The sequence below is a fragment of the Maledivibacter sp. genome (assembly GCA_025210375.1).
Lineage (GTDB): Bacteria > Bacillota > Clostridia > Peptostreptococcales > Caminicellaceae > JAOASB01.
The window spans coordinates 1-57,671 of record JAOASB010000054.1; the positions used below are offsets into that span (position 1 = coordinate 1).

37 protein-coding genes and 1 pseudogene (1 of these 38 running past the window's edge) are annotated in these 57,671 nt (G+C 33.3%); 36 read left to right on the top strand and 2 right to left on the bottom strand.

The genetic code is table 11. The features are described from left to right. The 19 genes and pseudogenes from N4A68_19935 to N4A68_20025 all read left to right on the top strand — a co-directional run. Positions 1 to 618, top strand: a 618-nt coding sequence (locus N4A68_19935; protein ID MCT4566571.1) for a hypothetical protein, incomplete at its 5' end; no start/stop codon positions are given. A 556-nt stretch (positions 619 to 1,174) separates the two neighbouring features. After that, positions 1,175 to 1,351 carry a hypothetical protein gene (locus N4A68_19940; GenBank protein ID MCT4566572.1) on the top strand — a complete coding sequence of 59 codons (177 nt, stop codon included), beginning with the start codon at positions 1,175 to 1,177 and terminating at the stop codon, positions 1,349 to 1,351. Between the two features lie 11 nt (positions 1,352 to 1,362). After that, positions 1,363 to 2,214: an NERD domain-containing protein gene (locus tag N4A68_19945; GenBank protein MCT4566573.1), complete on the top strand. Its 852-nt coding sequence runs from the start codon at positions 1,363 to 1,365 to the stop codon at positions 2,212 to 2,214. A gap of 149 nt (positions 2,215 to 2,363) precedes the next feature. After that, on the top strand, positions 2,364 to 6,092 hold the full coding sequence (locus N4A68_19950; GenBank protein MCT4566574.1) for an AAA domain-containing protein: 3,729 nt from the start codon (positions 2,364 to 2,366) through the stop codon (positions 6,090 to 6,092). 88 nt (positions 6,093 to 6,180) lie between these two features. Beyond that, complete coding sequence (locus N4A68_19955) at positions 6,181 to 7,005, top strand: prolyl oligopeptidase family serine peptidase (protein MCT4566575.1); 825 nt, start codon at positions 6,181 to 6,183, stop codon at positions 7,003 to 7,005. A 290-nt stretch (positions 7,006 to 7,295) separates the two neighbouring features. Further along, positions 7,296 to 8,354, top strand: coding sequence for an endonuclease/exonuclease/phosphatase family protein (locus tag N4A68_19960; protein MCT4566576.1), 1,059 nt, complete (start codon positions 7,296 to 7,298; stop codon positions 8,352 to 8,354). Positions 8,355 to 9,481: 1,127 nt separating this feature from the next. Further along, positions 9,482 to 9,892, top strand: coding sequence for a YbaN family protein (locus N4A68_19965; protein MCT4566577.1), 411 nt, complete (start codon positions 9,482 to 9,484; stop codon positions 9,890 to 9,892). Next, a complete protein-coding gene (locus N4A68_19970) occupies positions 9,858 to 11,594 on the top strand; it encodes an ABC transporter ATP-binding protein/permease (GenBank protein ID MCT4566578.1) in 1,737 nt (578 codons plus the stop codon). The genes N4A68_19965 and N4A68_19970 overlap by 35 nt, the downstream gene beginning before the upstream one ends. Beyond that, a complete protein-coding gene (locus tag N4A68_19975) occupies positions 11,587 to 13,242 on the top strand; it encodes an ABC transporter ATP-binding protein/permease (GenBank protein ID MCT4566579.1) in 1,656 nt (551 codons plus the stop codon). Before N4A68_19970 ends, N4A68_19975 begins: the two co-directional genes overlap by 8 nt. Before the next feature lie 108 nt (positions 13,243 to 13,350). Further along, positions 13,351 to 14,208, top strand: a complete 858-nt coding sequence (locus tag N4A68_19980; GenBank protein ID MCT4566580.1) for an NEAT domain-containing protein — start codon at positions 13,351 to 13,353, stop codon at positions 14,206 to 14,208. Between the two features lie 314 nt (positions 14,209 to 14,522). Beyond that, complete coding sequence (locus N4A68_19985; protein ID MCT4566581.1) at positions 14,523 to 15,011, top strand: hypothetical protein; 489 nt, start codon at positions 14,523 to 14,525, stop codon at positions 15,009 to 15,011. Between the two features lie 266 nt (positions 15,012 to 15,277). Beyond that, positions 15,278 to 21,961 (top strand): NEAT domain-containing protein, encoded by a 6,684-nt coding sequence (locus N4A68_19990; GenBank protein MCT4566582.1) that lies wholly within the window; start codon positions 15,278 to 15,280, stop codon positions 21,959 to 21,961. 1 nt (position 21,962) lies between these two features. Next, complete coding sequence (locus N4A68_19995; protein ID MCT4566583.1) at positions 21,963 to 23,096, top strand: hypothetical protein; 1,134 nt, start codon at positions 21,963 to 21,965, stop codon at positions 23,094 to 23,096. Between the two features lie 239 nt (positions 23,097 to 23,335). Continuing rightward, a complete protein-coding gene (isdE, locus tag N4A68_20000) occupies positions 23,336 to 24,202 on the top strand; it encodes a heme ABC transporter substrate-binding protein IsdE (protein ID MCT4566584.1) in 867 nt (288 codons plus the stop codon). Between the two features lie 11 nt (positions 24,203 to 24,213). Continuing rightward, positions 24,214 to 25,197, top strand: coding sequence for an iron ABC transporter permease (locus N4A68_20005; GenBank protein MCT4566585.1), 984 nt, complete (start codon positions 24,214 to 24,216; stop codon positions 25,195 to 25,197). Beyond that, positions 25,187 to 25,957 (top strand): ABC transporter ATP-binding protein, encoded by a 771-nt coding sequence (locus N4A68_20010; protein MCT4566586.1) that lies wholly within the window; start codon positions 25,187 to 25,189, stop codon positions 25,955 to 25,957. Before N4A68_20005 ends, N4A68_20010 begins: the two co-directional genes overlap by 11 nt. A gap of 307 nt (positions 25,958 to 26,264) precedes the next feature. Continuing rightward, positions 26,265 to 28,193 (top strand): DUF5050 domain-containing protein, encoded by a 1,929-nt coding sequence (locus N4A68_20015; GenBank protein ID MCT4566587.1) that lies wholly within the window; start codon positions 26,265 to 26,267, stop codon positions 28,191 to 28,193. Between the two features lie 179 nt (positions 28,194 to 28,372). Continuing rightward, a complete protein-coding gene (locus N4A68_20020; protein ID MCT4566588.1) occupies positions 28,373 to 29,332 on the top strand; it encodes a sulfurtransferase in 960 nt (319 codons plus the stop codon). A gap of 53 nt (positions 29,333 to 29,385) precedes the next feature. Beyond that, positions 29,386 to 29,496 (top strand): annotated as a pseudogene (locus N4A68_20025) (TVP38/TMEM64 family protein). A gap of 16 nt (positions 29,497 to 29,512) precedes the next feature. Here the strand turns inward: N4A68_20025 and N4A68_20030 are convergent. Further along, positions 29,513 to 30,181, bottom strand: coding sequence for a LexA family transcriptional regulator (locus tag N4A68_20030; protein MCT4566589.1), 669 nt, complete (start codon positions 30,179 to 30,181; stop codon positions 29,513 to 29,515). A gap of 386 nt (positions 30,182 to 30,567) precedes the next feature. Here N4A68_20030 and N4A68_20035 point away from each other — a divergent pair, with 386 nt between their 5' ends. The 15 genes from N4A68_20035 (at position 30,568) to N4A68_20105 (ending at position 48,758) form a co-directional block, all read left to right on the top strand. Beyond that, positions 30,568 to 31,269, top strand: a complete 702-nt coding sequence (locus N4A68_20035) for a hypothetical protein (GenBank protein ID MCT4566590.1) — start codon at positions 30,568 to 30,570, stop codon at positions 31,267 to 31,269. A 147-nt stretch (positions 31,270 to 31,416) separates the two neighbouring features. Then, a complete protein-coding gene (locus N4A68_20040; GenBank protein ID MCT4566591.1) occupies positions 31,417 to 32,331 on the top strand; it encodes a DMT family transporter in 915 nt (304 codons plus the stop codon). 525 nt (positions 32,332 to 32,856) lie between these two features. Next, on the top strand, positions 32,857 to 34,854 hold the full coding sequence (locus N4A68_20045; protein ID MCT4566592.1) for a methyl-accepting chemotaxis protein: 1,998 nt from the start codon (positions 32,857 to 32,859) through the stop codon (positions 34,852 to 34,854). Positions 34,855 to 35,234: 380 nt separating this feature from the next. After that, complete coding sequence (locus N4A68_20050) at positions 35,235 to 36,119, top strand: ABC transporter ATP-binding protein (GenBank protein ID MCT4566593.1); 885 nt, start codon at positions 35,235 to 35,237, stop codon at positions 36,117 to 36,119. Between the two features lie 5 nt (positions 36,120 to 36,124). After that, positions 36,125 to 36,922 carry an ABC transporter permease gene (locus N4A68_20055; protein ID MCT4566594.1) on the top strand — a complete coding sequence of 266 codons (798 nt, stop codon included), beginning with the start codon at positions 36,125 to 36,127 and terminating at the stop codon, positions 36,920 to 36,922. A 32-nt stretch (positions 36,923 to 36,954) separates the two neighbouring features. Continuing rightward, positions 36,955 to 37,752: an ABC transporter permease gene (locus N4A68_20060; GenBank protein ID MCT4566595.1), complete on the top strand. Its 798-nt coding sequence runs from the start codon at positions 36,955 to 36,957 to the stop codon at positions 37,750 to 37,752. Between the two features lie 113 nt (positions 37,753 to 37,865). Beyond that, a complete protein-coding gene (locus N4A68_20065) occupies positions 37,866 to 39,275 on the top strand; it encodes a sigma 54-interacting transcriptional regulator (protein ID MCT4566596.1) in 1,410 nt (469 codons plus the stop codon). 294 nt (positions 39,276 to 39,569) lie between these two features. Beyond that, positions 39,570 to 40,721, top strand: a complete 1,152-nt coding sequence (locus tag N4A68_20070; GenBank protein ID MCT4566597.1) for an alanine dehydrogenase — start codon at positions 39,570 to 39,572, stop codon at positions 40,719 to 40,721. Positions 40,722 to 40,749: 28 nt separating this feature from the next. Then, positions 40,750 to 42,159, top strand: a complete 1,410-nt coding sequence (locus tag N4A68_20075; GenBank protein MCT4566598.1) for a transporter — start codon at positions 40,750 to 40,752, stop codon at positions 42,157 to 42,159. Between the two features lie 223 nt (positions 42,160 to 42,382). Beyond that, positions 42,383 to 43,417, top strand: coding sequence for a hypothetical protein (locus N4A68_20080; GenBank protein MCT4566599.1), 1,035 nt, complete (start codon positions 42,383 to 42,385; stop codon positions 43,415 to 43,417). 9 nt (positions 43,418 to 43,426) lie between these two features. Then, positions 43,427 to 44,455 (top strand): Gfo/Idh/MocA family oxidoreductase, encoded by a 1,029-nt coding sequence (locus tag N4A68_20085; GenBank protein ID MCT4566600.1) that lies wholly within the window; start codon positions 43,427 to 43,429, stop codon positions 44,453 to 44,455. Positions 44,456 to 44,459: 4 nt separating this feature from the next. After that, entirely contained in the window at positions 44,460 to 45,482 is a 1,023-nt protein-coding gene (locus tag N4A68_20090; protein ID MCT4566601.1) for a Gfo/Idh/MocA family oxidoreductase, read from the top strand. Between the two features lie 21 nt (positions 45,483 to 45,503). Then, complete coding sequence (locus N4A68_20095; protein MCT4566602.1) at positions 45,504 to 46,670, top strand: hypothetical protein; 1,167 nt, start codon at positions 45,504 to 45,506, stop codon at positions 46,668 to 46,670. Positions 46,671 to 46,681: 11 nt separating this feature from the next. Continuing rightward, positions 46,682 to 47,875, top strand: coding sequence for an amidohydrolase (locus tag N4A68_20100; GenBank protein MCT4566603.1), 1,194 nt, complete (start codon positions 46,682 to 46,684; stop codon positions 47,873 to 47,875). Between the two features lie 133 nt (positions 47,876 to 48,008). Continuing rightward, complete coding sequence (locus tag N4A68_20105) at positions 48,009 to 48,758, top strand: IclR family transcriptional regulator (protein MCT4566604.1); 750 nt, start codon at positions 48,009 to 48,011, stop codon at positions 48,756 to 48,758. 113 nt (positions 48,759 to 48,871) lie between these two features. Here N4A68_20105 and N4A68_20110 read toward each other — a convergent pair whose 3' ends face one another. Further along, complete coding sequence (locus N4A68_20110) at positions 48,872 to 49,735, bottom strand: ARMT1-like domain-containing protein (protein MCT4566605.1); 864 nt, start codon at positions 49,733 to 49,735, stop codon at positions 48,872 to 48,874. A gap of 388 nt (positions 49,736 to 50,123) precedes the next feature. Here N4A68_20110 and N4A68_20115 point away from each other — a divergent pair, with 388 nt between their 5' ends. Then, complete coding sequence (locus tag N4A68_20115; GenBank protein ID MCT4566606.1) at positions 50,124 to 54,272, top strand: hypothetical protein; 4,149 nt, start codon at positions 50,124 to 50,126, stop codon at positions 54,270 to 54,272. A 44-nt stretch (positions 54,273 to 54,316) separates the two neighbouring features. Further along, positions 54,317 to 57,671 carry the 5' portion of an S-layer homology domain-containing protein gene (locus tag N4A68_20120; protein ID MCT4566607.1) on the top strand. The gene runs 2,951 nt beyond the window's last position, so the window shows 3,355 of its 6,306 coding nt (coding positions 1–3,355); it begins with the start codon at positions 54,317 to 54,319; its stop codon lies off the right edge, out of view.

The following is a 57,671-nucleotide window of genomic DNA, read 5'->3' on the forward strand; positions in this document are numbered from 1 at the left end:
AAAGGGATGAAAAACGAAAGACTTTTTTTGACTGGAAAAATCAATGAGAAAAACGAAAATGGATGCAAAGATAGATGGAATAAGGGGTTCAGGGATTTGGAGGGAGTGGGGGAAAGCGAAAGAGATTTTTTTGCGGATACACTAATGAAAATAATATTGGAAAGGAAAAATAAAATGAACTATATATTGAAGGATACTAGCAAAATGAACGGATTTACCGATATGAGAGTGATTTTTCACGCACTTGATGGGATACAAAAAAATTATAATTGGTTAATAACAGATATAGAGTATTATCCTGAAGTAGAAGAAATAAAAGAAGGAACTTTTATCTCTGGAGACGAGCTAACAAAGCTTGTTAACCAAGAAGACATACAATTTATTTGGGCAGTATTTACGGGTTTTGAGAAAGATATTAAATTAGATATTAATAATTTAGAAGTTGTACCATATATAAAAGACCATTATGATTTTTGGGCCAATGTAAGTATTCAGCATCCGCAGGCTATGTTGGAGATCGATTGTTGTGATAGTAGCTATGTCACGCTTTTAAGTAAGGATGAACTTGCTTCCCAGAAATTCGGCAAATATTTCAATGAAGCAATTGAATTAGTATAAGGTACAAAATGATAAGATAATAGGTGAAATATGTGGTAAATAATAAAAGTGGTAAGAAAATATAACAAAATAGTATGAAAAGATAAGAGCCTTTAATTTAGAGTAGAGTTCAATAAAAAAAATATTGAATTCGCAGAAATATAAAGTCTCTTTTTTATTTGCTTAAAAATCAAATTCTGATATGAGGGTAAAGATGGCAAAGTAAAATTACAGAGGATAAATTCATCAATTGAAAGTAGTGTCCGTTGTTATATTTAACCAATACACTTGTAACTTTAATTTTGAAAAACTCACGATAAATATAACAATTCCGCATATGTATTCCTTGTGTATAAATCTTTATAGTTCGACAAAATGCAAGAAAATAAGACAGAGGAATTGTGTGAAAAATGTAGAATTGTTGTAAAATCATGCTAGAAGCTTGTTTTGGTAAATAAATATAGAGAGATTAATAAATTAAGAAAGCTTGAACACGGGGAATCAGCCGATAGAAAAGTAAATTATTAGAGACTGACGTTATTTATTATGCTATAAAGCTTAGCAAGGGGGATATAAAATGTTATTAAAAGCTGTTAAAAATTCAATATTGAGTATAGGAAAGTTAATTACCAATCCCATTTTTATTAAGGACTTTGATGATGAAAACAAAATCGTTTTTGGACTGGAGAAATTGAAAGAATCAATTAATGACGAAGATGTTTTAAAAAAATTAATAAAGATATTGGTTACCTAAAGTCAGGGTATATTGGTGAAAAAAATGTATATTATGAATTAAAAAATTCATTTTTACCAATTGTTTGCTTACATAATTTACATATAAAACACGAGAATTATGAGGCACAAATTGATTTTTTGATAGTTACAAATAAATTTATTTGTATATTGGAGACAAAAAAATTAAGTGGCGATATATTGGTTAATGATAATGGTGATTTTATTCGACAAATTAAAAACTCAGAGGGAAATATAATAAAAAAAGAAGGAATATATAGTCCGATAACTCAGAATGAAAGACATGTTAGAATTGTTAAAGATTTATTGATGAAAAATAATATGATTAAAAACTGTCCAGTTATTTCAATGGTAGTTATGGCAGATCCTAAAAACATTGTTAACACTAGATATGCACCACAAAATGTCAAATATAAATTAATTAAATACGATCAACTTACTAGAAAATTAAGAAATCTACTTAGGGCATACAAAAATGTTGGTATGCCTTATCAAACAATTATGGATATAGCAGAGTTCCTGAAGGACAGGAATACAGATAAAAAACAGCATTATATATTATCAAAATATAATTCCTTAGTTACTAAAGAAGAAAATGAAAGTTACCTTACTTCCAAATTCCAAAAAGGAGTTAAAGTAATTGATAATAAAGAACAACTAACTATTGATTTAAAAGAATTTAGACTAAATAGATCAAGACAGGAAAAGATAAAACCCTATTATATTTTCAATAACAAGCAAATGGAAGACTTAATAAAGAGAATGCCTAAAACTAAAGAAGAATTACTTAAAGTTTCAGGATTTGGACCTGTTAAAACTGAAAAATATGGAGATGAGATTATTAGTATAATCTTGAGATATTAGAAAATTAAGAGGCTGAAATTTGTATTGAATTATTGATATGAAATAAAACGTAGTAATATTGTAGAAATACTGTAATTTTGAAATTATCGACAGCTACAATTAGGAAAATACGATTTTATATATAATATAAATTATAGGAGAGAATGCGTATGAAAACATCAGAGATTATAGATTATTTCATAGAATATGAGGGTCACAATATTATAAATAGCATCAGAAAAATCAAATCTAAACTTGACTTAAAAAATGATGAACTAACTAATTTAACAGCAGTTAGGAAAGTTATTTTAGATCAAAAGTATCAAAAAATATGCTCAATGATAGACTTTGAGTTAAAAAAGTTAGAGAAGGAAGAGAAAAAAACTATTTTTAGAATGGTGGCGAATTTAGTTTATAATAAAACTAATAAGTCATCTGAAGATATAAAAAAGGGAATTGGAGATGTTCTTGAAATAATTTATACATACAAAGCTGCTCATATTGAGAAGCAAAAAGAAGATATATATGAATTGATTACAAGGAAAGAGTTCCTATTAATGTATCCTGTATATAACTTTGGATCATCAATAATTCCATTGTGTACCTATCGTTGTTTCTTACAGAGTAATAGGATAAATATTATAGAATATGCATTCACAGAGGAATTGCTATTAGCGGTTATTGGATATGATAAGGATATTGATGCATATTTTGGTGGGAAAAAAGATAAGGAACAATTTTTTCGATCAATAAATAGTTATGACAACAACAGCATTAGTCATTTAACAGAGATTATTCTTGAAGAAATATATAATAAGATTCCGGAGTCAAAAATAATGTTAGGATTGAAACAACAGCAACATTTTAAGGTTGCAATAGATGGAAGTGTAACAGGTTATATTGCACCATTTAAAGAAGAACTGATGCTAGTAAAACATAATCTTAAAACGAAAGAGTCTGCATTATTAAATAACTACTTAAGTAATAAAGCATCTCGAGAATATAAAACATCCATGTCCAGTACTTCACATTATGGGAGTTATCCATTTGGAATTGACTATGTTAAAGGAATGCTCCCAAAGTATGGAGTAAATGAAAAGCAATGGTCAATACTTGATAGAAGTAATGATAGCAATATATTGGCAGTAACAGGACCACCTGGGACCGGAAAAACTACTGTGCTAAAAGAGGTTATTGCAGACAATTTAGTAAAAAAAACAAAGGATATGATTGATAGGTGGGATGATGATTGGGAAAAGCTCGAGAGTGGTGTCTACCAATCACCTTTTGGAGGTAAAAATAATTATTCTATCATTATAAGTTCTACAAATAATGATGCAGTAAATAATTTGGGAGATGAACTATCAGAAGAAATAAAACTGTTTAATGTAAGTGAATTAAGCAAAGTAAAAAGCACTTTTTGTGCAAAACTTGGGAAACTTAACAATGTTAATACTTTTATAGAGGAGTGTTTCACACCTTTTAAAAGCAAACTAAATGAAATCAAAGAATATCAGGATAATCCATCCATAAGAGTTGAATTTTTAGAGATATATAATGAAATTGAGAAATTCAATGAAAAAGTAGTATTGTTTGATAATGCTAAAGATAAACTTGATGGTATAGGAGTTTGCGTGTTTAACTATAGAAGTGTAAATAAAAAGCTTGCTGAATTGGAAGGGGCATGTAGACAGCTTAATAAAGATATTAGTATAAACATGTCAGACATAAAATCTCTTAAAGAAAAAATAGATAAAGATCGACATGAGATTGTTAAAGATAAAAAAAGGATAGGTACCTTAGATCATGAATTAGGAAATTTTAAAATAAGGCAAGAAGAAATCGATAACATGAGAAAAATACCAATATTGGGTAAAATATATTCGATATTTATAAAAAAAGAAATTACTCAACTAGAACTAAAATCTAGAAGTACTAAAAAAGAGCTTGAAGGCTATAAAGATTCTGTTACATTTTTATCGGAATTAATAACAAAAAACAAAAATGAAATAAATGGAATTAAGCAAAAGGTTACAAAATTAGAGTCTTCTTATAAAAAAAATGAGTCGGATATTGAAGTGATAAATGGATATTTATCTAAATATACAGAATTAGAAAATCTCATTTATAATTATAATATTGATTTAGATGTTAATGAATCAAGATTTAAAGTTTGTAATTGTGAGATATTAAGAATTAAACGGAGTCGACTGTTTCAATTAGCACTATTGATTAACGAATCCTATATTCTTAAGAATAGGAAACAAGTTCTTGAAAATCTAAATACCATCCATAAAAATTCAAAAGCAAAGTTATTTAGTAAATGCTATAGAAGTACATATACATATAGTAAAACTGTTGAAAAGAATCTTAAAGCATTATGGGAAGTATTCTGCTTGTGTTTTCCAGTAATAACAACGACTTTACATTCTCTTGAGAGAAATAAAATTCATATGGTCAATGGTCTATTTGATTTACTTTTAATAGATGAAGCTGGTCAGGTGATGCCCCATTATTTAGTTGGACCACTATATAGATCACGTAGAGCAATTATAGTAGGAGATATATTACAACTTGAACCAGTAAGAAAACAATTATATCCACAGGTATTTGAAAAATATGAAGAAAAATATGAATTGAAGGATATATATAATTTAGATGTATATAGTGCTCAAAGCTTTGCAAATATTGCCACTGACTATTATGAATTACTGGATCATCAAAAAATAGGTATTCTTCTTGAGGAACATAGGCGGTGTGAAAAGAATATTGCAATGTTTTCTAACAATCATGTTTATCATAATAGGATGAAGATAGTTAAAAATAATAAAGAAAAAGAATTCTTTGGCACTAATCTAACCTTTATTGATGTTAAGGGTCTTAACAATAACTATACGAACAATGCAGAGGTGAATATTTGTAAAGCTATTGTATCTGAATTACAAACGATTGATTCAAATAGCCAAATAGGAATAATAACTCCATATAAAAAACAAAAGATACTATTATCAAATCATATTAAAAATCCAAATGTTCAATGTGGTACCGTTTATGGATTTCAGGGAAGGGGTAAAGATATAATAATTATAAGTCTTGTAGTAAGTTCCATAAGGGATAAAAGAGGATTAAACTTTATTGGTGCCGAGCCAAATTTCTTAAATGTAGCATTAACGAGAGCTAAAAGTCAGTTAATCATTGTTGGAAACTATGATATTTTGAGTGGCAGTAATTATTTATTAAAGCTAAAGGAAACACTTAAAAGTTATGGTAAAGTATATTCATTTTTTAATGGTACTCTACAGATGGATATGAAGGTATATCAACAGATGAAGAAAATCATGTCTTATAGTTTGACAAAGAATGAAGAATATAGACGGATTTTCGGAAACTTTGAAGCTGTGAATGGTCTATTATCTAATGATGCACATTATAGATTACTTAACAGCTTATTTAAAACAGCAGAAAGTATAGAAGTTTGTAGTCCCTGGATAACAAGGGTTGTTGCCAAAGACAACTTTATTGAAAATATTGAGAAATATGTAAAAAAAGGAAAGAAATATAAAGTGTTTTTTGGTAATAAAAAGTCCACATATAATCTTTCATCTAGAGAAGAGATAAAGAAAATTGTAGAGAAAGATTCACGATATGCGACCACTGACCCCAAAATTGACGATGAGGTGGAGATGATCATGTCAATTCAAAGAGCAATTGGTAAGGATTTAGTTTACAAACCACCAATGCATATAAAAGTTCTAATTATAAATAATCGTTATTTGGTTATTGGATCCCATAATTGGTTATGCAAAAATGGATTGGGATATAATAGCCCAGATGAATTAAGTTGTATTGTTGAAGATGAAAGTATGATAGCTTATATACGTAATGAAGTAATGAAATAAACCAAATTATTAACAACTATTTTTTATACATAAGCACGACGTTTAATTTTTCCTTGTACATCACTAAAAAAAGAATGGAGGAAATATAATGGAAGATATCAATGAGATTTTAAAAAGAAGAATAGTATATGAAGTTGATAATATGAAGGATGTTAGAGTATATAAAAATATTGCATATAAAAATGTTGCTGATAAAAAATTGAATATGGATATTTATATACCAAAGGGAATTAGTATGGGTTTTAAATATCCAGCTGTTATTTTAGTACATGGAGATGGCCCTGCTGAAATATTAGAAAATATCAAGGATTCAGGACAATATGTTTCATTGGGACAATTAATAGCTGCATCGGGATTAATTGCCATTACATTTAATCATAGATCTTCCTATGAACTTACGAAAATGGAGGATGTAGCAACTGATATAGAAGATTCAATTAATTACATAAAAGAAAATGCAGAAAAATTCAATATCAATAAAGATGAATTAGGACTTTGGGCAATTTCTGCAGGAGTACCCTATGGAATTTCTGTTGCTTTAAGAAATAGACAACCATATATAAAATGTTTGGTTAGTTATTACGGTTATTTAGATTTACAACATAGAAAAGAAGAAATTTCAGAGGATGTTACAATTGAACAATTAAAAGAGTTTTCACCAGTTAATTATTTAAAAGAAATTAAAAATGAAATCCCACCTTTATTTATTGCTAGAGCGGGATTAGATCATCCTGTAATTAACAAATCAATTGATAATTTTATTCGCGAATTGTTAAATAAAAATATTGACTTTAATTTATATAATCATTCAAAGGGAGAACATGGATTTGATTTAATGAATGATAATGTAAGGACATATGAAATAATTAGGAGAACAATAGAGTTTCTAAAGGAACATCTTAGAATAGAGTAGCTCTTCCCTAAGAAGTAATTCATTATTTTATAAGGGGGAATTTATAACGCAAGAACTTACGAGTGAAAAGAAATTTAGAAAGATCATAGATGAATTGAGTGAGAGATAGAGGGGTGTACAACTTAACTTATACATGGACAAATATGTGATGTTTCTGGGTGTTTTTGGCTTGTATAAATTAAAGTTTTAACTGGAATTTCTATATGATATAATTTCTTTATTTAAAAATAAATAGTGTAAACATATTAGTTAAAACATAAAGTAAGTATGAGAAAAATCGGGAGGATATTATGAAGAAATTTTCTAAGAATTTATTCAAGATATTTGGAATTTTGATAGGGTTTATAGCTATATATCTTCTATTTATGACGCTAACAGATTATCGACCAAAGGATATTATTTCATTAAAAATAGAGAATAATAATGAGGAAATTGTGCAAAAGGATTTAGAAATATCAATCTTAAGCTTTAATATAGGTTATTGCGGCATGGATAAAGGAAGAGATTTTTTTATGGATGGGGGAAAGGGATCTAGATCCATAAGTGAAGAAAAAACATTAGATAACCTATTTTCTATAACGGAATTTATTAAAAAAGCCAATACCTCAATTGTCTTCTTACAGGAAGTAGACATAGATTCAACTAGAAGCTTTCATGTTGATGAATATGCATATCTAACAGAAAATCTTTCGGATTATAGCTCAACCTTTGCATTGAATTTTAAAGTGCCTTGGATACCAGTTCCTATACATAATCCCCACGGAAGCGTAAAATCAGGATTAGCTACTTATTCTACATATAAAATTGAAGAAGCTAATAGGTATCAATATCCAGGTGAATATGGATGGCCAAAACAGTTGGCAATGCTTGATAGGTGCTTCGTTGAAAGTAGAATTAAAGTGGATAATGATAGGGAGCTTGTCTTAGTAAACTCACATCTTTCCGTCTTTGATGATGGTGGGGAAATAAGAAAACAGCAATTAGAATTTTTAAAGAATTATATAACAAAGGAATATGGAAAAGGCAATTATATAGTTGTAGGTGGGGACTGGAATCATGTAATACAAGGAACTGACCCCTATGTTTTTAAATGTAAACAAAAATGGCCAGAATGGCTTATGAAAATTCCAAAAGACTTTACTCCAAAGGGTTTTATATGGGCATCGGATGCTAAAGTACCTAGTAATAGAACTGTAGATATACCATATGAAAAGGGAGTAAATTTTTTATCTGTGATTGATGGGTTTTTAGTTTCACCTAATATAGAAGTGAAAAGTGTTAAGGGCTATGATTTAGGATTTGAGTATTCAGATCATAATCCTACCATTATGGAGCTTATTTTGAAATAAGGGCTATTCATTAAACGAGTATATGAAGTAAGGAATTACTTAGATGAGAATTGGAATAAAAAAATTAGCTTGTCAGAAATTGCACTACTTCATAATATTAATATAACATATTTAAAAGATATATTTAAAGTTTGCTTTGATATTTCGCCCCGTAAGTATGTAATAAAAACACGGCTTAACAAGTCAAAAGAATTACTAGAAAATAGGAACTTGAAAATAATTGAGATTGCAAGTATGTGCGGATTTTCTTCAGCCAGTAGATATTCAGAAAGCTTTAAAAATACTTTTGGATATCTACCTTCTCAATATCGAAAAAATTCTAAAACAAATAGTTGACAAAAAATACACAAATTAGTTTCGGCTAAAATGTGTATTTTTTTTTCTGTTTCGTTGTATAAATGATAATTTATATCATTTACAATTCATAAAACTAGAGAAGATACCTTTCTTCTACAGAGTATTAAAGAAAATTATTACCCACAGTTTGCTTAAAGGTGGAAACTGGGAGGCGGAACTAATTCATGCCGACAACAAGCGTTTCACTTTCCATGTATATAAGTGTCTGTGGCATGATGCTACAGTAGAAAACGGATGTCCTGAGTTATGCAGAGTTTTCTGTGAATGCGATGATATCAATTTTGATGTATTTTCAAAGGTGAAATTTTCTCGCCAAGGGGCCCTTGGAATGGAAGCCAATAAATGTGATTTTACTTTTAAGAAGGTTCGGTGATAAATTCCAAAAAAATTTTAGGTAAATATAGTTAAGGTAACTTAACTTTCCTATATTTATCTAAAAAAATAAAAAGCTAAGAAATTGCAGGATGTGAGAGGAATTTTTTATGCAAATAGATGCCTACTGCCATGAAAATGCCTAAAAATGCCACATGTTGACATGAAAAGTAAATCTTGTTATACTCTTGCCATAGCCAAGCATCGTAGGATAAAAAAACACATGATGTAAAGGCTACCTTTCTATAGATATATGTTAGTTTTATATAACACAGCTGGTTAAATTGATATCATCATAATGGAAATATTTCTATGAAAAAAGAAATTCAATAAGTTAAATCTGGATTCAGTATTTTATTAAAATAAAAGTTAGATAATTCTAACAAAAGGAGAAATTTATGTTAAGAGTAATATATATAGTTTTAGGATTTATATGTTTTGGGCTTGGGGCTATAGGGACTATTTTACCTGTGCTGCCAACGGTTCCTTTTTTGTTGCTGGCATCATTTTGTTTCATGCGTGGGTCAGAGAGGTTTAATAACTGGTTTCTATCAACACGCTTATATAAAAAACATCTTGAAAGTTTTTCGAAATCACGCTCTATGACTCTTAAAACCAAAATATCTATTCTTGGATTTGCTTCATTAATGCTCATTATGGCATTTATATTTTCAGCAAATACATATGCAAGGATACTTATTGGTGCTGTGTTTATTCTCAAGTATTATTACTTTATTTTTAAAATCGAAACAATAAAGGGGGGCTATGTAGACGATGGTAAACAAAAGGCTAATCGGACTGTTAGGTGAGTCAAAAAAATATATAGCCCTACATGTGTTTATAAATTGGATAAGCCTATTATCTAATATTTTGATCGTTGTTTATGTTTCAATATTACTCCAACGGGCCTTAAATAATGAAATTGCTGTGGGAAATATTTTAACGGCATCAGCAATTATCCTAGCAGCATTAGTTATCAGATTTATATGTAATTATAATTTATCTACCCTGTCATACAAATTATCCACAGAGGTAAAAAGAGATTTACGGACAAACATATACAAAAAACTCTTTAAAATTGGTACTGCATATTCTCAAAGGGTTTCTACGTCGGAGACCATACAGGTTGCAGTTGAAGGGGTGGAACAACTGGAAGCGTATTTTGGAAAGTTTTTACCACAGCTGTTTTACAGTATTTTAGCCCCTGCCACATTATTTGCTGTTTTGTCATTTATAAGTATTAAGGCATCGGTGGTACTCTTGATCTGTGTCCCTCTAATACCAGCTGTAATCATTATAATTCAGCGGTTTGCAAAGAAGATGATGGGTAAATATTGGGGAGATTATATAAATCTTGGAGAGACTTTCTTAGAAAATTTGCAGGGGCTTACAACACTGAAGATTTATGGGACTGATAAAGTTAAAAATGATGAAATGAATCGTGCTGCCGAGGGTTTTCGTAGGATTACTATGAAGGTTTTAACCATGCAGCTGAATTCAATAGCGGTTATGGATTTGATAGCCTTTGGAGGTACTGCCCTGGGAGTTATTGTATCCGTGCTTCAGTTTGTACAGGGAGAAATAGAATTCTCAGGAGCTATTTCTATTATCCTTTTATCTGCTGAATTTTTTATACCACTTAGACTTCTTGGCTCGTTTTTTCATGTGGCTATGAATGGGATTGCTGCAAGTGGTAAAATTTTTCGCATAATGGATTTAGAAGAGGAAACTGTGAAAACAGAGATCATAGAAAATGCACATATAAAGATAAGCAATTTGGATTTTAGTTATGATGGATCAAAACGGATACTTAAAGGAATTTCTATTGACGTCCCAAGGGGAGGCTTTATTTCAATCGTAGGAGAATCGGGGTCAGGTAAAAGTACAGTTGCTTCTCTAATAACGGGTCAGATCAAAGGATATAAAGGAAGCTTGATGATAGGTGGAAGTGAAATAAGAGAGATTAAAGAAGATAGCGTTATGAGACATATCACTGCTATAGGACATAACAGCTATATATTTAAGGGAACGATACAGGATAATCTAAGAATGGGTAACCCCCATGCAAGTAAGGTAGAGATGATTAGTGCGTTAAAGCGGGCGAATCTTTATGAGTTCTTTTCATGGAAGGAAGGGCTTTCTAAGGAACTTGAGGAAAGGGGAGCCAATTTATCGGGAGGACAGCGTCAGAGGCTTGCTTTAGCAAGGGCACTCCTTCATGATAGTGATATATATATTTTTGATGAAGCTACATCAAATATTGATGTAGAAAGTGAAGATAGTATTATGAAGACAATATTGGCCCTTGCAGGTAAAAAAACCGTAATACTAATTTCCCATAGACTAGCAAATGTCGAAAAATCCGACGAAATATATGTGCTTCGTAATGGGGAAATTATAGAGTCGGGTAAGCATATGGATTTAATAAACCGTAAGGGATATTATTCAAAGCTATACTTTACACAATACGATATTGAACAATATGCAAAGGGTGGTGGTATCTATGCATAGAAGCTCGTTTTCCATTATAGGGAGGCTTATTATCCTTATTGGGCCTTTAATGACAGTCATGATAATTGCAATATTAATGGGAGTGCTGGGATTTGTGTGTTCCACGTTTATTACAGTGTTTGGGGGTTTTGCATTATTGAGCGCTAGTGGTACAAATTCTTTTATGGATATACATTCAATTTTAATATCCGTAATAGTTATGGCTTTTCTACGGGGGATACTACGATATGGAGAACAGTTAAGCGGACATTATATTGCTTTTAAATTGCTTGCTATTTTGAGGGATAAGGTATTTAAAGCATTGAGACGCCTCTCTCCTGCAAAGCTTGAAGGAAAAGATAAAGGGAACTTAATATCGCTTATTACAAGTGATATTGAACTTTTGGAGGTGTTTTATGCACATACAATAGCACCTGTTTCAATTGCTATCATAACTTCACTTATTATGGTGATTTTTATTGGTACATATAATATTATTCTGGCAGGGGTTGCTGCTCTTGCGTATTTAACAGTGGGTTTCATTATTCCTACCATAACTTCACCTGCAGGTAGACAACATGGGAGGAAATACAGGGAATCCTTTGGTAGGCTCAGCAGTTATTTATTAGAGAGCCTCCGTGGGATGAAGGAAAGTATACAGTATTGCTGGGAAGAAAAACGTCTGGAGGAAATTGATAGTATTACAGATGAAATGGACCAGAGTCAAAGGTCATTAAAGAGACATGAAGGTATGACAAAAGCTGTCACTGACACAATGATACTGGGATTTTCATTGTGTATTCTTTTTGTAGGATTATATCTTCAATCAAAGGGAGAAATAGGATTTAAAGATGTATTGATACCAACTATTGCACTTTTTAGTTCCTTTGGGCCTGTAGCGGCCCTTAGCAGTTTATCCAACAATCTTCTCCAGGTTTTTGCAAGCGGAGAGAGAGTTTTGGATATTCTTGATGAACATCCTCAGGTTGAAGATGTTACAGAGGGCAAAGATTTGAATTTCCAAGATATAATCTGTGACAAAATAAGCTTTGCCTATCAGGAGGAAAGAATACTCCGAAATGTGAATTTGCATATACCTAAAAATAGTATTACGGGAATAATGGGAAAAACAGGTTCGGGTAAGTCCACATTGCTAAAGCTTATCATGCGGTTTTGGGATGTACAAAGGGGAACAGTAAAAATTTCAGGTGAAGATATAAGAAATATAAACACAAAAACATTGAGAAACCTTTTGAGCTTTGTCACACAGGATACTTTTCTTTTTAATGATACAATTGAGGAAAATATAAGAATGGGTAAAAAGAATGTATCTGAGAAGGATGTAGAGGGGGCAGCAAAAAAAGCTTCTATACATGATTTTATAATGACTCTTCCTAATGGATATAAGACAAATGTTGGAGAGCTTGGAGATAGGCTTTCCGGTGGAGAACGGCAGCGTATAGGGATTGCACGTGCTTTTTTGCATAATGCACCTCTTATGCTTCTTGATGAACCCACAAGCAACCTTGATAGTCTGAATGAAGCCATAGTACTAAAGGCTCTTTATGAACAAAGGGAAAATAGAACGATTATAATTGTATCACATAGAAACTCGACTATGAGTATTGCGGATAGGATTCACCATATGCAAGGGGGGTATATCTCATAATACCCCTTGTCAAGGTCCAGAATTTTCAACAAAAGCTTTTAGCTTCAGGGACTGAGCCCGTGGGTTTATAGTTTTAATCGAAATGATATTAATGGGGGGGACTCGTATATGGTATATGAATTAATAAACAAAAGAGGGGAGTTGGAAGAAATGAACCTTACACCAAAACAACTACAGTATTTATTCTACATTGATTTCTACAGAAAAAGTAATAGACTCATATCGGATTTGGCTGAAAGATTAGGAGTATCAAAGGCTGCTGTATCACAGGTGATCGACATATATGGGACTAACGGTTTAATCAATCGTGATTCATCGGGGAAAATTGTTCTTACCCATGACTCAGAGCTAGTTATAAAGGAAATAAAGAGAAAACATGAAATAATCTTTACCTTTTTTAGTGCAATGAGAAATTTCACAGATGAAATGGCTATAAAATCCGCACTACAGTATATATGCTTCATGCCCTGTGAGAGTGTAGATGGGCTCATACAAAAGATTAAGGAAAATGATGAAATGAGTCGTATACGCTGGGATTTGAATGATAAAAAGAATCGAATAGATTTTCCTTTTAACAATGGAAGTTATCAGGTTAATTTTAATGTGTATAAGAAAGGCTGCCAGGAAATTTCCATGGGGGACAAAGGATTTGTAAAACCGGCAAAAATGGTTGTGATAGATGGAACAGGTACAATTACCCTTACGGCTAAGGAAATACGCTATAAAGGAGAAAGAGGAAAGAATTTTAGGGGTAGACTTTCAAGGTTAAGTTGTCTAATGGATGATGATTATGTACAAATAAAGCGTCAAAAAAATGAATATACTATTCCCCTTCATTATATTAATAAATTAAGTAAAGCACCTGATGGGACACTTTTTGGTACAGTAAGAATACTGGCACAGGCTGGCAAATGTGTCGCAAATATGTCCGCCAGTGAGGCTGATATGGTTTTTAAATTCGTATAAGTTAAAGTTTTTACTAATAAAAAAATTTTTTTTCTTGATAAAATTAAGTTAACTTAACTTTGAATGTTTTTCGTAGAGAAGTGACAAGCCCTTAAATTTCCACGAAAATAGGATGAATTATAAATTACCAATATACAATAAATATATATTCTGCATAAAAATGCCGAAAAATTACCAGTATTGACATTAATAATATATTTTGGTATCTTAGTATCATAGTTAAGCATCAGGAGATTGAAGGAGAGTGATGCGATGGCTATTTTTTTACAACATAATGTTAGAACAGTCTAACAATAGAGAAAGGGGGTAAAAGAATGAAAATGTCTATCAAAAAATCATCAGTGATTATGGTAGTTTTAATGGTACTTTTATCACTGACTGCAGCATATGCTGCTCCTGCTATAGCAAATGGCAACCATTACAGTGATGAATTTTCTATCGCAATCTGGAAAGACGGTCAAACGTTACCTGAAACTAATAGTACTCAGTATTCCATGGCAAATAAAGCGATTGTTGAAAATTCGCAGGAACTAAATGTATCAAATAATGGTGGAAGCCTTACATTTGATATTCAGCCATTTGAGAAGTGGGGTATTAAAGGGTATATGACATCTTTAAAGGTTGATTTTGGTAATGGTTATGTTGATGCAGAATTTTCTGGTGATACAGTAACACTTGCTATACCAGTTTCTGAACTTACAGCAGAGAATCATCTTTATCCTGCAAAGGTAGAAAACAGTGTCGTTGGGATTCCAATGAAAAAAGATATTGAGTTCTACATCGATTTAAGTGATTGCTATTAGTGTTGAGTTGAGAACAGAGCAAAGCTTTATCAAGAATTATGTGGTGTAGATACACCGTTTGTAGTCAAAGAGCTTCAGCAACCGGCCTACTATGCTGGATGCTGAAGTTTTTACTTAAGCAGTATATCTAACTTAGGGATATTGATATAACGTAAATAATTTGTGAACTCATAATTGTTGTAAAAATATAAGAGTATGCAGTAAAAATGTTAAGTTGCATTTTAAATAGATATATCTTTTATTAATGAGAGAGGAGTTGAGAATAAATGAAAAGACTTTATGGAAAAGTTCTAAGTGTTTTTCTGGTATTTGCTATGCTATTAACGTTAATAGTACCAATAACTGTTTATGCTGAAGAGCCGCAGCTTCCTGATAAAGTTGCGCTTTCGAAAGTTTTTGGAAGAGAGATTGGTGAGATGCAAGTAACTGTAGAAGATTCTGTTTATTGCGTCCAAACATCAATATCCGTAGAATCTGGAATGGATTCTGTATCATTAAGCGATTTTGAGAAAAAGGATAAGGATGCCGAATTGAGCTTTTACGGAACAGACTTAAGTGGAGAGCCTCTAGCAAACGGTGAATCTGTAGAACTGGGGGTAGATGAAGATACAACGGTTTATGTAAAAGTTGTAGCAAGTGATGATTTTGTCTCGAGCGAATATACAATTACCATTAGCAGGGCTGAAGGTGAAAATGATAATGAAAACTCAAAGGATGTTCCTGATGTAGTAGAGTCAGAGAATGAAGATGAAAAAAAACCTACTGTAGATAGTTTGTCTGACGAGGCTGAAGGTGAAACTGAAGATGAAAATTCAAAGGGTGTTCCTGATGTAGTAGAGTCGGAAAATCAAGATGAAAGAAAACCTGCTGTAGATAGTTCCTCTAACAAGGCTAAAGGTGAAAAAAATGATGAAAATCCAAATAATATTCCTGGTGAAGTGAAGCTAAAGACGGTGTTAGGAGAAATTCCTACTATAAAGAATGTTGAAAAATCGGGGATAATGAGCAAAGTTGAAGCATCATTATCGGTAGAAAGCGATAAAAACTCGATTTCGGTAAATGATATTATCAAGGAAAATCAAAATGCGACCCTTGTTTTTCACGGTACATCAACAGGAAGTGAAGCAGTGGAAGAAGCAAAACTTGAAGCCGGTAAAACCACAATGATTTATATAAATGTTAATTATAATGTTGGTCAAGTATTTTTGATGGCTCGATATGAAATTGCCGTTACTAGAGAACTTATTCCTAGAGAAGTGAAGCTAAAGACAGTATTAGGAGAAATTCCTACTATAAAGAATGTTGAAAAATCGGGGATAATGAGCAAAGTTGAAGCATCATTATCGGTAGAAAGCGATAAAAACTCGATTTCGGTAAATGATATTATCAAGGAAAATCAAAATGCCACCCTTGTTTTTCACGGTACATCAACAGGAAGTGAAGCAGTGGAAGAAGCAGAACTTGAAGCCGGTAAAACCACAATGATTTATATAAATGTTAATTATAATGTTGGTCAAGTATTTTTGATGGCTCGATATGAAATTGCAATCACTAGAGCTGGGTCAGAAAATGGTGATGAAAATTCAAACAATATTACTGATAAAGTTGAACTTGATACGGTACTGGGGAAAATGCCTATTATAGATAAAGATAATTTGATATATGATGAATCAAATAAAATATATACAATTGCTGCATCATTATCAGTAGGTAGTGAAATTAATTCGGTTTCTTCAACTGACGTTGCTGGATTGGATCAAAATGCTACTATTACCTTTTACGGTACAGACTCATCTTGGCAAACAACAACGGAAGCGGCAGTAAACCTTGCAGCAGGTATGGCTACAACCGTGTATGTAAAAGTTACAGCGGGTGATGAATCTGTATCAAGTAAGTATACAGTTACTATTACCAAGGCTAATACTGGATCGGTTGAAATCACTGAATTTGAAACGATAAAAATATACGGCGGCACCATGAGCGATATAGTTTATAACGATATTGATGATGTAGTCAACTATCTTAATGATAATTATTCCCATATTATGATTCGCGGCACTGGCGATTCTATTCCAGTTAATAGCTGGGTAAATAAGGGGGAATATACTCCGGATACCGAAGGAAATTATACATTCGTCGCTACATTAGGGACTGTTCCTGAGGGATATACCCTTGGTGAAGGTGTAACAGCAACTGCTGTGGTTTCTATCTTTGATGAGAACAAATCGGCAGGCGTTGTGGATTCTGTTTTACAGAAAAAGCTGTGTACTGTTTTAGGCGTTAGTGAGGATCATGACATTACCGTAGCCGACATGATGGGACTGACCGATACTCTGGATTTGAAAAAAAATAGCAGGGATGACATCCAAGATTATTCAGGTCTACGCCATGCTCAAAATATTACTGGTCTAGATCTAAGTAGGAATAAGCTGTCGGGTAGTGCATCTGCTGATAAGGTATCTGACCTAAGCTATCTTAGCAATCTTGAATTATTAAATCTAAGAAGTGTTGAAATGGGAGTGCATTTACCCGATATAGGGGGATTGAAGAATCTTAAGGAATTGAATCTTGGGAGCAACAAATTGACGTTTCTTCCGAATATGACAAACATGACTGGACTTGAGATTCTTGATGTGAGATATAATTCCCAGGAAGGTATTCCTCTAAAAAATATTTCACAAATCAAAGAACTAGTGAAATTGAAAAGTCTAAATATAAGTTCATGCAATTTAGATTTGCTGCCTAATTTAAGTAAACTTGCAGACCTTGAATATTTGAATGCAAGAAGCAATAGTCTTACAACTTTGGATAATAGTGGTATTGAAAAGTTGTCTTCCTTGACCCAGTTTATCGCGGACAAAAATAAATTGAAGGATATTGATCTAAGTGAATACAAGTTGACGAATCTGAACTATCTATCTCTAAACGAGAATGAATTAACTTCCCTTGCGGTTAAAGATTTGCCAGAATTGACAGAGCTTAATGTAAGAGCCAATGCTCTTGGTGATGAAAACGGCCATATAACTTTGCAAGGATTGCCCAAGCTTACTAAGCTTAATCTTGCTTCAAATGGCTTTAAAGCCATGCCTGATATCAGTTCTTTAACTGAGTTGACAACGATTGATATTAGCTCAAATAAGCTTACGGATATCACAGGAAATTTAAGTTCGCTTACTAAGGTAACGGAATTCAATGCTAATTATAATGAAATAACTAGTATTTCAAATATATGTGACATGACTGCATTGGCTAAAATTCAAGTGGAAGATAATAATTTACAGGTATTGCCAGATGGCATCAATAACATAACGGGTTTGAACCAACTAAACCTCAATAAAAATAAACTTTCCCACTTACCAAAGGATTTAAGCGGTCTCAAAAATCTGAAAATATTGAAGCTTAGTAACAACAGCTTTGAGACAGGACCTGATAGTTTTGGACACCTGACAGGGTTGACGGCATTGTATTTAGATCAAAACAATTTAAAAACATTGCCTTCGTCCATGGGTAATCTTAAAAAATTACAGACTATGGATATTTCTTATAACAAATTTTCGGAGTTTCCTGACTGTATATCAAAATTGACGGCTTTAACGGAAATTGATTTAGGAAACAATACATTGGCTGATTTAGATGTTGATTCAGAGAACAATGAGGTTAATTTGAGCAAGCTTGACAATTTAACCTGTGTAAAGCTTAACTATAATCGTATTAGTAAATTACCGAAATGCATGAAGGCTTTATCGAATCTCAATCAACTAGAAATGAAGTCTAATTATATAGCTGAGATACCCAAAAACTATTTGAGCGATATGGACCAACTGGATTGTTTCTTAATCGAATGTAACTATATTGATTTTATCAATGATAAAGATTCAAAAGATGAAATACAAGCTTTTTTGAATGAAGGACATAATGCATCGAACTATAATCAACAAAGAAAGCAATTTGCTACACTTATGACTTTAGATACCAGCGTGGAAACAATTAAATTGAAAGATACCGGAGCGGTATCATACAGTTGTACATTAAAAGCCCCCGTTGGTACCACTTCTATTACCATTACACCTATTGGGGCACGAAGTGAAACTGAAATAACCATGGGAGATATGAAAATAAAAAGTGGAGAGACCTTGACAGTCGATGGTTTAACATCAGGTTCAAATGAGATTATCCTAGTTGCCACCAATAAGATTGATAACAGCACAGTTAATTACAAAATTATAATAGTAGTGGAAGAGGAAGGTTCTGGAGAAATTGATCCAGATAATCTCCCAGACGGTAAATATATTATTGATGTTGATGCAATGAAAGAAGATGATAACTCATACTCCATGACCAACCAGTTTATTACCGAAGTAGCCAAACTTAAGGTTGAAAACGGAGATATTACTGCTACCATGGTGTGGCACGGTACTGGTGAGATAAAAATGTCATGGATAGAGGGCATGTGGTATAGAAACAAAGATGGAGAGTATGTGACACTAATAAGTGACGATGGTAATCCTAATACCCATGGGGTTACTTATACTGACAACGCCGTTCTTGATGTGAAAAATGATGCATTAACAATCACTCTTCCTGTGGAAAGTATTACAAAGGATACATACATGAAGGTCTATGTTCCAAAGGGAATGGGCGAAGACAGACCTGTATTAAGGATAGTATTCAATCTGGCCACCTTGGTTGCTGAGGGTGGGCCGGATCCAAGTAATCCACCAGTTGTGGAAGTAATAGCCCAACAAGGATTGGCTGAGATCACCAGAGATACCATTAAGGATATTGAGGATAAAAAGCAAAATGTAGGGTTGAAATTTGATGATGTGAGTGTGAATATTCCAGCTAAGTATATAGAGAACTATTTCAAAAAAGACATAACTGAAACAGCAAACTTAGAATTTAAAAAGGAAGAAACTTTTAACAAAACACAGTTGGGTATTTTGCGGATAATGTATGGTAAAAATATCCTTGTAGATGCTAAAAATTTGAACCTTAATTTAGTGACTGGTGAAACTCCCGATCCTATAACTAACCTAGGAGGAAATATAAAGGTTGTTATTACCTTGACTGATGAGGAAATTAAGGATATTGAAAATGCCGACAACATGAAGCTGTGTTACTACAATCCTTTGACTGGTAAGCTTGAGGATATAAATGATTCTGTTTTCTTTAACTTAGAGGAAAAGACTGTAACCTTTTATACTAACCACCTTAGTACCTATGTAGTAGTCAATGCAACGGAAGAAGTTAATAATCCTGGCGGAGGGTCAGGAAACACTCCAGAATCACCTACGAATAACCATGGTATGAATGACGGTACATACAGCATAAAAGTATATGCATTGAAGGAAAGCTCCAACAGTGCATCCATGGCAAACCAGTTCTTTACAGAACGGGCGGAGATAAGTGTAGATGGTGATGAGATAGAGGTAACAGTTGCAATGTACGGTACTGCAAGCAGTCCACAAAGTGATGATGGTATACATATGAGCTGTGTTGATAAAGTCCAATATAAAGATAAAAGTGGAGAATGGACAGCTCCTACAACTAAGCTGGATAAAGATGAAGACAGCTTGAGACTTAACTTTGTTGTTCATTCCATCAACAAACCTGTGTATATAAGAGTGTTGGTGCCAGATTATATGGGTCCTAACTATAAGATATTCCGTTTAATATTCAATAAAGACTCCCTGAAAAACGAACATGTTGATTTTGGAAGTTGGGTAGAGGTAAAGAAAGCTGAAGATTTTGTAATTACGGCCAGCGCGGGAGATGGTGGTAAAATAAGTCCAAAGGGAGATAATACCGTTGATAAGAAAAAAAATATCGTCTTTACCATTACGCCAAATGAAGGCCATAAAATAAAGGATGTATTGGTGGATGGTAAATCAGTGGGAGAAGTAAGTACCTACACCTTTGAGCGTGTACAGAATGATCACACTATACATGCCACCTTTGAGAAAAACAATGTAGAGGAAGAACTGACATTTATAGATATAGGGGATCATTGGGCAAAAGAGTATATAAAGATTGTTGCCAAAAAGGGTATATTCACGGGAACTGGCGATGGTCAGTTTAGACCCAATGATGTCGTAACCAGAGGAATGCTTGTAACTGTTCTAGGCAGACTTTATGGTGCAGATATAGAAGAAGATTCGGATTCCGAGTTCTCTGATGTGGATGGGGATAGCTATTACTCAGGATACATAGCATGGGCAGCCGACAATAAAATTGTGAATGGTGTAGGTGAAAATAAATTTGCGCCAGACAGAGCCGTTAGCCGTGAAGAAGTAGCGGTTATATTTGCAAGATATGCAGAATTTGCTGGTATTAAGTTATTACAAGAAGAGGAAACAGAATCACAATCCCAATCACAAGGACTAAAAAATGGTGAATATAAAATAAGTGCAAAGGCACTAATGGAAACCAAAAATTCAGAATCCATGAGTAATCAATTTATAAATGAACCTGCTTCCTTAAATGTAAAGGGTGGAAAGATGAATGTACAGATGATATGGAAGGGTACTAAATATATAACAATGGATATGATTGAAGAATTAAAGTACTTGAATAGTAATGGTGAATTTGTGGAAGTAGATAGAACCTTTGATAAAGAAAGCAATACACTGACCATAAAATTTGAGGTAGAGGATTTAGAGGAGGCAACTATGATGCAGGTATATGTTCCAAAGGGAATGCCTGGAATGCGTCCTAAATTCAGACTTGTGCTTGACAAAAGCTCAATTAAAAAGGTTTCCACCTCACATGTTGAAAGTTCCTTTACTGACATAGATAAGATTAGCTCTTGGGCAAAAGTAAGCGTTGAAAAAGTTAAAAATGCAGGAATAATGCAAGGGAAAAACAATAATATGTTTGATCCAAATAGTACTGCAAAAAGAGCTGAAATTGCCAAGATTCTTGTACAATTAATCAATCAAGGAGAAAATTAATATGATGAAAAAAAATATCTTTAATATTTTAGTCATGCTTGCCGTTATGGCAGGCATGGCGTTAAATGTATGGGCTGTGGACCAAGGTTCATACACTGTTTCAAACAATACCCATTATGTAAATCCCGATACTGAGACAGCAGATGATGGAGGAGATGTATCCACTGGGGAGGGTATGTGTAGAAATACTGTATATCCTCAGTCCTGCTATGAGTTTAAAGACGGAAAGCACTATGTAACATTGCGTATTAAGATGATATCATTTATAGAGAATGTCAGAATAAATGTTCAGACAGAAAAAGGAAATAAAGATTCATATCAAGCCGTTGAATATGAAGTTTCAGGAGAAAATACGGAAGAGAACACAAGGGATTTTCGTTTTGAAATACCAGCATCGGATATACTTATAAAGCCAACTTTTTTTGTGGGACCAATGAACAGAGATGTTACATTTTTTGTTTCTATGGATATGGAAACTGCAAAAAAAGATGAGGGAGAATTTAGTTCCTTCAATAAAGCTGAATCCGTAGAAGAGCCAGTAGAGGAGGCTTCGGAAGAGTCATCAGAAGAATCACTAGAAGAGTCAGCGGATAGTGAGATTAGCATTGTTGAAGAAAATAGTACAATAGAAAAAAATGAAAAGGATATTGAAAGTACTATAGTAGTTGATGATAAAAAAGATAATTCAACCGATGATGTTCCAGAGCCAAGTGATCAATCACAGCCATCACAGGATATAAACCCGGAGGATAATACTATTCCCGTTGAACAAAATACTCAAGGGGATAAAGGAGATTCTGATAGCAGTTCTTCCCTAGACCATGTTGAAGAAGATTCTGCCGCTACCCTTACTCCAACTAATCCTGGAGAAGATAGTGAAGTATTAACCTCTGAAGTGGAGACAAAGTGTGAGAATGTAGAAAATAAGGAGCCGACATCTAATAACAATAATTCTATGGAGTCAAATAAAGAAAAAGATGGGGAAGTTGCAGGAATTTCAGAGTTCAATGAAGAAGGTGTAAAAAAATTACAGGAAAAGGAAAACGACCGTAATCAGTCGAGGCTACCCATTGTAGGTACGGTGGTTATAATTGGGATTGGATCATTATTAGTATATTCTAAAAAAAGGAGTTAAATAATCTCTGTAGATTCAGTACCTTTTTAAACTTCAGAATATCATTTGAGGAAATTGCATAACTCTTACTTGGCTAAGCCTAATATGGGAGTATCATCCTTAATTTGATTACTTAAGATACAAGCATATTTGATGGTATAGCTTTGAGGATTTTAAAACTACATGTAGTAGATGGTTTTTATAGAAGTAATTATGCAATTTGCTCATTTAATTATGACATAGAAATCGGGTGAAAAAATATGAAAAAAATGATTACAATTTTATTATGTATATCTATGATTTTATCTTTTTGTAGCTGCACGGTGAGACCCACAAGTAAAGTGATGTCCGATGAAGAAATTAGACTTATATCTACATCTGTGGCTTTGTGTTATATACTTGATGAATTAGAATTGGATTTAGTAGGTGTTCCCCAGAGTTCATTTGAATTGCCCCACAGGTATGATGATATCACAAGGGTAGGGCTTCCTATGACACCGGATTTAGAAATTATAAAAACCTTAAGACCTACGGAAATTTTAAGCCCAAATTCTCTCCAATATGATTTAAAGCCCCAGTATGAGAGTGTTAAAATACCATCTACCTTCGTAAATCTCATGAGTGTTGAAGGAATGTTCAAAAGTATTCAGCAGCTTGGGGAAAAATATGATAGAAAAGAGAAGGCAGAAGTTTTAATCAATGATCATAATTCTTTTATGGAGGAATATAATAAGAAAACTGGGGGGAGAAAAAAACCTAGAGTCCTAATTTTAATGGGGCTACCCGGTGCATATATGGTTACTACGGAAAAAGCATATGTTGGTAATCTTGTGAAGCTAGCAGGAGGAGAAAATGTATTTGGTAGTGATGAGGGAGCTTTTTTAAACGTAAATACGGAATCAATTTTAGCTACTGATCCGGATATTATATTAAGATGTGCCCATGGACTACCTGAGGAAGCTAAGAAGATGTTTGCCAAGGAGTTTAAGGAAAATGATATATGGAAGCATTTCAGAGCAGTACAAGAAGGAAAGGTATACGACCTCGACTATAATGTTTTTAATATGAGCGCAAGTTTGAGATATAAGGATGGTCTAAATAAATTACAGAAGTTATTATTTGAATAGGAAAGGTGACTATGAAAAATAAATTAGTAATTTTGATTATATTGGCAATAATGGTCTTAGGACTGTTTTTTGTATCTATAAATTTAGGGAGTATAAAAGTTTCTTTTCCCGAGCTTTTAAAGGGATTGTTTGTTGAATACAATGAAAATGTTTCAGTTATTTATGATTTGCGTTTCCCAAGGATAATTATAGCATTATTGTCAGGAGCGGCTTTAGCAGTTTCAGGGGTGTTATTTCAGGCTGTTATGAAAAATCCCTTGGCAGATCCAAGCATTATAGGAATCTCAGCGGGTGCAAATTTTATGGCGGTATTGGTCATGATATTTTTTCCTGTTTTGTATTTCTTTACTCCTATTTTTGCATTCTTGGGAGGAATAATTTCCTGTGTGCTTGTATATACCCTTTCATGGAAATCGGGTCTCAGTCCTCTGCGTCTTATTCTTATAGGGGTTGCAGTAAATGCTGTATTTATAGGGCTTATAGAAGCGTTAAATTATATTACTGGAGGGAAACAAAGTGGAGTTGCTTCTATTATAAATGCGAATATTTCTATGAAAACATGGGATGATGTAAATACTCTGGTATGGTATGTAATAGTTGGTTTGATAGCTGCTGTTCTTGTGGCAGGAAAATGTAATTTACTATGTCTAGAAGAAAAAACAGTAAGAAATTTAGGTGTAAATGTAAATGCCATTCGTTTAATAGTTTCTTGTATAGCTGTTCTACTAGCCAGCATTTCCACAGCAGTTGCAGGCACAATCAGCTTTGTCGGGCTTATAGTTCCACATATAGCAAGAATTCTAGTTGGGTCAAACCATAAAATACTTATACCATTTACCATCTTGCTTGGGAGCTTTACAGTTCTATTTGCCGATACAGTGGGTCGGGTTATTGCTTATCCCTATGAAATACCTCCAGCAGTTGTTATGAATGTTTTAGGTGGCCCCTTCTTTATATTTCTTCTTATAAGGAGTGAGAAAACCTATGGAAATTAGAGAATTATCATTCCAATATGGGAAAAAAGATGTTCTACAGTCCGTATCTGCCCATATAGAGAGAAGAAAAATTACTACTATAATAGGGCCTAACGGCTGTGGCAAATCTACATTGCTCAATTTAATGACAAAGAATCTTAGGCCCTTGAATGGCAGTGTTTTTCTTGAGGATAAAAATATACAAAAAATAGGGCTTAAAGACTTTGCTAGAAAAGTAGCTATTGTCCATCAGTACAATAATGCTCCTAAGGATATCACAGTTAGGAATTTAGTAAGCTATGGAAGAACTCCATATATCACATTTTATAGAAAAAAAACTAGGGAAGATGAGGAAATCATTGACTGGGCCATGAATATAACAAATGTTTATCAATTCAAGGATAAAGCTATTTCTACACTTTCAGGAGGTCAGCGTCAGCGTGCATGGATTGCAATGGCCTTGGCACAGAAAACGGAAATTTTATTTTTAGATGAACCCACAACCCATTTAGATATTCGATATCAGCTCCAGATAATGAATCTAATAAAAAATTTGAATAAAGATTTTAATATGACAATAGTAATGGTACTCCATGACATCAGTCAAGCAATATTTTATAGTGATATGATTATAGGTTTAAAAGACGGGAAGGTAGTAATAAACGGAGAGCCAAAAAAAGTTATTAACAAATCTACATTAAATAAAATATTCAATGTAGATTTAAAAATTATGGAAGAAAATAGCATGAAATATGTATTAACTGTATCGGATAATATATAATTACCTGAGCAAATACAACTTAGCCAATTAAGAGCTACGCAATTTCCTCGCCTAATAATCAAATGGGTACTTTAAATCACAAGTAAGCTGATATTTCAACTGGTACCTTAATAAAAATACCTAGAAAAATCATGATTTGATGCGAATTTTGAGCATTAGAGTCATGATTTTTATTATTAGTAGGTGAAATGAAGTATAGGCTAGCTAGATATGTTTTATTGTGGGAAAAATTGATGAATTTGTAAAAGGATTTTGCAAAATAATGTAGAATATAGAAATATACTTCAACATGGGAGGAAACCTGTATATGATTGGTAAGAAAAAACTTTCCTTAGTAATATTATCAATATTATCATTGATATTCTTAACTGTATTCGCTGCTAGTAATATAAATGTACATAGTGAGCCTATACAATTGGGAAAGGTTAATGTTGGAATAAGTTTACAAACCACTGAACATGCAGCAAAAAGTGAAAATAGTATATACCTTTATAAAAATACATTTTCACCAAAACTAAGATGTATTTCACTAAATGATAATAGTTCAAAGATATATGATACACCACCACTAACTGATTTTTTGGTTGCCGATGATTGGATTTACTATATAAATACGGATAACTATGGACCTTTATTTACTTTAATGAATGGTTCTATTTATAGGATATCAAACGATGGTATGGTTAATGAGAAAATTATCGAGGGTAACTTAGGATTAGTAGCCGCTGATAATGAATGGATTTATTATACCGATGGGGGTCTATATAAGATGTCGAAGGATAATTTGAATAAAATAAAGCTATCAGATAATATTGGTTTTAACTATACTTACATAGATAATTATTTATATTACTGTAATTTTGAAGATGAATCCAAGCTATATAGATTTAACCTAGATACTAAGGAAAATGCCAAGGTGCTAGATGAAAGGGTTAGTTACTACATCAATGAAGGTTATATCTATTATACGAATTTAAGGGATGAGAAAATATATAGGGTCAATCTTGAGGGAAGCAATAGGGAGAAAATAGCTGATTATAAGCTAGATTCATTTATAGTAAAGGATAATTGGATTTATGGGGTTGTTCTAGATTTGAAAAATGGTGTTAAATTATATAAGGTTAGAACAGATGGAACTGGGCTTAGTAAGATCTCAGATAATGCTACTTTTAGTAATATTTTTGCCCATGAAGATTGGATATTCTATATCAATGCTAAGGACAATAGGGCCTTGTATAAAGTTAAAATGGATGGTTCAGAAAATGTAAAGGTAACTGATAGTATGGGTATTGAAACTATTAGATATAGTGATGATTCTATTTACTTTATTGATAAATGTAGGGATAATTATTTATATGAAATAGATACAAACAGCTCGAATATTTCACCGGTATCTAATGACAGGATGAGATATATTACTATTATTGATGACTGGATTTTTTATACAGATACTATTCATAATAATGCACTTTATAAAATCAAGAAAGATGGCACAAAGAAAACTAAGATTACAGATGATAATGTCGTTTCTGGATTCACCATCTATGGAGACTGGATTTATTATTCCAATCGTAGTAAAAGGGGCAGACAATATAGGATTAAAACTGATGGTTCAAAAAAAGAAGTTATTAAAGCTGAACCTATATTCAGTCTATCCCTTAATAAGGGTTGGATGTACTTTATCAAGGGTTATTCTGATAGAGATGGCAACATATATAAAATGAAAGTTGATGGATCAAATGAAAAGAAGCTTAGCGATGATGCTGTCGCCACAATGGGAATAGATGGCATTCGGGTAATCGATGATTGGATATACTATATAAATAAAAGTGATAATAGAAATCTCTATAGAATAAAAATAGATGGCAGTGATAGAACAAGAATAACAGATAGTTATGCATCGGTAATGATTATAACAGAGGACTGGATATACTATAAAAAAGAATCAGATGATTCTAAGACATATAAAATCAGGATCAATGGTGAAGATGAGACCAAAATAGCCGACTACAAAATGGTTGATATTAAAATTTATAATGGATGGCTATATTACAAAAAATCCTTCGATGGCAAGCTGTATAAAATGAAAACCGGTGAAACTGAAGAAACCATGATATCAGATGATGAGATAAATGTCTTTAGTATAGTAGATGACTGGATTTACTATTCATTAATAAATGAATCAAATTTATATAGAATAAAAATTGATGGTTCCTCAAAGGAATTAATAGAATGAAAAGCGGTTAAACACATAATAGATACATAGGTAAAAAACTCTAGTCTAATAAAAACCATAATATAAAGATTGTTTATAGAGATGAATAAGCTTATAAAAAAAATCCATTTAACAGTAATATTTTGATATGTTATACTGTAACTTAGTGATTTATAAATATTAACTGAGGGGGTATAACATTGAAAAAAATATTTAAAACTGGTTTTATGCTAATCATTATATTGATGTTAGTAAGTACAACATTAATTGGGTGTACTAAAGAGGATGATGAAAAGGAAAATTCTAACAAACAAGATGTGAATGAAAGTAAACAAACTTCCCAAATAGATGATAGTTATATATGTGATGCGGAGTGGCTAAAGGGAAATCTAGATAAAGTGGTGATTTTAGATGCTAGAGGCGAAAAGGCATATAAAAAGGGACATATTCCTGGAGCTATAAACGTAACATGGCAAGGGTTTTCAAATATGACTGGAGTTCCTGGAGATGCAGGTTGGGGAACAGTTCTTGATGCTGAAGAACTTTCAAAAAAATTATCAGCTATTGGAGTAACAAAGGATAAAGATGTGGTTGTTTATTGTGATACCAATGGATGGGGCGAAGATGGAAGAATCCTTTGGATGTTGAGAATGGCAGGTGTAGAAAATTCAGTTCTTCTAGATGGTGGTTGGAATTATTGGGAAGCTAATGGTTATGAGGTATCTAAGGAAGCCATAACACCAGCTTCAAGTGATTTTGAAGTATCACAGCTAGATATGAGTACTACAATAGATACGGATGCTCTAAGTAAGGACTTAAATAAATTCAAGGTTATAGATACTAGGAACAAGGATGAATACGATGGAGCAATGAAATTTGGTGAAGCAAGGGGAGGTCATATACCTGGTTCAATCAATATCCCCTTCCAAACTTTATTAAATGAAGATGGCAGATTGAAGAGTGGGGATGAATTAGAAGGTATATTTAAGGAAGCTGGTATAGAAAAAGATGATGAAATAGTTACCTATTGTACAGCGGGCATACGTTCAGCCCACATGCAGGTAATATTTAAAATGATGGGATATGATAAGGCAAGGAATTACGATGAGTCCTTCTATAGATGGGCTGCTGATGAAAACCTAGAATTAGCTACAAAGTAAATAAAGAAATAGTAAAGCATGGAAAAACAAAGCCCTTTCTTAAATTAAAGAGAGGGCTTTATTTCCTTAGTTTTTGCCCATTCTTTTTGGCAATGGGATTAGGGCAATTACCATCAACTATTATATACCCATATGTAGCTGATATGCTTACAGGAGGGGTGAAAAAGAAACATAGAAGCCCTATATGAAGAATTCATTTTTAATAATTTTTCCCAAGACCTTTATCCTATTTATATCAACAGTCACAGAAGAATCATCCTTTGAATATTTTGATAGTTTTATCTTTTTGTTTACTTCTTTTCTTAACTGACGAATCATTTTTTTTCCATCCATCTCAAACAAATATATACAGTAATTTTGTATATCCTTAGTTATAGACACAGTTAACACATCGTCTTTCTTAATCCTAAAGTTCTCCATATCATTGTTTGGAGATTTTACAAACATTATTTTATCTGGATGATGACCTTCAATCTTTTTACTTATTATAGGCAGTTCCTTATAGTCCACAATCTTATTAGTATGCAGCTCATATATTGGATATTTTTTTATAACCCCAGATAAGGCATCGGACCAAGTTTGATTTGGGTGGGGGAAAATAGTTTCCTGAGACCTAGGAGCTACCTTAGCTTTTTTAGGTTTTTCTATAACCCTTTCTTCTTTAACAAATTCTTCTTTAGTTCCTAAGGATTTTAAAATCTTTTCAGCAACACTTTCATTGACAATTTTCTTGCCAGATTCAACTTGTATTATATAGCCAACTGATAAACCACATTTTTTAGCTAACTCTTTTTCCGTAAGTCCAGCCTTTATTCTAGCATCCTTTATTTTTACCGCAAGTCTATTCATTTAATATCACCTCTACTGTTTTAAATCATTTCAAATTAAAGAATTTACTTAAATATCTATATAATTAGATTTTATCATATGAGCAAATTGCATAATTACTTTCTATAAAAACTCCCTACTACATGTAGTTTTAAAATCCCCAAAGCTATACCATCAAATATGCTTATATCTTAAGTATTTAAATCAAGGATGATATTCGCATATGCAATTCTGCTAAGTAAGAGTTATGCAATTTCCTCATATATTAAGATTATACTAAATATACTCAAATTGATAAACCTCTAATAAACTTTATTGCATGGCAAGGAGACAACGTTGTGTTTGACAATTTTTTTTGGAAAAGGTAGAATAAGCTAGTCATTATAGCAGGAGTTGGAGGTTATATTATGTTAGGGATTAAATACTTTATATCAAGTATTCGTAAGTTAAGATATAAAAATATAATTAAGCAAATAAATAAAATGCCTAAAAATATTATTTATGTGGATGTTAGCCATTTAGATTATTGGTGGGGCATATATGGCTTGACTAAAAACACGAGCTGGGAAGACATAACAATGTACATAAAAGTAGGTAATAAATATAAAGAAATTGCATGGACTTGTGTTTGTACTACACCATATCTTCAATATGGTTTAGAGGATTTAGAGAAAGATCCAGATGAGATAAATTTTGTAAAAGAAATTAAAGGCTTTTTAGAAAATGAGGACATTAAGTACCATTATTATTATGACAATATAAAGTATAGGGACTTTTATGAAGTGCCCTTTGAGGCTGAAAGAAATAAAGAAAATGTGAAACCACGGTCAATCGAAGTGTGGCATCCAAGTGATGGAATAAATAAAGAAGTAGTAGATAATTGCGTTAAGGCCTTTATAAAGAAATTCTTAGGTATAAATGTTGAAGAAATCAAGTATAAAGATATAGTTTCACCGGAAGAGGCTATTGAAAAATATGTTGAGGAAATGGAAAACTGGCAGCAATGCAAAGAAATATCCTTTTCCGATGAATTAATAGAAACATTAAAGGAAGAATGGGAGGTTCCTAAAGAAAAGGTTCTACAAATATTAAATAGAAGCATTAAATAGTTGAGGAAATTTCATAACTCTGACTTGGCTGAGTTGTAGATAATGATGGGCTATTATGGATATATATATGAAGAAATTAATTGCTTGTTAGAATTATTTATTGTAGAATTATTTAGTGGACTATATAAATATAAGGAAGGTAGAATAATGATAGAGAAAGAAAGATATTTGCCTTATTTAGCTGGTACTGGAATGGCTTTAATATTTGGATTTTCCTATTTGTTTACAAAGGAAGCTTTATCCGATGTTGGGCCCTTCCATCTACTAGGTTTTAGATTCGGTATAGCAGCCTTGGCACTATCCATATTGAGGATATTCAAAGTTATTAAGGTTGAATATAAAGGTAAAGAACTGTATAAGCTCATGGCAATAGCATTGGCCCAACCTGTAATTTATTTTATCTTTGAAGTTTTGGGGATAAAATTAACTAATTCTTCGGAATCTGGAATGATGATAGCATTAATACCTGTTGTTGTAACGGTTTTAGCAGCAATATTCTTAAAAGAGTACCCAAATAAGATACAAGTATTATTTGTTACATTGTCGGTTGCAGGTACAGTTTTTATTATTATCATGAAGAGTAATGAACTAGGTTCCAACATGATAGGAATAATTGTACTATTAATTGCAGTATTATGTGCATCTGTATTTAATATATTGTCACGAAAATATTCAACGGACTTCAAACCCATAGAGATTACCTATGCAATGATGTGGATTGGTGCAATAACCTTTAATACAATTGCTATAATACAGCACCTTGTTAAAGGTGAAATATCAAATTATTTTATACCCCTATTGAATCCTAAAGTAGTTTCAGCAGTATTTTACCTAGGAATACTATCGTCGGTTGTGGCTTTCTTTTTAGTAAATTATACTTTATCTAAGATTGAGGCTTCTAGATCTGCTGTTTTTGCAAATCTTTCAAGTGTGACATCCATTGTTGCTGGGGTGTTAATAAGGCATGAGCCATTTTATTGGTATCAGATTGTTGGGGCTATTATGATTTTATCGGGAGTTTGGGGAACAAATTATTTTGGAAGTAAAATTAATAGAGAGTAGTAAAGTATAAAGGGTATAGGCTTAAATTATTTGGCCTATATCTTTTTTTATTGTGAGATTACATACTAAGACTATATGAACAAATTGCATATAAATGTATTAATGTAAAAATACAGAATATAAAACAAAAAAATAAAATTTTGTGGAAAAATCACCCATTTGTCAAAGAAATTTTGCTATAAAATTGATATAATAGTCTAAATTTATACTTAACATGAGCTTATTATATAGGGTTTTCATAGTATAACTTAACTTATGCATGGATAAATATGCGATGGTTATGGGCATTTTGGACTTGTATAAGTTAAAGTCTATACTAAAATCCCTATAAGAGATTTTATCGAATTACATTAAGAATAAGAATCTTGTAGGTACAAATTAAATGTTATTGCTAAGTATTAGCAAGGGGGGGCAGAAAAAAATTACATAAGAGAATTTGGCACAGATGTAATAAGAATTGCTATAGACGATGAAGCATAAGTAATTAATAGTATAATGGCTAGTTAACTTAGGGGGGATGATGCAATGTTTAAAAGCATAAAAGTCAAGCTAATAGTCTATTTTTCATTAATAATTGTTCTTATTAGTGGAGGACTTGGTATTTCGGCTACTAATTTATCCACAAAAGCCCTAGAAAAAATGGTGGATGAAGAATTAGTACAAATGTCAACAGCATATAGCAAATATATAGAAGTGGAGATGCGTGAAGCAGAAATTATAATGGAAGGAATTGCTCGTAGAAATGTAATTAGGTCTAATGAGTGGAGTCAGCAAAAAAAAGCACTTCTTTATGAAGTTGATAAGAATGATAAATTTTCAGATATGTTTATTGTTGATTTAAAAGGAAATGCTCACTCACTAAGTGAAAACGTTGCCAATATAAGTGACAGATTGTATTTTCAGGAATCTATGAAAGGGAAATCCTATTTTAGTGATTTGCTATTTAATAAAGCAACGGGAAAATCCCAATTTTTTGTATCAACCCCTATAAATGATGATAATAATAGGGTGGAAGGTGTCATTGTAGGTGTTATTGAAGCTGAATATCTTAGTAATATAGTTACAGATATCCAGGTGCGGAAAAGTGGACGAGCTTTTATTATCAACGAAGAAGGGATAACCATTGCTCATCCCGACATAGATTTGGTATTAAAAAGGGAAAATATCATTGAGCGTGCTAAGGAGGATAAAAAATTAACAGAATTAGCGGATATAATACAGAAGATGTCATCTGGAGAATCGGGGTCACAAGGCTATAGTTATGAAGGAAATAAATATTATGCGGCATATAACCCAATTGGTACAACGGGTTTTAATATAGGATTAAGTGTTTCTGTACGGGAATTGCTAATGGATGTATCTAATTTAAGAAATACTTTGATATATATGACTATTGGAGCCCTCGTTATAGCTATGCTCATTACATATGTAATGGGAGGGGCCTTTGTAAAACCTATTATATTGGCTACAAACCATGCAAAAGCTATATCACAATTAGACTTAACAGTAGAAGTACCGGAAAAATTTCTAAGGAGTAAAGATGAATTTGGTGAGTTGGCCAGAGCTTTTGATACAATAACTGAGAATATGAAAGACTTTGTTCATAAAATCCAAAATTCAGCATTAGAACTTACAGAATCATCTAAGCTATTATCAGAAACGACCAGTGAAAATGCCATTACTTCAGAATCGGTTTCCAAGGCTGTGGATGAAATAGCAATTGGAGCCGTAACACAGGCCCAGGAATCACAAAGTGCAGTACAAGAGCTTTCAGAGCTGGGTGAGAGTATAGACGAGTCCGAAAAACTTGCCATGACTGTAAAGGATGGTACTGAAAAGGTAAACAGTGTGACATCAGGGTGTAAGGAAATGGTTTCAAAGCTAAAAAAAGAATTCAAGCTAAATCTGGATATTGCTGGAGAAATGAAAAGTAACACAGATCAGTTAGTTGAGCAATCAGAATCTATTGTAGGTATTTTAAATACTATTTCTAATATTGCTAATCAAACAAATTTATTAGCCTTGAATGCTTCAATTGAAGCTGCTAGAGCGGGGGATGCCGGTAGAGGTTTTGCCGTTGTGGCAGATGAAATACGAAAATTAGCGGAAGAAACTGAAAGTGCTACGGAGAATATATCGAATATCCTTGTAGCAATGACAAATAGAATCACAATAGCAAATACCAATATGCATAAAGCAGAAGAAATAGTGGGAAATGTAGATGTTTATTTAGAAAAAACCGTTTCTTCCTATGATGTTATTGATGGTTCAATAGTAAACCTAGCTTTATTATTTGAAAAACTCATAAAATCCCTTAGGGATATTGATGAAAATAAGGTTAAAACCTTTACTTCTATTGAAAGTATTTTGGCAGTATCCCAGGAGTCAGCTGCATCCACTGAAGAAGTCAATGCTTCCGTTGAAGAACAAACCGCATCAATGGAGGAAATTGCAAGGTCTAGTAGAGAATTAGCTGAAATAGCTAGAGGTATGGAAGAAATTATTGAAAAATTTAAGCTTTAAAAATTTTAGTGAACTAAACTTTATGAGTGTAAAGCTATATAGGGTTTTCATAGTATGACTTGCATAAGTTAAAGTCTATACTAAAATCCCCATAGTTAAAGTTACATAAATTTCTCACTTACATAAAGACATTGATAATTTACAGCTAGCCCATGTTTTATACAAAATGTGAGCTGGCTGTATTTTTATTGTAATACATTACTTTTGAAAAATCTGAGTACAGGTGAAGGGCTTAGATTTTTCAAAAATAACTTTGGGGATTTTAAAACTCTATATAGTAGATGACTTTTGTAGAAGGTAATTATGCAATTTGCTCGAATAATAAAAGACTCCATGCAAATAATAATACAAAAATTATATTTTGAAGGGACTAAAAAAATATGAATGCTATTGAAACCAAAAATCTAACAAAAAGCTATGGAAGATCAAGGGGAATTATTGATGTAAGCTTTAATGTTAAAGAAGGAGAAAATTTTGGTTTTATTGGGCCCAATGGTGCTGGTAAATCCACCACCATTAGAACCCTATTGTCCTTAATTTATCCAACCAGTGGGAGTGCTAAGATATTTGGCAAGGATGTTGTAAAATTTGGTCCCAAGATAAAAAAAGAAATTGGATATTTACCCTCTGAAGTTTTTTATTACGATAACATGAGGGTTATGGAGCTTTTAAAATACTCAGCTAGTTTTTATAAAAAGGATTGCAGTAAAAGGATTAATTATTTGGCTGACATAATGAATCTTGATCTTAGCAAAAAAATCGATGATTTATCCTTTGGAAACAAGAAAAAGGTTGGTATAGTTCAGGGACTTCTCCATGAGCCTAAATTAATAATATTAGATGAGCCTACTAGTGGATTAGACCCTCTTATGCAGCAGAAATTTTTTGATTTATTAGGAGAAGAAAATAAGAAGGGTGCCACAATTTTTTTCTCTTCCCATATCTTAAGTGAAGTGCAAAAACTCTGTGATCGTGTGGCTATTATTAAAGAGGGTAGGATAATAAAGCTTGAGAAGATTAGTACGTTGAAGGAAAATAATTATAAGAAGTTCAAGATTGAAACATTTTCAAGGATAGATAGGGATTATTTTAATATCAGTGGTGTGAAAAATCTAGAAGTAAAAGAAGGAATAGTGGATTTTATGTTTAAAGGAAATATTAATACTGTCATGAAAAAAATATCTGAAATGAAAATATCTAATATATGGATAGAAGAGCCTAACCTTGAAGAAATATTTATACATTATTATTCAAGGGAGGAATAGATAATATGAATATATTCCTACATGAGTTAAAAACCTATAGAAAATCAACTTTTTTGTGGACAATATCATTAATCTTAGTGATAGTTATATTCTTCTCACTATTTCCATCCTTCTCAAGGGATGTGGATCGGATGAAAAAATTAATGGAGGGGTTTCCCGAGGCTATAAGAATTGGTATGGGCATTACATTGGATAGCTTCTCCAGCGTATTAGGATATTATTCCTTTCCCTTTACATTTGTTCTTTTGATTGGAGCAATCCAGGCCATGACCTTGGGGACTTCAATCATATCAAAGGAAATACATGAAAAGACGGCAGATTTTCTGTTGACAAAGCCTATTACCAGGACAAAAATTTTCTTCTCTAAGTTACTTGCCATAACTATATCAATGATACTTACAAATATAATTTACATAGGAGCAGCAAATATTGTCATATCCTTTGTAAAGAATGGGGAGTATAGCTTCAAAATATTTTTTATGATTTCCATAACACTATTATTTATACAGCTCATATTTATGTCCCTGGGAGTTATTATTTCAGTCATACTACCTAAAATTAAGTCGGTTTTGACTATTTCCCTTGCTGTGGTATTCCTTTTCTATTTTATAAGTTTTCTAAGCTCAAAGGGGGATGATGATATGATTCGATACATAACACCCTTCAAATACTTTGACCCTGTATATATCATAGGAAATAGTAGCTATGAAATACAGTTTGTCATAACTGCTTTAGCATTTATTATAGGTTGTATTACGGTTAGTTATATAATTTATTGTAAAAAGGATATTCATGCTGTATAAAATTGATTTTAGAATATAGGAGTGTAGTGATTATGAATATATTTCTCAGAGAAATAAAGGCCAATATAAAATCACTTTTCATATGGTGTATGGCAATGGTAGCAATGATTGGTGGCGGTATGGGGAAATATGCTGGATTTACTGGTGCAGGAGAGTCTATAAATGACATGTTGGACATATATCCAAAATCATTGCTAAATATAATGGGGATAAGCGGCTTCGATTTATCTACTGCTATTGGATTTTATGGGGTTCTTTTCTTATATCTCATATTACTGGCAGCAACCCATGCCATAATGTTGGGAGCCGGTATCATAGCGAAGGAAGAAAGGGATAAAACTACAGAATTTCTATTCTCAAAGCCCATATCAAGAAGTAGGGTTATAACCTTCAAGCTATTAGCGGGACTTTTAAATATTATTATTTTAAATGTAGTTACTTTAATAGGATCCCTAATTGTGGTTAACTATTTTAATAAGGGTGATGATATAACAAATGACATAATAATTTTAATGATGGGTATGTTTATTCTACAACTCATATATATAAGCATTGGAGCATTATTGGCTTCGATTAGGAAAAAAAGCAGGGATGTGGCCTATTCGGCAACGGGTATACTACTTATTACCTTTATGTTATATATGGTAACCAATATAAATAAAGGTTTCGAGGCTTTAAAGTATTTCACCCCCTTTAAATATTTTGAAGCTGAACCCATAATTTTAGGAAGGGGAATTAATTTTTTATTTATAATATTATCAGGTGTAATTATGGGGATATCACTGATAGTAACCTATGAATCTTATAGAGGAAGGGATTTAGATGTATAAGCGTCATAGTATATATTAGTGATATAATTGTAGTTGAGTAAAAGGCATGGACTTATACCGAGAATCTAAGAGAAACTTCTTTGATGTATATTGTTTTGAGGGGGAGAAAATCTATGGTTAAAAGAAGAAAGGACTTTTTAAATGAATTAGCATATATAGATGGAATAACTATCATTGATACATCGGGAACTATATTATTTTCTGTAAAGTTTAATCCAAGGTTTCATCCAGAGATAGAGGAGGATAGTGATGTTGTAGGAAAGAAACTATTTGAAATATTTACCAATATTGATAGGGAATCTAGTACATTAATCAAAGCCATGGAATTGGGAAAGCCAATACATAAAAGAAGGCAAAAAGTAATTAATATTGATGGGGAATGTATCCAGACTGCTAATGCTTCTATACCAATCAAATCAAAGGGGAGGATAATAGGTGCTGTTGAGCTTTCAAAGGATATATCAAAGCATAAATATGAATATAGTAATGAGATTATAATGAATAGTGAATTGTTCAAGAGCAGGAATATTATAAATGAGTATTTAGGTCCCCATAAGGCTAGGTATACCTTGGAGGAGATAATATCTAATAATGATCAAATCAAGGAGCTTAAGCATATTGTGAAAAAAATTGCCATTGGGAGAGCCCCAGTATTTATATATGGTGAAACTGGTACGGGAAAGGAATTATTTGCTCATTCAATTCATAATGAAAGTGAGAGGGCAGGCAAACCCTTTGTTAGCCAAAATTGTGCTGCTATACCTGAAAATCTATTAGAAAGCATATTATTTGGGACAACAAAGGGAAGTTTTACCGGGGCGTATGATACTCCAGGACTTTTTGAACTAGCTGAAGGAGGAACATTATTCTTAGATGAAATTAATTCTATGCCCTTAAATCTGCAAGCTAAAATGCTGAGAGTTTTAGAAGATGGATATGTAAGGAGATTAGGAGATAGAAAAGAGAGGAAAATAGATGTTAGGATAATTACTGCATCCAACAACAATCCTCAAAGATGCTTAAGAGAAGGGAAATTAAGACATGATATATATTATAGATTGAGCGTATTGGTTATAGGTATTCCCCCATTAAGGGAAAGAAAGGACGATATAGAACTACTATTAAATTTTTTTGTGGATAAATATAATAAAATATTGAATAAAAATATAAATAAAGTATCAAAGGAAGTATATGATTTTCTTAAAGCCTATAAGTGGCCGGGAAACGTAAGGGAGCTAGAGCATGTTGTTGAATATGCAATGCATGTTGTATCACGGAATGAGAATATTATAGAAATGGAGCATGTTAATAATAAGATCAAGGAAATTATTAATATAAATGAGAAAGAAACAGAAACAGAACTTGACATACAACCATTAAATCAAGCTATATTAGAGGTTGAAAAGGATCTTATAGGTAAAGCTATAAATAAAACAAAGGGGAATGTTTCTGCTGCTGCAAGATTATTATGTATTCCAAGGCAAACTTTGCAAAGGAAAATTGATAAATACAATATAAAATAGAAAATTTAAAATTATTTAAAAATTTATAATGTTTTAAATAATTTTTATTATGAAATAGAATTTTGCTCAAAATATAACAATTAGTCACCGAAATATAACAAAAAAGCTAAAATGGTATAATTAAATGCCATTTTTTTTGTTTATTGTTATGATAATAACTAAATTATCCTTAGAAATCTTAGCTTTTAGGGGAATAAACAAGGTTTTTTAAGTAAATTTAATAAAAAAAATGGCATAGTAATTGCTCTATTGTTTAATAAGTCAATCATTATAAGTAGTGGAGGAGGGATTACTATGATCATTGGAGTTTTAAAAGAGATCAAACCTGGTGAATCTAGAGTTATTATGACTCCTACTGAAGTAGCAGAGCTTTGTGCCGATGGACACAAGGTATTAGTACAAAGTACAGCAGGAGAAAAGGCTGGATTTGACGACAAAGAGTATGTAGAGGCTGGTGCAGAGATAAAAGAAAAGATGGAAAGTATCTATTCTGAATGCGATTTGGTTGCAAAGGTAAAAGAAATTTTTCCAGAAGAATATGATTTACTAAGGGAAGGGCAGATAATATTTACATGTATTCATCCTGCAGCCAATAAAGAAGAAGTAGAAGCACTATTAGAAAAGAGAGTCATAGCATTTACTGCCGAAGATACCCACCGATATGGTTCACCAAATTGTGAGGTAGCAGGAAAGCTAGGGGCATTGATGGGGGTTTATCATTTATTAAGCATTAATGGTGGTAGTGGAAAGCTGGTTTGTCCAATAGGTGGAGCCCCAGGAGCAAATGTATTGGTAATTGGAGCAGGAATTGTGGGAAAAGGGGCAACGGAAATCATAGCGTCATTAGGGGCAAAGGTAATTCTGATGGATATAAATATAGGGGTTTTAAGACAATGTCACGAAATATTTCCTAAAAATGTGCATACTAGTATATCAAATCAATATAACATTAGAAGGCTTCTACCAAATATAGATATGGTGATAAACTGCGTGAAATGGCCCAAGCACAGAAAAGACCATCTTATAACAAGGGATATGTTAGGGCTAATGAGAAAAGGCTCAGTGATTGTAGATATAAGTGCCGATGTGGGAGGAGCTATTGAAACCTATAAGCCTACACATCATGACAATCCTACCTATGAAGTGGATGGAATAATTCATTACGGTGTTGATAATATACCTGGAGCTGCCCCACATACTACTTCAATTTCATATGCTGCATCGGTTATATCCCATATAAAATCTATTGCAAATAATGGAATAATTGAGGCCTGTAGGAGGGACGGGTATTTAAGAAGAAGTATGACAACATACAAGGGAATATTAACCCATGAAGAAACAAGTATAATACAAGGCAAACCCTTTAATACTTCAGAAGAAGTACTTGGCCTAGAAAGTTGTAAAAATTTAGATTCGGCTCCAAAAGCCACTTCTACAGTGGTTTAAAATAAATAAATATTGAGGAGGATTTTGAATGGAAATAGGAACACATCTTGGTATTATTTCAATTTTACCCGCAACTATAGCGATTATTTTGGCCTTCAAAACCAGAAACACTGTTTTTTCACTGGCAGTAGCTATTTTCATAGGTGTTTTAGCTTCAGGAAAAGGGCTAATGGCATTTCCGGCACTTCTAAAGACTTCCTTAGGTACAACAAGCTTTTCATGGATTTTATTACTTGAATTATTTATAGGTATTTTAATTGCATTTTTTCAAAGGACAGGTGCTATTCAAGGGTTTACAAGGATAATGGAAAATAAACAACTAAGCAGAGTTAAAATTCAATTAACAGCTTGGGTTATGGGTATGTTTGTATTCTTTAGTGATTATTTTAGTCCCTTATTTGTGGGTTCAACAATGCGAAGCCTTTCAGATAAAGCTAAGATATCAAGGGAAAAGCTTGCATATATTGCTGATTCAACCTCAGCTCCAGTAAGTGTTCTGGCACCTATTACCGGCTGGGCGGTATTTATTTCAGGACTATTAATTGGTATTGGGCCCGTGGAAGATGCAGCTCAAGCTATGATGATATTCACTAGGGCCGTACCATTTAACTTCTATGCCATAATTGCTGTTTTATTAGTTGGACTTTTGGCTTCCGGCATTATCCCAGAATTTGGGCCGATGAAAAAGGCAGAGAAAAGAGCTTTAGAAGAAGGCAAGGTACTGAGAGATGGAGCAGAACCATTAATAGGTGAGGAGTTGACGGATACACCACCCTATGAAGGTATCAAAACTAATGTATTTTTAAACTTCATATTCCCTGTTCTCATAGTTGTTACCATTGCCATAGGCACATTTATAACGATGAAATCTGCAAAAACCATGGAAGCTTTTCTTGCAGCAGCGGTTGTCTTAGGAATCATCATGAGGATTCAAGGAATACCATTTAATGATATTATGAAAACAGCTATGTCAGGAATGAAGGGAGTTATGCCCGCGATCATTATATTGGCCCTTTCCTATACTATTAACAGTCTAAGTAAAGAAATGGGGACCGCAAATTATATAATTTCCGTTACTCAAAACTGGTTAACTCCTAATCTTCTACCCTTTGTAACCTTTGTAATAGCTGCTTTGATATCCTTTTCAACCGGTACATCCTGGGGAACCTTTGCTATAATGATGCCTATAGCCGCACCACTTGCATTTGGTTTTGCTGGCAATGAAATCACTGTCTTGGTTCTAGCAACTGTTGCCGCTGTTGCAGGTGGAGGAGTGTTTGGGGATCACTGTTCACCACTTTCCGATACCACAATACTGGCTTCTACAGGGGCAGCTTCGGATCATATAGACCATGTAAAAACCCAAATTCCTTATGCCGGTGTAGCGGCAGGTTTAGCATCTATAATATATCTTATAATAGGATTCACCGTAGTCTAGTTTTATAAAAAATACTATAAATAAAAAGTTGTTCAGTAAAAGTGTCTGTTATTTAGCAGGCACTTTTTAGCTTTATATGGGAGAAGAGCTAGCATTAACTGCGATTAATATTGAAGGTTAAAAATATTGAGAAATTATTGACAAGTCAAAATAAATATGTTAGCATGTATTCGTAATTAACATTTCAAAAACGACGATGACGAATACAAGGAGGTTGTTATTTATGAATGGAACTCAAAGGATTAAAGCAATGCTTTCAGGAGAAAAGGTTGATAGACCAGGGATATCTGCTTGGAAACACTTCTATCTTGAGGATAGACATCCCGTAGATTTTGTTAAGAGAACCATGGAATTTCAAGATTCCAACGATTGGGATTTTATTAAGGTAATGTTTAATGGATATCTTATGCCAGAAGCTTTTGGAGCAGAAATAGAGTGGAGCAAAGATTCTGATACTTTTCCAACTATGATTAAACATCCACTTAATTGTCCCATAGATTTTGCCAATCTTACAGTACCCGATGTAACTAAAGGGGCTTTTAAACGTGAAGTTGAGGCAGTAGAAAAACTAGTAAAAAAATACAAAGGTAAGGTTCCTGTAATACCAACAATATTTACACCACTTACAGCAGCAGAAGAAATGTATTCGGGATGGCTTAATCCATATCCAACCATGGCAATGGTAGAACATTATCCCGAAGAATTACATAAGGGTTTAGAGGTAATATGCCAGACAATATTAAACTTCTTAGATGAACTTGTTAAAGTTGGTATAGATGGTATTTTCCTAGCTACACATCTATCATGTGGTACTCGTTTAACTAGGGAACAACATAAGGAGTTTACTACGGATTATGCCCTTAGAATATTAAATCATATCAAAGACAATACCTGGTTTAACATGTTGCATGTACATGGTATAGATGATTTATACATTAAAGAAATTAAAGATTATCCTGTACAAGCAGTAAACTGGGAGGATGTACAAAGTAATGTATCCCTAAAGGAAGCTAGAGAAATGATGCCAGATAAAATTCTTATTGCAGGCATAGAGCAGTGGGGAGATTTCTACGAAGAGGATAGACAAAAGTTAAAGGAACATTTAAAAATGAGATGTAAAAATGCAGTGGAACAAATAGGTAGGGATAAATTTATAATGGCTCCTGGTTGTTGTGTACCAACGGATGTTCCTGAATATAGACTTACTGTTTTTAAAGAAGCTTGTGAAGAATTCTTTGGAGAATTTGAAGGAAAGTAGGACAATACAATGGTGAATTTAGGAATTATAGGTTGTGGCAAAATTACTAAAATCAGACATGCTAAAGAATTATTTGAGTGTGAAAATGCTGGGGTTGCAGGATTTTATGATATATCAAAGGATAGAGCAAAAGAGTTAGTAGATGAATTTGGTGGAAAAGTTTATGATGACTATCAGGATATGCTAAGGGATCCAGAGGTCGATGGAGTAATAATATGTACACCTAATTCAACCCATGCACAGATGTCCATAGAGGCAATGCAGCAGGGTAAACACGTTTTAGTTGAAAAACCAATGGCAACCACATTAGAGGATAGTGAAAGAATAATAAAAGAAGCTGAAAAAAGTGACAAAATTATAATGGCAGCCCACAATCAAAGATTTACCTACGCCCACAGTAGAGCAAAGGAAATAATATCAAGGGGGGAAATGGGTAGAGTTCTATCCTTTAGATGTACACTTGCTCACCCCGGCCCAGAATACTTTAGTGTAGGTGGAGCAGGTACTTGGTATCTTGATAAAAAAGCTTCGGGATACGGATGTATTTCAGATTTAGGAATACATAGACTTGACATAATAATGTATGTTTTAGGAGAAAAAATATCTAAAATAAGTGGGTTTGCAAGGACTTTAGATAAGAAAAAAGAAGATGGCACATTGGCAGAGGTATATGACAATTCTGTTTCCATATTATCCATGGAGTCAGGAGCAATTGGTACATTAAATCTATCTTATACTAACTATGGGGATTGGGATAACTCCTTGGTTTTATACTGCGAAAAGGGTGTAATAAAAACACATTTCTATAATGATTGCGATATAGAAATAGTAATGAAGGATGGTAGAAGGATAAAGGAAAATCAACCACCCTATGTAGGAGAAAAACCAAATTCAAATATAATACGAAACTTTGTAAAAGCCATAGAAGACGGTGGAGAATCGCCGGTTTCTGCAAAGGATGCTTATATGGCCATGAAAGCGATCGTAGCAATAGATAAATCTGAGAAAACAAAACAATGTATAGAAATATGGGGATGATTATATGAAAAAACATAAAGTACTATTATTAGGTCTAGGATTTTGGGGTGGACATTGGATTGATATCATTACTAAGACTGAAAGAAGTGAATTGGTGGGTATAGCTGGTTCACAACAGGAAGTAAATAGTATATGTGAAAAATATTCATTGTCAAAGGACATTGGATATACAGACTACAAAGAGGCGATAGAAACCACAAAAGCGGATATAGCCATTATTGTATTACCCGCTGTATTACATTTTGATGCGGCAAAGCTTGCCATGGAAAAGGGCATAAACATAATAATGGAAAAACCCTTATCTATGAACATAGAAGAAGCTAAAAAATTGATAGATATAAAGAAAAAATGTGGAAATGTAAAGTTTATGGCATCGCAAAACTATAGGTGGAGACCCCACAATCAAACCATAAAAAAAGCTATACTACAGGGTATGATAGGTGATGTGGAAGACATGCTTGTAGAATTTAGAAAGCCCGAGGATTTACAGGGCTATAGAGCGGGATTAGATCAACCGTTGCTTAGGGATGTATCTATACATCATTTTGACTTAATGAGATTTTTTACAAACAGTAATTGTAAAGAAATTTATGCTTCAAGCAATAGGCCCACATGGTCAGAATTTGAAGGTAGACCAAATACTCAAGCTGTGATAACCATGGAAAAGGATATAAAGATTACATATAATGGTTCCTGGGCGAGCAGGGGTAATCACACATCTTGGGATGGCAATTTTACCATCACTGGGAGTAAGGGTGTACTCACACTTGACGCCAATGATGAAGTGAAGTTCTATGAATTTAAATCAAATGGTGAAGATGTATTGCAATCAAAAAAGGAATGTGGAAAGAAACTTGAACATGTAGATATGGAATTTACAGAAATAGAGTATGGATTTAATAAGTTTATGGATTGCATAGAGAAGGATGCTATTCCAGAAACGACATTAGAAGATAACTACAAGAGTTTTGCCATGGTATGTGGGGCTCTTGAGTCAGTAGAAACAAATAAAGTAATAAAATACTAAAAAAATAGGGGGAAGTATATTATGGCTCCAATATATGCAGCAACAATTGTTCTTTTGTTATTTGCGATCGGAGAGTGGGTATCCTTTAAGACAAAGGCAGGATTATCTTCCATATTAGTGACATCTATTCTATTAATAGTAGGTTTTTGGGTAGGACTTCCAAAGGATATTCTTGTTATAACAGGGTTTGGAAAAGCAGCGGCTACACTTTATAGTGTAACCATGGTTAATATGGCGACAATGGTAGATTTAGAAGAAATAAAAAAGCAGTGGAAAACTTTTATTATAGGATTTATAGCCGTATGTTTCATTGTGGCATTTATAGTATTTATAGGACCTTTAGTAATAGATAAAGATCTTGCAATAGCAGGTGCCCCAGTAGTGGCAGGAGGTATGCCAGCATTTATAGTAATTAAAGAAGCTGCTATAAAAGCTGGATTTGATAAGGCAGCAATATTTGGATTGCTTATATTACTTACACAAACACTTATAGGAGTTCCTATTTCGTCTTTCTTACTTAAAAAACAAGCTAGACAATTCGTGAGTACAGGAGAATGGAAAACCTTTGCTAAGGAGAATGCAGAAAATAATAGGATTGAAAAGAAAAAATTATTTAAGCCGATGCCTAAAGATATGCAAAAACCAGTGGTTTTACTTGCAAAGGGAGCAATAGTAGCAGCTATTGCACAATATATATCCCATCTTACAGGTGGATTCTTAAATGGTATGATGTTAGCCCTTATAATCGGTATAATAGCTTTCCAACTAGGGTTTATTGAGAAAGAATTTTTTCAAAAGTCTAATGGATTCGGACTTATGATGTTTATGGTACTTGTATATTGCTTTGGTATGCTACCTCAAGTTACACCAGAGATATTACTTTCCCTAGTAATTCCTTGGGTAGTAGCATTTGGTCTTGGTCTAGTGGGTATATTTATTTCTTCACTTATCACAAGTAAGCTTGTAAAGATGCCGCTTAACATGACTGTAGTTATTGGACTTACAGCTCTTTATGGCTTCCCAGGAACATATATAGTTTCTAATGAAGTAGCTACAGCAATTGGTGAAACAGATGAAGAAAAGCAAGCACTATTAGATTACTTCTTGCCAAAGATGCTTATTGCAGGTTTTGCTACCATGACAATATCATCGGTATTAATAGTTGGATTCGTAGCTAATATGTTCTAGGGAGAGATAATATGTATGATATAAAATTAATAGATAAAAAGGTGAAGGAAGTATTGTCTTTAGTTTTAGATGCTAAAAGATATTTCCATATGAATCCAGAACTTGGATTTGAAGAATATAAAACCAGTCAATATATATATGATGCATTGAAGAGTTTTAAAGGCATTGATGAAGTTGATAAAGTGGCTCAAACGGGAGTATTGGCCGTAATTAAAACCGGTAGGGAGGGCAAAACCGTAGCATTTAGAGCGGATATAGATGCATTACCTATCAAGGAGCTTAATGAAGGTGAATACATATCTAAAGTCGATGGAGTAATGCACGCCTGTGGTCACGACGGTCACGCAGCCATGCTCTTGGGTGCAGCAAAAATTTTATCGGAGATAAAGGATACTCTTTGTGGAGAAATAAGGCTATTATTTCAGCCATCCGAGGAAAAAGCACCTGGAGGAGCTAAGGCTATGATAGAAGAAGGAGTGCTTGATGGGGTAGACTATATCTTTGGGGCACATTTAGATGCACTTACTCCACCGGGTTCCCTGGGAATAAAACCAGGATCGATAATGGCTAATTCAGGAAGTTTCAAAGCAAAGATCATTGGGGATGGAGGACATGCAGCCTTCCCACATCAGTCCATAGATACTGTATATACGGCTTCACAAATAGTAACAGCACTTCAAGGCATAATACCAAGAAATATTAATGCATTTAATAGGGCTGTACTGACCACAACAATATTCAAGGGCAGCGATGCTAACAATATAATACCTAAAACCGTAGAAATAGGCGGTACAATAAGAATATTGGATCCGGAATGTGAAGACACATTAAAAAGTAGAATAGAAGATGTCATAGGGGGTATTTGTAAGATGAATGGAGCGTCCTATGAGCTTGAACTCGATATGGGATATCCTATCCTCTATAATGATATAGAACTATCGAATAAAATCAAAGAAATATTCACAGACATTACGTGGGAGGATAATGTATATGAAGATTCTGCCGTAATGGGTGGAGAAGATTTTGCAAGATACTTGCAATGTGTTAGGGGATGCTTCTACAAAGTTGGAGGAAGAAAAGAAAAGCCAGATGGTAAAGTATATCCCCATCATAATTCAAAATTTGAAATAAATGATTCAGCCTATGAGAATGGGGTTCGTAGTTGTGTAGCTATAATATCAAGTGCATTAAATGATTTTAAATAAAATTAAAGAATGATAAATAGAATAATTATAGACTGCTAAAATTTCAGCAGTCTATAATTTTCTATGTGAATATCTAATAAATTTTAAAAAGTGTATATATATGGTATAATCGAAATGAAATGGGGGGTTGAATATGGCAAGGTCAATATTATCAATAAACAAAGCAATCAAATTACTAACTTATATTTCTGAGAAGGGGAATAGTTGCTCACTTGCCGATATCAGCAAAGATTTGGATATGCCTAAAAGTACACTTTTTGGCATATTGGCATCCTTGGAAGAAAATGATATGATCAAAAAACGTGATATGGATAACAAATATTCCTTGGGATTAAAAACCTACAAATTAGGTAAGATATATGAAAGGGATTTTGATATGAAAAATTTTGTCAGACCCTATCTTGAAGGTATATCTAAGAAATATAATGAATCGGGGCATCTAGCAGTACTATTGAATAATCAAGCATTATATATCGATTTGGTAGAATCATCCCATTCCATACGTAATGCGGCAATACCAGGGCAAACCGATGAATTGTATTGTACATCTGTGGGTAGGATAATACTAGCTGCAATGGAGAATAAAGATATAGAAGAGTATCTGGAAAATATAGAATTAAAACCTAGAACCACCAATACAATAGTGGATAAGGAAAGTTTATTGCAAGAAATAGATAATATAAGAAAGACCAATTTATCCTACGAATTTCAAGAATATGAGATAGGCTTAATATGTATATCTACCTCGATCATGAATAGCAATGATGAGTTTCTAGCAACCATAGGGTTAAGTCTACCGATAATAAGATCTAATGAGGATGTGTTAGATAATATAGGCAAGGATTTATTAGAAATAAAGGCTTCAATAGAAAAAGCAATATGATATAGGGAGTTTAGGGCATGTATAAATTAAAGTTTGCTATAATTTAGTATAATGTCTAAAATGGTGTAAATCAGTGGATTTACACCATTTTAACGCCTACTTCAGCTATGACTCTAAATGATTCTCTTGATAACAAGGTCACCCTGTAAGCATTGTAAATCCTCGGCTATTGATGGACATTTAGCTTTTAATAAGAAGAAAATTTCCTTAGATGTTAATTCGCTTAAGGTTTCATAATTAGCTTGGCCCTTTGCAATGATAAGGTCAGCTTCATCAAATTCTTTTTTAAATTCCCCTGAGCAGAGGTCTAAAATCGTTCCTTGGGCATCGGAGCCGTTATCTATAACCCTCACTAGATCTATCATTCCCACTTCAACTGCATCCTCCATTGTAGCATCATTTACAATTGGTTCTCCTTTCACCACATAGGTAATCTTTTCTTTAGGAAGCTCATTTATCAAGAGTTTATCAAATACTATTTCTCCAGAATTATCTGCTATAAATAATATCTTACTTGCCCTATGAACTGCTTCCACAAGCTCAGGGGTCATATTATGTTCAATCTCTGTTTTCACACATTCTTCGATAGATGCCCTAACTTCTTCCTCTTCGATTAATGCAGATACACCAAAGTCTATAATATTACCTGCTATGGAAAGTCTGCATGCAGTATCCACTGGAGACCTACTGTTTTTGATTAAATCATGCAGGTTAAAGTCATGGCAAATCTGAGCCGCTACTTCATTATACTTGACCTTCAAACTTTTGTAGGGGTCATCATTACCAGAAACTTCTTTAATATATCTATGAACTATTCTTGCAAAATAGGGAGCAGTTTCAGAAAAGTTAAGCTGGCTGACTTCCTTCAGTGATTTTTTAATAATATCCTGCTGCATTGCTATATCATCTGTAACCATCCTTGCAGCTTCAATGGATTGTCTAATCAAACAAGGTACGCATTCAAAAGCTATTTTCATTTTTATCCTCCAATCAAAATAATCACATAGTTGATATAATGTTTTATAGTAAAACCAGTATGTATAAATAAAATATCTATATCGTCAATATAATGATGATAACATAGTTTTGATATAATTTGGAAAATAGTTTTGGCTAAATTAAAATTTATAGAAGTTAGCTGGGTAGAAGCATTTATTTAGAAGCTTATAGGATTGTAAACCTAAAAAACTCTCAGATTATCATAATTTTTTATGAAATCTAACCATTTGGTTAGATTTCATCTTTTTTGTAGAATATCATGATATACTGTCGACGATTGAAATAATATGTATTTATAGAGATATGGGTGTAGCTTTACAAAAAATTTTGAAGCTCTAAAGGAGAACATAGTAGAAGGAGGAGACTATGAGAAGGTATAGCATAACAGCAAAGAGATGGTTTATAGCTATAATTTTAGTTGTATGCATGTTATTCAATGTAGCATATGCAAATAGTGATGAAATTGCCGTGATTGAGGAAAATGTAGATGAGGGAGATACGCCTGATCCCGTGGAGACTGATTTTATAAAATACATAGAAGGGGACTGGAATATCAATAGGATCGATATAGATAGCGATGGTAATATCTATATTATCTATGACAGCAAGCACTGTATAAAGAAAATCTCTAGGGACAAATCCGAGACCATCTTTGGTGACGGGGATACATCAAGTGATGCTGATGGTAAATTCAATAATCCTACAGACATATGTATACATGAAGAAGATGGAACAGAGTATCTATATGTATCGGATACGGGAAATGATAGGATACAAAAGCTTGATTTAGATGGAAACTTTATTGAAAAAATTGAACATGGTTTTAACAGCCCTACAGATATAGGGCTAAGTAATGATAATAAGCTTTATATTTTAGATTCAAATTATGTTAATGATGGATATGTGAGGGTATTAGACCAATCAACAAATACTTGGTCGGATATTAAGAATCCTATACATCAAGAGGATCATAAACCTATAAGGCTGGAAGCAAGTAAAAATGGAGATTTTTATATTGGTTTTCGTAGCCACAGTTCTAGTAGCTATAGAACTATAGCAGTATATGGAGGAAAGGATAGTATATTCTATTTATCTGAACAAGATAATTCTATAATACATATAGGTAAAGAAGGATGGAGTTATAAAAGAAATAAAGCAGACAATACAGCCGACGACACAAGGCTATCATATCCACGAGCATTGGCAGAGGATAAGGATGGAAATATATTAGTAGCCGATGGCACAAAAATCAAGATATTAGATACTATTCCACCTAAAATAACAATAGAGCCAAATGGAAGTGATGAAGCAAAACCCACCCACAAAGTTCGTATATCAATATCCGATGGGGGTTATAGTGGTTTACCAGAGTTTTTAGGTGAAGATGAAGGTTTTAGATATAGATGGAAATGTCCTGATCAAATAGATCAACCACTTACTAAAACTACAGGACAGGTTTTAAAGCTAGATAAAAATAATACAGAAATAGAAATATCATCAGATGATGGTAATGTAACCTCAGGGACCTGTTATATAGAAGTATTGATATGGGACAAAGCAGGTAATGAAACTCCCATGCTTTCTAATGGCTTTGAATTTGATATAGATAGAGAGGGGCCTGTTGTTTCTTTTGGTGAAATTGATGATCTCGTTAAGACTAAGGATACTATTATTACTATGAGTTTTACAGACGATAATGCTATAGATATGAGTACACTTCAATATGTGCTGTTAAAGTATAAAAATGCAGATGGTTCTTTGACAAACTCAAAACCTCCTAAAGATTTAAATGATTGGTCTCATCTTACAGGATATACTGAATCAACAGTTAATGTATCTTTGGATAAATTATTGAAAGGAAATTTTATGGATTTGGAAAGTTCTAATGGCTTAGAAGATGGTAGATATGCATTATTGATTAATATAAAGGATGAATTTGATAATTCAAGTGAGATAGAAAATTCATATGTTTTTATGAATATTCAATTAAGCTATTTCCCAATAAAAATCCAATCAACGCCTAGTCCAGAATCATACATGGAAAAATACGATATAAAAATTAGTACCGAAGGCAAAGCAACCTTTATACAATGGACGGATAGTGAAGTTCAGCCCGATGAAACAGATGAAAATTGGGTGGCTATAGATGGATTAGCCACTCAATATGAAAGTACATCGTCGTGGAATATATGGACTATGAAGGATGTCAAAAAAGATAGTGGAACCCATTATCTCCATGTAAAAAGTATAGATAAGGATGGTCTGCCCCAGTACTTATGGAAGAAATTTTTATACGACAACGAAGAAGCGGGAATTAACTTTATACCGGACATACAAGCCCATCCTGAGAAAAGTATATCTATACAGGTTAAAGCCACGGATAATATACCAAATGCTACTCCAGAGCTTAAGGGTTTGTGGGTAAAAAGGCCGGATTTAACTGCAGATGATATAAATGATAGTGTGGATGCTATTGCGGATTATATTAAGCCTGATTATTGGTTTGAGATAAAGGACGGAGGAACACCTGATATAAACGGCTATGCCTATAGTAACGAATTACCAGACATCGATGATAACGCAACCCATACATTAAAAATATCCGAAGGCCAAGGAAAAAATCCACCCGACGGAGAATATCAGTTTCTAGCCTATGTCAAGGATAATGGTGATCATGAAACCTTTAAGCTTTCAAGTATATTTATCCTTGATAATACTGCACCTACTGGCACTGTAGCTATAGGAGCTGTCAATAGTGTGGATAAAACAGTGGCTATGGCTTTAACTCCAACAGATAATTACTCACAAAGGGACAGTATGTATTATCAATTTTCCAAAGATGGAACTACGTGGAATGGACAATGGCTACCTGTAAAGGATGGTTTTAAATATCCCCTTCCGAGCAATTCCATTGAGCAGGATATTACTATCTATTTAAAATACAAGGATGAAGCAGGGAATGAAAGTGAAGTAGTAAGTGATACTAAAACAGTTACCTATGAAGAGGGAGATATTGAAGCTTGGATAGAATACGACCATAGCTTGGATACACCCACAAAGGATTCTGTGATAGCCGAGATTAAATGGAAGGGTAATGCTCAAATAAAAAATAACGGAGGAAGCAGTCTTTATACATTTGTCGAAAACGGTAGCTTTGATTTCGAGATATCAGACAGCAAAAACAAAATTCATACCGTTAGAGCCCAGGTTTACAACATAGATAGAGAAGCTTTACTGCCCCATATAAGCTACTCAACAACAGCTTTAACCAATGAATCCCTTATACTTACCCTAAAGCCTAAGGAAGCAGTAACCATTACAAACTCAGATATCACACCCTCCATGGATGGTGACAACTACATATATACCATAGACAACAATGGAACCTACACCTTTGATGTTGAAGATACCATAGGAAACACAGCCTCCTTTGATGCCAACATCGATTATATAGATAAGACACCACCTACTATAGGGGTGAATATTAGCAATGAAGACCTGACTAATCATCCTGTAACCGTAGAAATCTTTGAAGAAAATGGGGAAGAAATTATGGTTTTAAATAATGCAGGTAATCTTAAAAGAAGATTTGAGAAAAATGAAAGCTTTACCTTTAAAGTACAGGATTTAGCAGGCAATTTAGTAGAAAAGACAGTGGATATAGACAATATCGATAGAACTCCACCAAAGGGTGTGATAACTTATTCTGCTGAGGAGCTTACTAAGGACCCAATTGTAGCTACAATCAAGTCCGCTGATAGTGACACCATAAATATATTAAATAATAGAAAAAATAATACAGTTGAGTTCAAGGATAACGGAAGCTTTAGCTTCCATATATCCGATGAAGCTGGCAATACAGCCTATGTAAAGGCCAGTGTAAGCAATATAGATAAAGAGCCACCTAACATAGTATTTAATGATAGAGAATCCTTAATTTTTACTAAGGATGAGGTTATATCAGATAGTGACTTTAAAGATTATGTGGTAACTGACAATATGAGTCAAAAGGCAGATATTGGGGTGTCCATAGACAAGGGTAGCTTTGATATCTCAACAGCAGGAGAATATGATATTACCTATACTTTAACCGATGAAGCAGGCAATAGTAAAGAGGTAGTAAGAAAAGCTATAGTCATAGATCAAGGAGCTGTAAGGACCTTTGTTAATGGCATGGCTTTAAATGAAGATAATACAGTGGTTACTAATAAGGATAGTATTAATCTAGATGTCTACAATCATCAAGGCGCTTACACCATAAAGTGGTATTATGGTAAACTGCCTCAGAATCAAATGAAAACAAAGGGAAATAGGATAGATGGTAATAGGATTCCCTTAGTGTCAGTTGATAAAGATCAGTACAATGAGCTTCATGAGCTGTATTATGATGAATTTAAAGAGGATTTTGAAAAATACTTTAAAGATGAATATACCTTTAAATACAAGGGTTGGGTAACAATTTACCTACAGGATCAAGAGAGAAATACCAAGCTCATTTATGTATATGTATTATAATCCTAGAACTTTAAAAGGAGAAAAGAAAAACTGGGGGACCTATTATGAAAAAAAAGCTTTTGAAAATTGTCACATATATTATGGCTTTCGCTACTTTGATGCTTCAGATAAGTACGCCTATCGCCTATGCATTAGAGGATGATGGAAAAATATATGAAGCTGCTAATAATTTTATAAAATTCCATGTTAATAAGGAAAATGGTAGGTTTACTATAAGAACTAATAATGGAGATCCTTATAAAGGTAAAAAGGATGCCAATAAAGATCTACTCTTTGAAGATGAGTATCCCGATACATCCTTTACAACCTTTAAAATAGATGGAAAGGACTATATCTATGGTAATTCCTATGGATTTCTAGGTCTAGCTGGTAAAGCCTTTACAACAGATGTTAAAGGGACAATAAGTGAATCCATATGGAATATAAATGAACTGGAAATAAAGCAAATATTGACTATCAATAATAATCCAGATGATTTAAAAGCTGGAAGAGTTAAGATATCCTATGAAGTAACTAATAAAGGACAAAATTCCAAGAACGTAGGGTCAAGAATACTCTTGGACACAAAGATTGGAAATGATGATGGGACGGATATCATATGTGACTTTACCCAGTATTCTAAGGAAAAAGAGCTTACTGGGGATAAGATACCTACCATCTGGAGAAGTGAGGATGATAAAAGTATCGTAGAGGCCTTTGGCTTTATTAGCGGCTGGGGGAATACTAAACCTGATAAAATGATTATTGGACACTATGAAGGCTTGTCTAATACTAAATGGGATTATAAAGTAAATGAAGGTTTAGACTTTACTAGCAACAATAATAAATACGGTGGAGGAGACAGTGCAGTTGCTTTTTATTGGGAGAATGTCACCGTTGCAGCAGGAGAAACCAAGGTATTTGAAACCTATTATGGACTTGGAGAATTTTTAGAAAAGCATGAAGGCTTGGAATTCCCATTTTCAATTTCTGCACCGAATAAGCTTACAGTAAATAGCAGTAAAACTGGCTATGAGGAAGAGGTTTTTGATATAACCTGCACCCTAGACAATAATACTATGAAGGAATATACCGATGTAGTTCTAAATTTAGTTATACCCGAGGATAGTGGATTAAGCTTAGTTGATGGTGAAAAAAGTGAAAAAATTATACAAAAGTTAGAAGGATATGAGAAAAAAGAAATTAGATTTAGGTTGAAGCCAAAAGCCAAAGATCATATGCAGGTATTCAATTATAGACTAGAGGTTCAGGCATACGGAATGGAAACCCCTAAATATATAAAAAAAGCCATTATAGCACCGGGATTAAAATGGGAAATGCCAAAGGTACATTTCAAAAGTGTAGCACCAAGAACTATTTATATGGAGGGTTCTAGAAATTTTACCATACAGGGAGAAGGACTTAGTGCCTTAGCTAATAAAGACGAATGGTATATGGTTCTAGTAGGCAAATATTCTTCAAAAAATTATTCCATCAGTAATGATTGCATAAAGGTTAGTGAAGATTCTATCAATGTTAGTCTTTCAAAAGAAGAAGAACCTATACCTGTAGGGGTATATAGTATTGCTTTATATTCAAGGGAATTGAATGGAAAGGATATTATTCTACCCTACGAGCTAAAGGTATCGAATGACATTAAATATAGACTTGAAGAATACGGAATATTAAGCATTGTGAAAACCGTGCCAGTATCTGGGGTTAGTGGAGCAAAGGATTTTATTTATAATGTTGAATTGTTTGAAAGTGAAGATGAATTAAAGGTTTTTAAAGACAATATAAAAAAACAAAATGAAAGTGCAAAGAATTTATACGAAAAAGGTAACGAAACAGAATTTAAACAGCTTTTAGTCACTGTTAGAGGTAAAGTATCAGAATATAAAAATGGGGGAGAAAGAAAGTTTTATATAGCTTCCGATGGTAAAGAAGATATCAATATCAATGAGGGCATTAGGTATGTAGGGGATGATCTCTGCATCATAGAAAAAGATCAAAAGAATGTAAAGATTACGGGATACGGTGTGCTAGGATTAGTTGGGAATTTTGATTTTTGGAAATGGGGCTTTGATATAGACCTTGAGAATGGCGAAGATTATTCATTGAATGCCCTAAGCTCAGAGGATATTGAGCAGTATTTCAATCAAAATGATGCAAACAAGAAAGAACTGGTAGATGAGAATATAGAATATCTTTACATGAGAGATAAGATATCAGATGCCCAAGAAGATGTATTGATTCAATTTTTAGGTGGAGGCACGGTGATTAATAGAATCTTCGGATTCCATGTACAAATTAATGATGCTGTATTAAAGGAAGAAGGCGTTTCCTTTGGAGGAATTATGGCACTTAGTTTTCTATCTAGGAGTGGCGATGATCTCAAGGAACGGAAATTTGATAATTCTATAGAGGTGGAAGAAGCTTTATTTGAAAAAAATAGTTCTAAAAAAACTGTTTTTAAAGGCATAAATGCAGCCGGTAATGTTAGTCTGCCTAGCGACGCTTTCTCTGGTATTTTGAGTAATGGAAGCGTAGCATCGGTTACCATTAATAGTATAGATAAGGTATATGGATTAGATTTTGATGCAAATATTAAGATTATTGAGCTTTCTGGACATATCAGTATTGCTTTTACACCTAAAAATAAACCTGTATTAGATGATTTAGAGCTGATGCTGGCAACTCCTGATATAAAGCTTGGACCATATATAACTATAACTAGTCTAGGCGGTGGTATAAACAATCTTTATACTGTTTTAACAGAGGATGGTAAAACAGGGCCCCCACTTACTATAATGGCAGCGGCAGGTTTTAACCTAATAAAAAATGATATCTTTGAGGGTATGCTTAGATCAGAGTTTACAAAATATGGAGTGAAATTTAATGGTTCCCTAGAATTGGTTCCAATAAATGCGGAGGTATTGAAAGAAGCTTGGTTCGAGCTTAGATGGGCAGAGCCAATGTATATTAGTGCCGGTGCAGAGATAGACCTTAAGCAGGTAGTAGTAGCAGATTTATCCCTTTATATATCGGGAAAGCACTTTGAAGGAAGTGCCAATGGAGAAGTTAATGTACCTAGTGATTGGCCTATTATTGGTGGCAGGGAATTAGCTAATGTAGACCTAGGGGTAAGTTCAAAGAAGCTATGGGCGGCAATATGCATTGATTTGGGATTGGTGGATCCTAAGGTAGGATTTTCATATAAATGGAAGAATCATGATTTTGATGTACATGCTAAGTGGACCATGCTAGATGGTAACGATGGAGAACCAGAAAACTATGTATATAAAGAAATTATAGACATGGGAGCAGGTCAAGATGATATGACACTATATGTGGGAACTAATATGAAAAAATTAGGAGGCTCCCATGAATCTGTCATGTATGCATCCTTAGATAACGATT

Bases quoted from the DNA above. Each gene is read 5' to 3' on its own strand.
- isdE (MCT4566584.1), top strand. From the start codon at position 23,336: ATGAAAAAAATGATTACAATTTTATTATGTATATCTATGATTTTATCT.
- N4A68_19965 (MCT4566577.1), top strand. From the start codon at position 9,482: ATGTTAAGAGTAATATATATAGTTTTAGGATTTATATGTTTTGGGCTT.
- N4A68_19995 (MCT4566583.1), top strand. From the start codon at position 21,963: ATGATGAAAAAAAATATCTTTAATATTTTAGTCATGCTTGCCGTTATG.
- N4A68_20005 (MCT4566585.1), top strand. From the start codon at position 24,214: ATGAAAAATAAATTAGTAATTTTGATTATATTGGCAATAATGGTCTTA.
- N4A68_20110 (MCT4566605.1), bottom strand. From the start codon at position 49,735: ATGAAAATAGCTTTTGAATGCGTACCTTGTTTGATTAGACAATCCATT.
- N4A68_20055 (MCT4566594.1), top strand. From the start codon at position 36,125: ATGAATATATTCCTACATGAGTTAAAAACCTATAGAAAATCAACTTTT.
- N4A68_20030 (MCT4566589.1), bottom strand. From the start codon at position 30,181: ATGAATAGACTTGCGGTAAAAATAAAGGATGCTAGAATAAAGGCTGGA.
- N4A68_20040 (MCT4566591.1), top strand. From the start codon at position 31,417: ATGATAGAGAAAGAAAGATATTTGCCTTATTTAGCTGGTACTGGAATG.
- N4A68_19960 (MCT4566576.1), top strand. From the start codon at position 7,296: ATGAAGAAATTTTCTAAGAATTTATTCAAGATATTTGGAATTTTGATA.
- N4A68_20060 (MCT4566595.1), top strand. From the start codon at position 36,955: ATGAATATATTTCTCAGAGAAATAAAGGCCAATATAAAATCACTTTTC.
- N4A68_19970 (MCT4566578.1), top strand. From the start codon at position 9,858: ATGGTAAACAAAAGGCTAATCGGACTGTTAGGTGAGTCAAAAAAATAT.
- N4A68_19975 (MCT4566579.1), top strand. From the start codon at position 11,587: ATGCATAGAAGCTCGTTTTCCATTATAGGGAGGCTTATTATCCTTATT.
- N4A68_20075 (MCT4566598.1), top strand. From the start codon at position 40,750: ATGGAAATAGGAACACATCTTGGTATTATTTCAATTTTACCCGCAACT.
- N4A68_20065 (MCT4566596.1), top strand. From the start codon at position 37,866: ATGGTTAAAAGAAGAAAGGACTTTTTAAATGAATTAGCATATATAGAT.
- N4A68_19985 (MCT4566581.1), top strand. From the start codon at position 14,523: ATGAAAATGTCTATCAAAAAATCATCAGTGATTATGGTAGTTTTAATG.
- N4A68_19940 (MCT4566572.1), top strand. From the start codon at position 1,175: ATGTTATTAAAAGCTGTTAAAAATTCAATATTGAGTATAGGAAAGTTA.
- N4A68_20045 (MCT4566592.1), top strand. From the start codon at position 32,857: ATGTTTAAAAGCATAAAAGTCAAGCTAATAGTCTATTTTTCATTAATA.
- N4A68_20100 (MCT4566603.1), top strand. From the start codon at position 46,682: ATGTATGATATAAAATTAATAGATAAAAAGGTGAAGGAAGTATTGTCT.
- N4A68_20105 (MCT4566604.1), top strand. From the start codon at position 48,009: ATGGCAAGGTCAATATTATCAATAAACAAAGCAATCAAATTACTAACT.
- N4A68_20095 (MCT4566602.1), top strand. From the start codon at position 45,504: ATGGCTCCAATATATGCAGCAACAATTGTTCTTTTGTTATTTGCGATC.
- N4A68_20090 (MCT4566601.1), top strand. From the start codon at position 44,460: ATGAAAAAACATAAAGTACTATTATTAGGTCTAGGATTTTGGGGTGGA.
- N4A68_19980 (MCT4566580.1), top strand. From the start codon at position 13,351: ATGGTATATGAATTAATAAACAAAAGAGGGGAGTTGGAAGAAATGAAC.
- N4A68_20080 (MCT4566599.1), top strand. From the start codon at position 42,383: ATGAATGGAACTCAAAGGATTAAAGCAATGCTTTCAGGAGAAAAGGTT.
- N4A68_20085 (MCT4566600.1), top strand. From the start codon at position 43,427: ATGGTGAATTTAGGAATTATAGGTTGTGGCAAAATTACTAAAATCAGA.
- N4A68_20010 (MCT4566586.1), top strand. From the start codon at position 25,187: ATGGAAATTAGAGAATTATCATTCCAATATGGGAAAAAAGATGTTCTA.
- N4A68_20035 (MCT4566590.1), top strand. From the start codon at position 30,568: ATGTTAGGGATTAAATACTTTATATCAAGTATTCGTAAGTTAAGATAT.
- N4A68_20015 (MCT4566587.1), top strand. From the start codon at position 26,265: ATGATTGGTAAGAAAAAACTTTCCTTAGTAATATTATCAATATTATCA.
- N4A68_20115 (MCT4566606.1), top strand. From the start codon at position 50,124: ATGAGAAGGTATAGCATAACAGCAAAGAGATGGTTTATAGCTATAATT.
- N4A68_19955 (MCT4566575.1), top strand. From the start codon at position 6,181: ATGGAAGATATCAATGAGATTTTAAAAAGAAGAATAGTATATGAAGTT.
- N4A68_19950 (MCT4566574.1), top strand. From the start codon at position 2,364: ATGAAAACATCAGAGATTATAGATTATTTCATAGAATATGAGGGTCAC.
- N4A68_20070 (MCT4566597.1), top strand. From the start codon at position 39,570: ATGATCATTGGAGTTTTAAAAGAGATCAAACCTGGTGAATCTAGAGTT.
- N4A68_20050 (MCT4566593.1), top strand. From the start codon at position 35,235: ATGAATGCTATTGAAACCAAAAATCTAACAAAAAGCTATGGAAGATCA.
- N4A68_19990 (MCT4566582.1), top strand. From the start codon at position 15,278: ATGAAAAGACTTTATGGAAAAGTTCTAAGTGTTTTTCTGGTATTTGCT.